Annotated in this window: 40 protein-coding genes, 1 tRNA gene and 2 pseudogenes; 15 read left to right on the top strand and 28 right to left on the bottom strand. The window is 74.6% G+C overall.

What is annotated here, in order from left to right:
* Nucleotides 1-1466: pseudogene (locus tag BLW63_RS26420) on the bottom strand (hypothetical protein); the annotation flags it as partial.
* A gap of 321 nt (nt 1467-1787) precedes the next feature.
* On the opposite strand from BLW63_RS26420, the pseudogene BLW63_RS24280 reads away from it, so the two are divergent.
* Both BLW63_RS24280 and BLW63_RS24275 read left to right on the top strand, forming a co-directional pair.
* A pseudogene (locus BLW63_RS24280) lies at nt 1788-2251 on the top strand (IS5 family transposase); the annotation flags it as partial.
* Between the two features lie 223 nt (nt 2252-2474).
* Nucleotides 2475-3584, top strand: a complete 1110-nt coding sequence (locus tag BLW63_RS24275) for a GNAT family N-acetyltransferase (RefSeq protein ID WP_091162019.1) — start codon at nt 2475-2477, stop codon at nt 3582-3584.
* 344 nt (nt 3585-3928) lie between these two features.
* On the opposite strand, the gene nrfD is transcribed toward BLW63_RS24275, so the two are convergent.
* The 5 genes from nrfD to BLW63_RS24250 form a co-directional block, all read right to left on the bottom strand.
* Nucleotides 3929-4966, bottom strand: a complete 1038-nt coding sequence (nrfD, locus tag BLW63_RS24270) for an NrfD/PsrC family molybdoenzyme membrane anchor subunit (protein WP_091162018.1) — start codon at nt 4964-4966, stop codon at nt 3929-3931.
* A 73-nt stretch (nt 4967-5039) separates the two neighbouring features.
* Nucleotides 5040-6110 (bottom strand): 4Fe-4S dicluster domain-containing protein, encoded by a 1071-nt coding sequence (locus tag BLW63_RS24265; protein ID WP_091162017.1) that lies wholly within the window; start codon nt 6108-6110, stop codon nt 5040-5042.
* 28 nt (nt 6111-6138) lie between these two features.
* Nucleotides 6139-8856 (bottom strand): formate dehydrogenase, encoded by a 2718-nt coding sequence (fdh, locus tag BLW63_RS24260; RefSeq protein WP_091162016.1) that lies wholly within the window; start codon nt 8854-8856, stop codon nt 6139-6141.
* A 12-nt stretch (nt 8857-8868) separates the two neighbouring features.
* Nucleotides 8869-9429: a dehydrogenase gene (locus BLW63_RS29205; RefSeq protein WP_091162015.1), complete on the bottom strand. Its 561-nt coding sequence runs from the start codon at nt 9427-9429 to the stop codon at nt 8869-8871.
* Nucleotides 9430-9693: 264 nt separating this feature from the next.
* On the bottom strand, nt 9694-10563 hold the full coding sequence (locus BLW63_RS24250) for a hypothetical protein (protein ID WP_091162014.1): 870 nt from the start codon (nt 10561-10563) through the stop codon (nt 9694-9696).
* Nucleotides 10564-10879: 316 nt separating this feature from the next.
* Between BLW63_RS24250 and BLW63_RS24245 the strand changes: the two genes are divergently transcribed.
* The 6 genes from BLW63_RS24245 (at nt 10880) to BLW63_RS24220 (ending at nt 17903) form a co-directional block, all read left to right on the top strand.
* Nucleotides 10880-11680, top strand: a complete 801-nt coding sequence (locus tag BLW63_RS24245) for an MBL fold metallo-hydrolase (RefSeq protein WP_091162013.1) — start codon at nt 10880-10882, stop codon at nt 11678-11680.
* Nucleotides 11677-12303, top strand: a complete 627-nt coding sequence (locus tag BLW63_RS24240) for a DedA family protein (RefSeq protein WP_244522781.1) — start codon at nt 11677-11679, stop codon at nt 12301-12303. The genes BLW63_RS24245 and BLW63_RS24240 overlap by 4 nt, the downstream gene beginning before the upstream one ends.
* On the top strand, nt 12300-14483 hold the full coding sequence (locus BLW63_RS24235) for a phage holin family protein (RefSeq protein ID WP_091162027.1): 2184 nt from the start codon (nt 12300-12302) through the stop codon (nt 14481-14483). Before BLW63_RS24240 ends, BLW63_RS24235 begins: the two co-directional genes overlap by 4 nt.
* Nucleotides 14484-14568: 85 nt before the next feature.
* Nucleotides 14569-15543 (top strand): glucosyl-3-phosphoglycerate synthase, encoded by a 975-nt coding sequence (locus BLW63_RS24230; protein WP_091162012.1) that lies wholly within the window; start codon nt 14569-14571, stop codon nt 15541-15543.
* Nucleotides 15544-15741: 198 nt separating this feature from the next.
* The gene (locus BLW63_RS24225) at nt 15742-16704 is read left to right on the top strand and encodes a glucosyl-3-phosphoglycerate synthase (protein WP_091162011.1); all 963 of its coding nucleotides are present in this window, start codon (nt 15742-15744) and stop codon (nt 16702-16704) included.
* Nucleotides 16701-17903: a glycosyltransferase gene (locus tag BLW63_RS24220; protein ID WP_091162010.1), complete on the top strand. Its 1203-nt coding sequence runs from the start codon at nt 16701-16703 to the stop codon at nt 17901-17903. The genes BLW63_RS24225 and BLW63_RS24220 overlap by 4 nt, the downstream gene beginning before the upstream one ends.
* A gap of 7 nt (nt 17904-17910) precedes the next feature.
* Here BLW63_RS24220 and BLW63_RS24215 read toward each other — a convergent pair whose 3' ends face one another.
* Nucleotides 17911-18882, bottom strand: coding sequence for a Gfo/Idh/MocA family protein (locus BLW63_RS24215; RefSeq protein ID WP_091162009.1), 972 nt, complete (start codon nt 18880-18882; stop codon nt 17911-17913).
* A 286-nt stretch (nt 18883-19168) separates the two neighbouring features.
* Between BLW63_RS24215 and BLW63_RS27555 the strand changes: the two genes are divergently transcribed.
* Nucleotides 19169-19861, top strand: coding sequence for a TetR/AcrR family transcriptional regulator (locus BLW63_RS27555; protein ID WP_211517279.1), 693 nt, complete (start codon nt 19169-19171; stop codon nt 19859-19861).
* A 1-nt stretch (nt 19862) separates the two neighbouring features.
* Here BLW63_RS27555 and BLW63_RS24205 read toward each other — a convergent pair whose 3' ends face one another.
* The 4 genes from BLW63_RS24205 to BLW63_RS27550 form a co-directional block, all read right to left on the bottom strand.
* Nucleotides 19863-20456, bottom strand: coding sequence for a TetR-like C-terminal domain-containing protein (locus BLW63_RS24205; RefSeq protein ID WP_091162008.1), 594 nt, complete (start codon nt 20454-20456; stop codon nt 19863-19865).
* Nucleotides 20457-20599: 143 nt separating this feature from the next.
* Nucleotides 20600-20932, bottom strand: coding sequence for a hypothetical protein (locus tag BLW63_RS24200; protein ID WP_091162007.1), 333 nt, complete (start codon nt 20930-20932; stop codon nt 20600-20602).
* Nucleotides 20933-21032: 100 nt separating this feature from the next.
* Entirely contained in the window at nt 21033-21923 is an 891-nt protein-coding gene (locus tag BLW63_RS24195; RefSeq protein ID WP_091162006.1) for a 1,4-dihydroxy-2-naphthoyl-CoA synthase, read from the bottom strand.
* Nucleotides 21924-21952: 29 nt separating this feature from the next.
* Nucleotides 21953-22726: a hypothetical protein gene (locus tag BLW63_RS27550; RefSeq protein ID WP_211517278.1), complete on the bottom strand. Its 774-nt coding sequence runs from the start codon at nt 22724-22726 to the stop codon at nt 21953-21955.
* A gap of 198 nt (nt 22727-22924) precedes the next feature.
* On the opposite strand from BLW63_RS27550, the gene BLW63_RS24185 reads away from it, so the two are divergent.
* Nucleotides 22925-23722 carry an endonuclease/exonuclease/phosphatase family protein gene (locus BLW63_RS24185; protein WP_244522780.1) on the top strand — a complete coding sequence of 266 codons (798 nt, stop codon included), beginning with the start codon at nt 22925-22927 and terminating at the stop codon, nt 23720-23722.
* A gap of 175 nt (nt 23723-23897) precedes the next feature.
* On the opposite strand, the gene BLW63_RS24180 is transcribed toward BLW63_RS24185, so the two are convergent.
* Nucleotides 23898-24365 (bottom strand): NUDIX domain-containing protein, encoded by a 468-nt coding sequence (locus tag BLW63_RS24180; protein ID WP_091162004.1) that lies wholly within the window; start codon nt 24363-24365, stop codon nt 23898-23900.
* Nucleotides 24366-24419: 54 nt separating this feature from the next.
* Here BLW63_RS24180 and BLW63_RS24175 point away from each other — a divergent pair, with 54 nt between their 5' ends.
* A complete protein-coding gene (locus BLW63_RS24175) occupies nt 24420-24989 on the top strand; it encodes an LOG family protein (protein WP_091162003.1) in 570 nt (189 codons plus the stop codon).
* Between the two features lie 38 nt (nt 24990-25027).
* Nucleotides 25028-26149, top strand: a complete 1122-nt coding sequence (locus BLW63_RS24170; protein WP_091162025.1) for an NAD(P)/FAD-dependent oxidoreductase — start codon at nt 25028-25030, stop codon at nt 26147-26149.
* Here the strand turns inward: BLW63_RS24170 and BLW63_RS24165 are convergent.
* Nucleotides 26094-27173, bottom strand: coding sequence for a GGDEF domain-containing protein (locus BLW63_RS24165; RefSeq protein WP_244522779.1), 1080 nt, complete (start codon nt 27171-27173; stop codon nt 26094-26096). The genes BLW63_RS24170 and BLW63_RS24165 overlap by 56 nt on opposite strands.
* Before the next feature lie 154 nt (nt 27174-27327).
* Between BLW63_RS24165 and BLW63_RS24160 the strand changes: the two genes are divergently transcribed.
* Together BLW63_RS24160 and BLW63_RS24155 are read left to right on the top strand one after the other, a co-directional pair.
* Nucleotides 27328-27645: an STAS domain-containing protein gene (locus BLW63_RS24160; protein ID WP_091162023.1), complete on the top strand. Its 318-nt coding sequence runs from the start codon at nt 27328-27330 to the stop codon at nt 27643-27645.
* A complete protein-coding gene (locus tag BLW63_RS24155) occupies nt 27642-27887 on the top strand; it encodes an STAS domain-containing protein (protein ID WP_091162002.1) in 246 nt (81 codons plus the stop codon). Before BLW63_RS24160 ends, BLW63_RS24155 begins: the two co-directional genes overlap by 4 nt.
* A gap of 164 nt (nt 27888-28051) precedes the next feature.
* Here the strand turns inward: BLW63_RS24155 and BLW63_RS24150 are convergent.
* The 15 genes from BLW63_RS24150 to BLW63_RS24080 form a co-directional block, all read right to left on the bottom strand.
* Nucleotides 28052-28138, bottom strand: a tRNA-Ser gene (locus BLW63_RS24150).
* A gap of 32 nt (nt 28139-28170) precedes the next feature.
* A complete protein-coding gene (locus BLW63_RS24145; protein ID WP_091162001.1) occupies nt 28171-28401 on the bottom strand; it encodes a hypothetical protein in 231 nt (76 codons plus the stop codon).
* 141 nt (nt 28402-28542) lie between these two features.
* Nucleotides 28543-29172, bottom strand: a complete 630-nt coding sequence (locus BLW63_RS24140) for a hypothetical protein (RefSeq protein ID WP_091162000.1) — start codon at nt 29170-29172, stop codon at nt 28543-28545.
* Between the two features lie 295 nt (nt 29173-29467).
* A complete protein-coding gene (locus BLW63_RS24135; protein WP_170856951.1) occupies nt 29468-30175 on the bottom strand; it encodes a class I SAM-dependent methyltransferase in 708 nt (235 codons plus the stop codon).
* A 57-nt stretch (nt 30176-30232) separates the two neighbouring features.
* Entirely contained in the window at nt 30233-31093 is an 861-nt protein-coding gene (locus BLW63_RS24130) for an LLM class flavin-dependent oxidoreductase (protein WP_091161998.1), read from the bottom strand.
* A gap of 14 nt (nt 31094-31107) precedes the next feature.
* On the bottom strand, nt 31108-31521 hold the full coding sequence (locus BLW63_RS24125; protein WP_091161997.1) for a TIGR03668 family PPOX class F420-dependent oxidoreductase: 414 nt from the start codon (nt 31519-31521) through the stop codon (nt 31108-31110).
* Between the two features lie 79 nt (nt 31522-31600).
* Nucleotides 31601-32689, bottom strand: a complete 1089-nt coding sequence (locus tag BLW63_RS24120; protein ID WP_091161996.1) for an ABC transporter ATP-binding protein — start codon at nt 32687-32689, stop codon at nt 31601-31603.
* Nucleotides 32686-33684 carry an ABC transporter ATP-binding protein gene (locus tag BLW63_RS24115; RefSeq protein WP_091161995.1) on the bottom strand — a complete coding sequence of 333 codons (999 nt, stop codon included), beginning with the start codon at nt 33682-33684 and terminating at the stop codon, nt 32686-32688. Before BLW63_RS24115 ends, BLW63_RS24120 begins: the two co-directional genes overlap by 4 nt.
* Nucleotides 33681-34622 (bottom strand): ABC transporter permease, encoded by a 942-nt coding sequence (locus BLW63_RS24110; RefSeq protein WP_091161993.1) that lies wholly within the window; start codon nt 34620-34622, stop codon nt 33681-33683. The genes BLW63_RS24115 and BLW63_RS24110 overlap by 4 nt, the downstream gene beginning before the upstream one ends.
* Before the next feature lie 22 nt (nt 34623-34644).
* Nucleotides 34645-35586, bottom strand: a complete 942-nt coding sequence (locus BLW63_RS24105; RefSeq protein WP_091162022.1) for an ABC transporter permease — start codon at nt 35584-35586, stop codon at nt 34645-34647.
* A complete protein-coding gene (locus BLW63_RS24100) occupies nt 35583-37124 on the bottom strand; it encodes an ABC transporter substrate-binding protein (protein ID WP_091161991.1) in 1542 nt (513 codons plus the stop codon). Before BLW63_RS24100 ends, BLW63_RS24105 begins: the two co-directional genes overlap by 4 nt.
* 274 nt (nt 37125-37398) lie before the next feature.
* On the bottom strand, nt 37399-39147 hold the full coding sequence (locus BLW63_RS24095) for a glycoside hydrolase family 2 protein (RefSeq protein WP_091161988.1): 1749 nt from the start codon (nt 39145-39147) through the stop codon (nt 37399-37401).
* A 93-nt stretch (nt 39148-39240) separates the two neighbouring features.
* The gene (locus BLW63_RS24090; protein ID WP_091162021.1) at nt 39241-40098 is read right to left on the bottom strand and encodes a MaoC family dehydratase; all 858 of its coding nucleotides are present in this window, start codon (nt 40096-40098) and stop codon (nt 39241-39243) included.
* Nucleotides 40098-41441 (bottom strand): 3-oxoacyl-ACP reductase, encoded by a 1344-nt coding sequence (locus BLW63_RS24085; protein ID WP_091161985.1) that lies wholly within the window; start codon nt 41439-41441, stop codon nt 40098-40100. The genes BLW63_RS24090 and BLW63_RS24085 overlap by 1 nt, the downstream gene beginning before the upstream one ends.
* 10 nt (nt 41442-41451) lie before the next feature.
* Nucleotides 41452-42738 (bottom strand): acetyl-CoA C-acetyltransferase, encoded by a 1287-nt coding sequence (locus tag BLW63_RS24080; protein WP_091162020.1) that lies wholly within the window; start codon nt 42736-42738, stop codon nt 41452-41454.
* A 96-nt stretch (nt 42739-42834) separates the two neighbouring features.
* On the opposite strand from BLW63_RS24080, the gene BLW63_RS24075 reads away from it, so the two are divergent.
* Complete coding sequence (locus BLW63_RS24075; protein WP_091161983.1) at nt 42835-43494, top strand: TetR family transcriptional regulator; 660 nt, start codon at nt 42835-42837, stop codon at nt 43492-43494.
* The last annotated feature ends 89 nt before the right edge of the window (nt 43495-43583 follow it).

The following is a 43583-nucleotide window of genomic DNA, read 5'->3' as shown; positions in this document are numbered from 1 at the left end:
TCCCAGTCCTCAGCGCGGGCGGTCTCGGCGTCGCTGTTCCGCTGCCAGCGCTCGAACGGGTCGCGGTCCCAGTCCTCAGCGCGGGCGGTCTCGGCCCGCTCACTACGCTGGTTCCTGTCAGTGGGCGTGTCCGGCGCGACGGGGTCTCCGCGCCCGGGCCCGGTCGCGCCGTCGTGCCGCGCCGCTGGCCGGGAGGCTTCCCGGCGGTCGGCGGAGTGTGAGGTCTCCTTGGCCGGCATGACCGAGGCGTCGTCGGTCGGATCGTTCGAGCCGAGGCGCTGTTGAGCCGCGGGTTCGGGCATCCGGTCCGGGGCGGAGGTGGCCTGTGCCGGCCCGTTGAGCGAGAGATCGAGGACCGGGTCGGTCGGTGACCCGGGGTCTGTGTGCCGCGCGGGTTCGGTGGATGACGCAGCTGTCGGTGGAGGCCCGGAGCTCGGCCGTGCAGGGGACACAAAGTCGATCGGTGGCGCAGAGCCTGGTGAGACCGGTGGTGAGGACTCGGACACCGGCGCTGTCGGCGGTTCGGGCAACTGCGGCTCATCACCGACGACCTCGGACACGGCCGGTCGGTTGGGGACGCCCGGCTCCGGAACTCGATGCGGCGTCGGTTCGGGAGCGGTGGGATCCGGGGTTGCGGGGTGCGGCGGGGGGTCAGCTGGCGAGAGATCGGTGTCCCGCTGTCGGGGCTCGACCGGTGGGTCGGGCAGCCCTGGCTCAGGAGTCGGATGCGCCGATGGTCCGGGAGCGGCGGGCTCCGAGGCGGCGACGTCAGGCGTCGGGTCGCTCGGCGGCCGGTCGGCGTCCGGCGGCTCCTCACCAGCACCGCCCGCAGGCGGTGGACTCTCGTCCGGAGGTGCGGGGTTCTCGCCAGCAGAAGTGTTCGGCAGCTCGGACGCCGAGTCGGCCTGTGCCTCGGCATCGGGCGATCCCCCGTCTGGTTCGGGATCGAGATCCGACTGGTCCGCGCTGGGGAATCCCGCGACCGGCGACCCCGGCTGGTCCGTGTCCGTACTCGGCGACTGATCGTCGGCGCCTTGTTCACTGGACGTCTGGCCGGGGCTGTCCTCGTTCGAGGGGGCGTCCTGGTTGGGCCCCGCTGGGCCTGCGCTCTCGTCGCCCCGGTCACCCTGGTCGGCTTCATCGGCCGCCGGGTCACCCTCGTCTGTCTTGGCATCCGAAGATGCTGGCCCGGAGGTCCCGAGCTCCGTGTCAGTGCCGATGTCCGTGACCTGTGGATCGCCGAGGCCGTCCGACACACCCGACACATCGTCGGCCGTGCTGTCGACCGGCCCGGGCGTGTCCGCCCGTGCCATGTCGGTCACGAGCGCCAGCAGCAGGAACGCACCCGTGGTCAGGAACAGGCGCCACAGCCACCGGGCGCAGCAGGTCAGGTGCTTCGTCAGCTCGGCACCAGGGCGCAGCGCGCGACGACGTCGCAATTCGCCGGACGCCCTCCACAACGACACGGACGCTCCTTGGCTCGGAATCCACAGCGAAGCGGCGTTTCGTTGACCCGTCACTCGCAGCAGTTGCAGACGGACAATTTCCGGAAGGGGCGAGTGAGGGCAACACTTGAATGCTCGCGAGAAGACAGGCTCGGTCGAGTCGTCACGGCTCGTGATCCGCCGGGTATACAAATGCACATCGGACGGTGCCGAGGTCGCGCTGAATGACCGCATAGTGACGCGGAGCATCCGTGACGGAAGGCGGCACGGTCGGCGGGGCTTAAGAAGACGTTGCAGAAGTAGGGCTTTGGGCCCTGTTCCGTTTGGACGGCTCGGCTCAGGCTGTCGGGCGTGTCCTCGCCGGCGTCTTCCCCGCGGCGCAGGCTGGTCAGCGATGAGCTGTGGGCGCTGTTCGAGCCGCTGATCCCATCGCAGAGGCCAGCAGTGCATGGCCGCATCGGTCGCCCGCGGGTCTCCGACCGGGACGTACTCGAGGGCATCGCCTTCGTGAAGTCCACCGGGATCGGCTGGGCCAAGCTGCCCACCGAGCTGGGCTACGGGTCGGGCTGGACCTGCTGGCGACGGATGCACGAGTGGGCCGACGCCGGCGCCTTCGACCGTCTCCACCAGTTCGTGCTGGACCGTCCGGGCGAGCAGGGCCGGCTGGACTGGAACCGAGCCAGCCTGGACTCCGTCAGCGTCCGGGCGAAGAGGGGCGTGCACTGACCGGCCCGAACCCCACCGACAGCAGCAAGGCCGGCAGCAAGTACCACCTGCTCGTCGAAGCCTGCGGCCTACCGCTGAACGACCATCACCGCGCTGGCCCGCCCGGCCTGGCCGTCACCCTCATCTGCGCCCGAGGACTACTGACGAACTAATGCAACGTCTTCTTAAGCCCGGAGCCACGGAACCGGCCTCGCGGAGCCCACACCCGCCCTCGGTTGTGTCGCGCGCGAACCCGGCCCGGAACGCTGGAGAGCGACCTACTGTGCGCCCCGCCACCGAGTGCAGGTCTCACCGGGAGGAACGATGACGAATGCGACGGCAAGGGCATCCGCGGATGCTGAAGTGCAGCTGCTGACCGGTGCGGCTGACGTCAGTCGAGCCTCCGCGGCTTGGGACGCGCTCCCGTCGACGAGTGCAGCCGTCGGGGGACACGCCTGGGTGCAGGCATGGCTCGAGGTGTACGGCGCCGAACACGAACTGGGCGTTGCTGTCGCCGGCTCTGTCGACGTGCCGACAGCCGTCCTCCCGCTCGTGCGCAACCGCCGAAGTCCCTGGACGTGGGAAATGCTCGGCGTCCGGCAGGTAAGTGAGCCCATGGATGTGCGCGGCTACGACGCCCGTGGCCTGGGCCTTCTCGTCGAGGACGCGGTACGTCGCGGTGTCCCGCTCCGCTTCAAGCGCTTGCCGGCCGAGTCGCCACTCCTCCCGCCTCTGCAAGCCATGCACGGTCGACGTGCGCTCGTGCGCACGAGGCTCGTCGTCGGAACCCCCACCATCGCGTTGGACAAGCGATGGCGCGAGCCGGAACACCACTTCAGCAAGCGCCGGCGAGGTGACTTCCGGACCGCGCTCCGTCGCGCCGAGCAACTGGGCCAGGTGGAGCTGACCGTCGAGGAACCCACGCCCGAGCAGGTCGGCCCGCTCTTCGAGGAGGTTGTCGCGGTCGAGGCCTCCGGCTGGAAGATGAGGGCGGGTACGGCGCTCGCTGCTAGCCCCCGAAAGCGCTCCTTCCTGCTGCGGCTCTGTGAGATCGCCGCGGAAGAGAAAGCCACCCGGCTTGCTTTCCTGCGCATCGGCGGCCGAGCCGTGGCAGTCCAGGTCGCCGTCGAGCAGCAGGGGCGGTACAGCCTATTCAAGATCGGCTTTGACGAGGAGTTCGCCCGGTGCTCGCCCGGCAATCTCCTGATGCTACACACGGTCCGGCAGGCCGCAAACCGTGGCCTGACCGCGTTCGACTTCCTCGGCGCCGAGGAGCCGTGGACGGCCGTATGGACAGAGGAAGTGCGTTCCTGCCTAGACGTCAATGTGTACCCGCTCTCGGCGTGGTCGCCCGTGGCCGGCGCAGACGCGGTGGCGCGCCGACTGGGCTGGTGGGGCCTGCAGCGGATCCGAGCGGCGCGGACAGGGGGGTGAGCGGCCTCCCCGGCGCTGTGCGTCGAGTTGATCGTCGGCCGTCGGTGTTGACCACCCGGTCAGCCCGGGCGGCGCGCTGGCAGCCGTCGCCCAGCCTGTCCAGCTGGGCAGGCGTGGGACGAGCCGCTCGAAGCGACGGGTGATCTCAACGGCGGTGCCGGGCTCGATGTGGACGCTGAATACGGCCCGGCGTCCGGACTCGGTCCCCGACCAGGGCCGCTGGTGCCGTCCATCTCGCTGCTTCCCCCAGCGGCGCCGCGTGGTGAGATGTTCGAGCGGAACCCACCGGGTGTACCGCTCCGAGCCGGTACCGCGGGGCCGCGTTGAGGGCGGCTACACCCGCCTCAGCGAGTGATCGTCGGTGCGTGCCCGTTCTCCCGCGCTGCGAGTCGCTCGCGCTGCGGGACGACGGTGTACTTGGGGTCCCTGGCGCTGGCCATGCCCGCCTCGAACACGCCAAAGCGGGTGAGCAGCGACCCGGCCGCGAGCAGGGCCCCGGCCACGACCGCGCCCGCACGCCGGCGTCCGGCGACGACGGTGAGCGCGGCACCGGCCGCGGTGCACGACTTCGCCGCGCGCAGCAGCCGGCCGGCCCTGCCCTCGTGGTACGGCTCGCTGACGATGCCGAACTCGGTCTCGACCCGGTGCATCGCGGCCAGCTCGATCGCCGCACCGGCCACCGCCATCTTGCGCGACGGCCCGGCCTCGTCGATCGGGCTGAGCGCCATCGTGAGACCCCCGCCGGCGGCCATCCCGGAGGCGCCGAAGACGAACGGCAGCTCCTTGTGGGCGGCGTGCCACGACGGGACGGCGGTGTTGGCGAACAGCACCCCGGTGTAGGTCGCCAGCGGGCCGCCGAACAGCGCCGCGACCACCCCGCCGAAGCGCTTGAGCCGCGGGAACCAGCCGAGCAGCTCGACCGCCGCCGTCGCCCCGGCCGCCGCGCTGAACGGCGCCAGGATGTAGGAGCCGATCGACAGCGGGGACGTCGGCTTGATCACCCGCAGCATGTGCAGGAACCGCTCGGGCCGGCCCAGGTCGTGGACGAGGAACACGACCGAGGCGATCGCCGCGCCACCGGAGACGTAGCGGGCGTTGCGGGTGAGCGCCGGCCGGTCAGTGAGGTCGGCCAGCGCCGCCATGATCGACGACGAGCCGGCCGCACCCCCGAGGAAGAGGTACAGCGGCACGTCCGGCGTCTTCCACACCGGCGGCTTGATGATCGGCCGGCCGTAGTAGGAGGTGAACTCGGCCTCCTCGACCATTGCCACCTCGCCGCCGGGGCGACCCCCGCCGCGCCGGCGCCGCTTCTGCCGCTTCTGCGCCGGCGGCCCGTCCGCCCGCCGCCAGCCCGCGCCCGGCGTCGTGATGCCCTCGGTCACAGCTCCTCCTCGCTGGCGCTCGTCGGAGCTGTGCCGATCGGTGCTCTGCTCATCGGTGACCTCGCGAGCTTGGTCACCTGAGCCTCCTCGACCCGAGGACGGCTGACAGCGCCACCCCGAGGATCATCACCGCGGCCGCACCGGCCGACTTCCACATCGCGGGCAGGTCGCGCGTGGTCACGATCGGATCCGGCGGCAGGCCGTAGACCTCCGGCTCGTCGAGCAGCAGGAAGAACGCGCCGTTGCCGCCGACGCCGTCGTCCTCGTCGCGCCCGTAGAGCCGTGCGGTCTCGACGCCCTGCTCCTTGAGCGTGGCCAGCCGCGCGTCGGCGCGGGCCTGCAGCTCGTCGAGGTTGCCGAACTGGATCGACTGGGTCGGGCAGGCGGTGGCGCACGCCGGCTGCAGCCCGTCGGTCAGCCGGTCGTAGCACATCGTGCACTTGAAGACCCGGCCGTCGCCCTTGCGCTGCTCGATGACGCCGTACGGGCAGGACGGCACGCAGTAACCGCAGCCGTTGCAGATGTCGTCCTGGACGACGACCGTGCCGAACTCGGTGCGGAACAGCGCCCCGGTCGGGCAGACGTCCAGGCACCCGGCGTGCGTGCAGTGCTTGCACACGTCGGAGCTCATCAGCCAGCGGATCTGCTTGTCCGTCCCCGACTGCCCGGTCTGCGGGTCGAACTCGCTGAGCGCCTCGGCGTTGAGCACGCTGGACTGCTGCGCGGTCGCCAGGCTGTCGTCGTTCGGGCCGTCGGGAACCGAGCGGCCGGAGTCCTGCCGGTCGTCCCCGGGCCGGCCGAAGGTCGGCATCGGCAGGTCCACGGTCCGGGTCTGCTCGATGAACGCCACGTGCCGCCAGGAGTTGGCGCCGAGCTGACCGGTGTTGTCGTAGGACATCCCGGACAGCCCGATGACGTCGCGCACGCCGTGCGCGTCGTCCATCGGCAGGGTGTTCCACTCCTTGCAAGCCACCTCGCAGGCCTTGCAGCCGATGCACACCGAGGTGTCGGTGAAGAAGCCCACCCGCGCCGGGTGGTCACCGTCGTAGCCGGCTTCCCCCTGCACGTCGGGCAGCGGCCCGAACAGCCGGTTGTCGGGGTCGCGCCCGGTGAAGGCCGGGCTCGCCGAGCTGATCGAGGTCATGCCGGCCTCCTGTCTGCCCTGCAGCCGGTCACAGCGTCGACCCCTCGCCGGCCTCGGCGGCGACCGGGTCGCGGCCGTTGACCCCGACCCGCCCCGACGGCACGCCGGCGCGCTGCCGGTAGCCCTCGACGAAGTCGACGAGCTCGGGCCCGCGCGGTCGCCGTCCCGGCCGGATGTCGGCGGTGCTGACCTTGTCCTCCTGGATGTGCGTGTTCGGGTCGAGCACGATCCCGAGCAGGTCGTTGGCCCCGTCGCCGGTCGAGAGGCCGCTGTAGGACCAGTGGTAGGGCATCCCGATCTGGTGCACGACCTGGCCGTCCCGCAGCTTGATCGGCCGGATCCGCTCGGTGACCAGGACCTTCGCCTCGATCGCCGTCCGCGAGCTGACCAGCGTGGCGTACTCGCCGTTGGTCAGGCCGCGCAGCGCGGCGAGCTCGGGGCTCACCTCGACGAAGAACTCCGGCTGCAGCTCCGACAGGTAGGGCAGCGTGCGGCTCATCCCGCCGGCGGTGTGGTGCTCGGTCAGCCGGTAGGTGGTCACCTGGAACGGGAAGACGTCGGACAGCGGCGGGTTCTCCCGGTTCCACGGCCCCTCGATGCGCTCCAGCGTCGGGTTCGCCTGCTGCTTGTACAGGGCGTTCTCGACGACGGACTCCGCCGGCTCGTAGTGCGTCGGCAGCGGACCGTCGACCACCCCCGCGGGCGCGAACAGCCAGGCCTTGCCGTCGCCCTGCATGACGAACGGGTCGGCGCCGCCGATCGCGTCCTGCGCCCGGGCGCCCTCCGGCGGCACGTAGTCCGGCCGCTTGGTCGCCTCGAAGTCCGGGTTGTCCAGGCCGGTCCAGCGACCGGCCTCCTCGTCCCACCAGACGTAGGCCTTGCGCTCGCTCCACGGCTTGCCGTCGGGGTCGGCGGAGGCGCGGTTGTAGAGGATCCGCCGGTTGTACGGCCAGGCCCAGCCCCACTCGGCGGCCACCGGCCCCTGCTCGCGGCCGGGCTTGCGGCGCGCGGCCTGGTTGACCTCGTCGGCGTAGACGCCCGAGTAGATCCAGCAGCCGCACGACGTCGAGCCGTCGTCCTTCAGCTCCATGTACCCCGACACCGCACGCCCGTCCGGGCCGGTGCCGTTGATCTCCCGCAGGATGGCGTCGGCGCTCGGCTCCTGGTCGGGCCCGTGGGTCGGGTAGTCCCAGGTGAGGTCGAGCAGCGGGCGGTCCCGCGGGTCGGTGGAGTCGGCCAGCCGCTCGCGCAGGATGCGACCGAGGTGGAAGTAGAACCACAGGTCGCTCGTGGCGTCACCCGGCGGCTCGACCGCCTTGTGCCGCCACTGCAGCAGCCGCTGGGTCTGGGTGAACGTCCCCTCCTTCTCCGCGTGCGAGGCCGCGGGCACGAAGAAGACCTCGGTGCCGATCGTCTCGGGCGCCAGCTCCCCGGTCTCGATCTCCGGGGACTCCTTCCAGAAGGTCGCCGACTCGATCATCTGCAGGTCGCGGACCACCAGCCAGTCCAGGTTGGCCAGCCCGAACCGGTTCATGCGCCCGTTGGGGTGCCCGACCGTCGGGTTCTCGCCGACCAGGAAGTAGCCGGAGACCTTGCCCTTGATCATGTCGGTGATCGTCCGGTACGAGCTGTGGTCGCCGTCGATCCTGGGGAGGTAGTCGAACGCGAAGTCGTTCTCCGGCGTCGCGGCGTCCCCCCACCAGGCCTTGAGCAGGCTGGTCATGTAGGCGCGCTTGTTGCCCCAGAAGCCGGCCTTGCCGGCCGCGTCGGCGCAGTACTCGTCGAGGCTCCCGTGCTGCAGCGCGTGCGGCATGGGCAGGTAACCCGGCAGCAGGTTGTACAGCGTCGGGACGTCGGTCGAACCCTGGATGCTGGCGTGCCCGCGCAGCGCCAGGATCCCGCCGCCGGGACGGCCGATGTTGCCCAGCAGTGTCTGCAGGATCGAGCAGGTGCGGATGTACTGCGCGCCGACGCTGTGCTGCGTCCAGCCCACCGAGTACACCCACGCCGTCGTCCGCTCGCGACCGCTGTTCTCGGTCACCCAGCGGGCGACCTGCAGGAAGACCTCCGGCTCGATGCCGCAGACCTCGGCCACCATCTCCGGGGTGTAGCGGGCGAAGTGCCGCTTCAGGACCTGGAACACCGAGCGCGGGTGCTGCAGCGTCTCGTCCCGCTTCGGCTTGGCCGCGATCGGCGGGCCACCGCTGCCGGCCGCCTGGGCCTTGTCGGTCTTCTTGACCTCCGGGTCCTGCTCCTTGCGGTCCTGCTCGGCAGCCCCGGCCGGGTCGTCCGAGCCGGAGTGCGGCGGCTCCTCCGGCTCGTACTGCCAGCTGGCCTCGTCGTACAGGTTCCGCTCCGGGTCGAACCCGGAGAACAGGCCGTCGAGGTCCTCGGAGTCGATGAAGTCCTGGCTCACCAGCGCCGCGGCGTTGGTGTAGGCGACGACGTACTCCTTGAAGTACAGCTCGTTGGTGAGCACGTGGTTGATCAGGCCGCCGAGGAACGCGATGTCCGTGCCGATGCGCAGCGGCACGTGCAGGTCGGCGATCGCGCTGGTGCGGGTGAAGCGCGGGTCGATGTGGATGACCTTCGCGCCGCGCGCCTTGGCCTCACCCACCCACTGGAAGCCCACCGGGTGGCACTCGGCCATGTTCGAACCCTCGATGACGATGCAGTCGGAGTTCGCGAGGTCTTCCTGGAAGTTCGTGGCACCGCCACGGCCGAACGAGGCGCCCAGACCGGGCACCGTGGCGGAGTGCTATATGCGCGCCTGATTCTCGATCTGTATCGCGCCCAGGGCGCTGTAGAGCTTCTTCATGAGGTAGTTCTCCTCGTTGTCGAGGGTCGCCCCTCCGAGGCTCGCTAACCCCATGGTGCGGTTGACGCGCTTGCCGTCGTTCTCGTCCTGCCAGCCCCTGCGGCGGGCCTCGAGCACGCGGTCGGCGATCATGTGCATCGCCGTGTCGAGCTCGAGGTCCTCCCACTCCGTCCCGAACGGACGGCGGTACTTCACCGTCGTCACGCGGGTCGGGCTGGTGACCAGCTGCTTGCTGGCGCTGCCCTTGGGGCACAGCCGGCCGCGGCTGATCGGCGAGTCCGGGTCACCCTCGATCTGGACGATCTGCTCGTCCTTGACGTAGATCCGCTGGCCGCACCCCACCGCGCAGTACGGGCACACGCTCTGCACGACGCGGTCGGCGGTGGCCGTGCGGCTCACCACGTTCTCCGTCGCCTTGCTGCGCGCGGCCGCGCCGCGTCCGAGGGGGTCGGGGCCGGTCAGCTGCCGGAACACCGGCCACGCGTCGAGCCAGGTCTTCACACCGGCAACTCTGCCACTCCGGCGCCGACTCGGCGCTGCGAGACCCGCCGTCGCCGATGGCAACCGGCCGTTGCCGTTCCGCCTGCGGCCTGCGCCTCCGCCGCCTCCCGCCCTTCCCGCGGCTGTCTCTGCCCCTCCCGTGCCGTGATCATGGGCTTGTTGCGGGCCTCGCCGGCGCGTCGTCGCGTATCGCCTGCGACAACCCCATGATCAACTGGAGGTGCCAGGAGCGCGGGGTCGAGTGGGCCGGCGGAGGATCGGCCGTCAGGGGCGCCAGCCGCGGCTGCCCAGGGCTCGCCGGGTGCGCTCCACCACGACGACCGGGCTGCCCAGGTGGCGTGCGGCGAAGCGGACGACGAGCCAACCGTCGGCGGCCATGAGCGAGTAGCGGTCGACGTCCCGCCCGAACTGGTCGGCGTCGGCGTGCTGGCGGCCCTCGTACTCCACGGCCACCTTCCACTCTGCGTAGCCCAGGTCGGCGTGAGCGACGACGCGACCCCACCGGTCGTGCACGGGCAGCTGCACCTGCGGATCGGGCAGGTCGCTGGTCACCAGCCAGTAGCGGACCAGGCTTTCCGGCCGGGACGCCGCCCGCCCGTCGAGCCGTGGGGCGCACTCGCGGGCGCGGACGACGCCCCGGACGCGGTCGGCGCGCTCGAGACGCCGGGCCAGCGATCCGGCGTCCAGGTGCCCGGAGCGAACGAGTGCGTCGCCGACCGCCACCAGCTCCGCGGGCGGCAGCAGCGCGGCCAGGTCGAGGAAGGTCTGCGAGCCGGACGTCAGCGGCAGCCCGCCGTCCCCCACGACGTCGTCCTCAGTCACCAGCCGCTCGTGGACAGCGAGCCCGGCGCGCCTGGGCAGCTGTCGCCGCGACGGGACGACGACGTGCACGGCGGCCGGCTCCGCCACCGGCGCCCCGTACAGCCGCGCCGCCGTCCCGAGGCCGAAGGCGGCGTCACCGGGGAGGACCAGCCGCCAGGCGCGACACCGCGTGGCCAGGTCCGGCTCGACGGCCGAGGAGAGGTAGAGGCCACGGCCGATGCGGCGGCCGTCCTGGGCGATCTGCCCGCGGGTCGCGCCTCGGGATCGGGCGTCGTCCCAGGTGTAGGCGGTCCCGAGGTCGATGTCGGTCATGCCGGCGACCGTCGGGGCGCTGCGGCCCGCTCGGCGTCCGCGTGGACATCTGTGGACGCTGCCTCGGGCTGTGGACGCCGTCCTATGGCCACGTCCCGCCGTGATCATGGGGTTGTTGCCGGTCCGCACGGCGCGTCGCCGCGTGTCACTTGCAACAACCCCATGATCAACGCGGGGATGGTCGGGAAGGGGACGCGGGAGGAGAGGGTGGGGAGACCGGGCGACGGTGGGGTGACCGCGGGCGCCGGCAGGGCCCTCACGCCCGGAGGGGGCAAACCGGTGCCGGATCGTCGGTACCCGGGCAGATACTGGCCCGGTGGGCGGCCTGCACCTGCACTTCCTCGGTCACTCGACGGCGCGCGTCGAGCTGGCCGGGCACACGGTGCTGACCGACCCCCTGCTCACCGCGCGGGTCGGGCCGCTGCGCCGGATGGTGCCGGCGCCAGCCCCGGAGACGTTCGCCGGCGTCGACCTGGTACTGGTCAGCCACCTGCACGGCGACCACCTGCACCTGCCCTCGCTGCGGCTGCTCGGTCGGGACGTGCGGGTCGTCGTCCCCCGCGGCGCCGGGGCGTGGCTGCGGGCGCGGGGGTTCGCGCACGTCTCCGAGGTGCTGCCCGGCGAGACGATCCGCCACGGCGCGCTGCGGGTGACCGCCGTCCCGGCCCTGCACTCCGGGCACCGATGGGGCCCGCGACTGACGCACGGCCCGGACACCGCCGCGGTGGGGCACCTCATCACCGGCGGCGGGCGCACCGTGTACGCCGCCGGTGACACCGGGCTGCTCGACACGATGTGGCTGCTCGGCGAGCGCGGGGTGGACGTCGCGCTGCTGCCGGTGTGGGGGTGGGGGCTCACGCTCGGCCACGACCACCTCGACCCGGCCGACGCGGCCGAGGCGACGGCGCGGTTGCGGCCGCGGGTCGCCGTCCCCGTGCACTGGGGCACCCTCGCGCTGCCCGGCGTCGAGCGCCTGCCGCGGATGCGCCGGCTGCTGGTCGAGCCGCCGCGCGACTACGCCGCCGCGGTCGCCGCCCGTGGCCTGGACACCGCCGTGGTCGTCGCCGAGCCGGGCCGGCCGGTGCCGCTGCCCGAACCCGCCGGGACGACGTCGTGAGCGCGCTGGCCGCGGGCTGGACCGACGGCTCGATGGGCTACCCCGTCCTCTTCGGCGGCGTGCTGCTCGGCTCGGTGGTGCCCGTCGTCCCCACCGGGGCGGTGGTCGGCGCGGGGGCCGCGTTCGCCATGACCGCCCACGAGCTCAACCTCGTGCTGGTCGTCGTCGTGGCCACCCTGGGCGCCTGGGCCGGCGACCTCGTCACCTTCGCGATCTGCCGCTTCGGGGGGCCCGCGGCGGTCCGCTGGGTCGCCCGCGGCCAGCACGCGGAGCGGATCGAGGAGGTCCGCGAGCAGTTCCGGCGGCACGGCTGGCAGATCGTCGTCGTCGGCCGGCTGCTGCCCGCGGGGCGCATCCCGGTGCTGCTGGCCGCCGGCGCGCTGGCCTACCCGTGGCGGCGGCTGCTGCCCGCCTCACTGCTGGCGGCGTTCCTCTGGGCGGTCGCCTACGCCGCCCTCGGCGTGCTGAGCGGCGGCATATTCGACTCCCCGCTGGTCGCCGTCCTGCTGGCGACCCTGCTGGTGCTGGCCGTCGGGGTGGTGCTCAACGCGGTGGGCTCGCACCGCAGGCGCGCCCCCGACCCGGAGCGCGAGCCGGACCCCTCGGCGTGCGGCCCGGCATGACCGCTCCCTCCGGGCGGGTCCTCCAGCGGGGCCGCACGCCGGCGCGCGTCGTCCTCACCTGGGCCGCCAGCACCGCCGCGCTCGTCGTCCTCGACCGGTGGCTCGGCGCCTTCGCGATGCCGGCGTGGTGGCAGCCGCCGCTCATCGCGCTGCTGCTGGGCCTGCTCACCGGCGTGGTGTGGCCGCTGGTCATGCGGGTCGCGTTGCCGCTGGCCTTCTTCACCCTCGGGCTGGGCAGCTTCCTGCTGCTGGGCGCCGCGGTGCTCGGCCTGTCCTTCCTGGTCCCCGGCGTCGTCATCGCCGACCTGCGCACCGCGGTCGTCGTCGGGGTCGCCATGGCCGGGGTGTCCGGCTTGGTCAGCAGCGTGCTCGCCCTCGACGAGGACGAACTCTTCTTCCGCCGCGCCCGCCGCCGTTCGGCGGGGAGGCCTGACGACCGCGCGCGCCGCCGGGCCCGGGGGACGGCGGAGGGGCGGCCGCGCCCGCCGGGCGTGCTCTTCCTGCAGATCGACGCGCTCTCGCACGACACCGCCCGCCGCGCGGTCCGCGACGGGACGATGCCCAACCTGGCCGCCTGGCTGCGCTCGGGCAGCCACGTGGTGACCTCCTGGCACACCGACTGGAGCTCGCAGACCGGCGCCTCGGTCTGCGGCATCCTGCACGGCTCCAACGACGACATCCCCGGTTTCCGCTGGTACGACAAGGAGCGCGACCGGGTCGTCCGGGTCTCCTCCCCGACCGACGCCGCGGACATCGAGCGGGCGCACTCCGACGGCCGGGGGCTGCTCTCCGGCGGCGGGGCCAGCCACGGCAACCTGTTCACCGGCGACGCCGCCCACGTCAGCCTCACTATGAGCTCGCTCGCGTACGTCGTCCCCGCCGCCAGCCGTCGGGCGCGGCAGCGGCGCGACCGCCCCGGCGCCGGCTACTACGCCTACTTCGCCAACCCCGGCAACGCGCTGCGCACGCTCGCGGTCTCGCTCGTCGACGTCTACCGCGAGCTCGTCGCCGCCGCCCGGGAGCGCCGGGACGACGTCCGGCCGCGCGTCTCCCGCGGCGGGATCTACCCGCTGGCCCGGCCGGGGACGACGGTCATCTCCCGCGACGTCGTCGTCTTCGCGCTGCTGGAGGACATGCTCGCCGGCCGGCCGATCGCCTACGCGGACTTCCTCGGCTACGACGAGGCCGCCCACCACGGCGGCCTCGAGCGGGCCGACAGCCTGGCCGTGCTGCACAGCATCGACCAGCAGATCGGCCGGCTGCACCGCGCCGCGCAGCTCGCGCCGCGCGAGTACCACCTGGTGTGCCTCTCCGACCACGGCCAGACCCAGGGCGAGTCGTTCGCCACCCGCTTCGGGGAGACCGTCGAGCAGCTGGTCGGCCGGCTCTGCGGCGGGCGCGGCGAGCTGCCGGTCGGGCACCTCACCGGCCCCCGGGACAGCCGTCGGCTCACCGAGGGCTGGCAGGTCGGGGCGGCGCTCGCCGAGAGCGGCGGGCCGATAGCGCGCCGGCTGCGCGAACGGGTGGAGCGCGCCGAGGGCGTGCCGCACGCCCACGAACTGCCCGCCGGCCGCGAGGGCCGGGTGCCGCGGGTGGCCCCGGGCGTGGTCGTCGCCGTCTCCGGCCACACCGCGATGGTGTCCTTCGCCGACCTCCCCGGCCGGGTCTCGCTGGAGGAGATCGAGCGACACTGGCCGGCGCTGCTGCCCGGCCTGGTCGACCACGACGGCGTCGGCTTCGTGCTCGTCCACTCCGAGGAGCACGGCCCGGTGGTGCTCGGCCGCGACGGGCTGCACCGCCTGGCGACCGGCGAGGTGGTCGGTGAGGACCCCCTGCTCCCCTACGGCGCGCACGCCGCCGGCCTGGTCGCCCGCGGCTCGACGTTCCCGAACTGCGCGGACGTCGTCGTCAACAGCCGCTACGACCCGGTCACCGACGAGGCCTCGGCGTTCGAACCGCACGTCGGCTCGCACGGCGGGCTCGGCGGGTCGCAGCAGCACGCGTTCCTGCTGCACCCGCGGGCGTTCCGGGCGCCGGGCGAGGTCGTCGGCGCCGAGGCGCTGCACCGGGTCCTCCGCAGCTGGCTCACCGACCTCGGCCACCCCGAGCCGACGGGGGACGACGCCGCCGTCGGTGCCCTCAGCGCGACCGCTCGGCGCACCTCCGACGTCCCGGTGTGACCTCCGGCGGCACGGCCGGTGACGTCCTCGTGAACTCGTCGCGTCAGCGTGGCGCCGCGGTGATCACCTCGCCGAGAGTGGGGGGATGCGACCCGACGCCCGTGCCTGGTTCGAGTCCCGGACCACCTCGGTGCCCTCCCTCGACGTGCTCGACCTGGAGGGCCTGCTGTGCGCCAAGCGTCGCGGGCAGCACCGGGTCAGCGTCGTCCTCCCGGCCCGGGACGAGGCGGCGACGGTCGGCGGGCTGATCGCCGACCTCCACGAGCAGTGGGTGCAGCGGACCCCGCTGGTCGACGAGCTGCTCGTCGTCGACTCCGACTCGACCGACGCCACCGCCGCGGTGGCCCGCGCCGCCGGGGCCGACGTCGTCGCCGCCGCCGACGTGCTCCCCGGCCACGGCAGCCGCCCGGGCAAGGGCGAGGCGCTGTGGAAGGGGCTGGCCGCGACCACCGGCGACCTCGTCGTGTTCCTCGACGCGGACCTGCTCGGTGACGTCCGGCACTTCGTCCCCGGCCTGCTCGCACCGCTGCTCGGCGACCCGCAGGTGGAGTACGTCAAGGGCTGCTACACCCGCCCGCTCGAGGTGGGGGGCACGAGCGTCCCGGTCGGCGGGGGTCGGGTCACCGAGCTGACCGCGCGGCCGCTGCTCAACGCGCTGTGGCCCGAGCTCGCCGGGTTCGTGCAGCCGCTGGGCGGCGAGTACGCCGGACGGCGCTCGGCCCTGGAGCAGGTCCCGTTCGTGTCGGGCTACGGCGTGGAGGTCGGGCTGCTGGTCGACCTGCTGCGGCTCGTCGGGCTGGCCGCCCTGGCGCAGGTCGACCTGGGCGTGCGCCGCCACATCTCGCAGGGACAGGAGGCGCTGGGCCGGATGGCGGGGCAGGTCGTGTCGACGGTGCTGGCCCGGGCCGGGCGGGAGCAGGCCGGCGGGCTGCTCACCCAGTTCCGCCACGACGGCGCAGGGTTCGAGCCGCACAGCACCGCCGTGGCCGTGGACGAGCGGCCGCCGTTGGCGACCGTGCCGGAGTACCGGGCCCCGCTCGGCGACGCCGTCGTCGGCTGACGCCCCCGGGAGCAGCCCAGCGCGGGAATGGGCGCAGGAGCCACAGCCGGCTGACGCCCCGGGAGCACCGCCGCGAGCGCCCCGAGGCCCGAGGAGGGCGATCGAGACCAGCCACGAACCCTGCTTCTCGTGCATCCTGTCGCCCGACGGGGACCTCTGTGCCGACACCGACGTCGGCACCCGACCTGGGGGAGACGCGTGCGCCCTGACGTCCGACGCTGGCTCCGTTCCCGAACCTTCACCGCCGAGACGTGGCAGGCGGCCGACCTGGTCACCGCGAAGGGCACCCGCGGCTCGACCGTCAGCGTGGTGCTCCCGGCGCTCGACGAGGAACGCACCGTCGGCGCGATCGTCGAGACGATCCGCCGCGACCTCGTCGAGGCCTGCCCGCTGGTCGACGAGATCGTCGTCGTCGACAGCGGATCCAGCGACCGGACCGCGGAGGTCGCGGCGGCGGCCGGGGCCCGCGTCGTCTCCGTCGACGACGTGCTGCCCCGGCACGGCAGCCGGCCGGGCAAGGGCGAGGCGCTGTGGAAGTCGCTGCACGCGACCACCGGCGAGCTCATCGTGTTCGTCGACTCCGACCTCGTCGACTTCGACCCGAGGTTCGTCGTCGGCCTGCTCGGCCCGCTGCTCACCGACCCCACCATCGGGTACGTCAAGGCGCTCTACGACCGCCCGCTGACGACCACCGACGGCATCGTCCCCTCCGGCGGCGGCCGGGTCACCGAGCTGGTCGCCCGCCCGCTGCTCAACGCCTTCTGGCCCGAGCTCGCCGGGTTCGTGCAGCCGCTGTCCGGCGAGTACGCCGGGCGCCGGGAGCTGCTGGAACAGGTCCCGTTCGTCTCGGGCTACGGCGTCGAGCTCGGGTTGCTGGTCGACCTCGTGGCGCTGGCCGGGCTCGACGCGCTGGCGCAGGTGGACCTGGGCACCCGTAAGCACACCCACCAGGCCGACGCCGCGCTCGGCCGGATGGCCGGACAGATCCTGCAGACCGCGCTCGCCCGGTGGCCCGGCGGGGGCCGGCCGGAGAGCGAGCTGCTGCAGTTCCTGCGCACCGCCGACGGGCTGGAGAGCGTCACCTGGGACGTCGGCGTCGTCGAGCGCCCGCCCATGCGGGCCGTCCGCGCCGCCGACCGCCGCCGGGGGACGTGGGCATGAAGATCCTGATGGACGCCGGGCCGTGGCTGCCGGTGCCGCCACCCGGGTACGGCGGCCTGGAGAACGTCGTGGCGACGCTGACCGCCGAGCTGCGGACCCGCGGGCACACCGTCGTCCTGGCCTCGGTCGGCGACTCCACCCTGCCGGTCGACGGCCTGGTCAGCGCGTTCCCCAGCGGCCGCTTCGAGCAGCTGGGCGGGCCGTACCCGCAGGTGGTCGGCACCGCGCACGCGCACGAGCAGGTGGTGCTGGCGACCCTCGCCGAGCACGCGCTGGCCGGTGAGCCGTTCGACCTCGTGCACAGCCACGTCGAGGTGGTGGGCCCGGCGCTGCTCGCCGGCCTGGGGGACGCCGCCCCGCCGACGCTGGCCACGCTGCACTGGGACACCCGGCGCAACGCCGACTTCTGGGCCTCCTTCGACGGCGGCGGCCGGGTCTGGTTCGCGGGCGTCTCCGACACCCAGGTGGCGCAGGCCCCGGAGGCGCTGCGCGCGCAGGTGGTGGGCGTCGTCCCGCTGTCGGTACCGGTCGACGGTCCGCCCCCGGTGCCGCGGGCGGACCGGTCCGACGCCGTCCTCGTGCTGGCCCGGCTGTGCGAGCCCAAGGGCATCGACACCGCCCTGCGCGCCTGCCGCGCGGCCGGGGTGCCGCTGGTGCTCGCCGGCCCGGTCGGCGGCCTGCCGGACCGGGAGGCCCTGGAGCGCGCCCTCGCGACCCCCGGTCACCCGGCCCGCTCGCACCCCGACGTCGCGTGGTTCCTCGAGCACGTCGACCCGCACCTCGACGGCGCCGCGGCGCGCTGGATCGGCAGCGTGGGAGGGGCCGACAAGGACGCGCGGCTGCGCACCTCCCGCGCGGTGCTGTTCCCCATCCGCTGGGAGGAGCCCGGTGGCACCGCCGTCTGCGAGGCGCTCGCCGCCGGGACGCCGGTGGTCGCCATGGCCCGGGGCTGCCTGCCCTCGCTGGTGGACGACGGCCGCACCGGCTTCCTGGCCACCGACGAGGCGGGGTTCACCGCGGCGCTGGGCCGGCTCGACGCCATCGACCCGGAGGCCTGCGCGGCCGAGGCCCGCCGCCGCTTCGCCCCCGCCGTGATGGCCAACGGCTACGAGCGGCTCTACGCCGCGACGATCGCCCGGGCCCGCAGCCGGTCGCGGGGCCGGCTGTCGGTGCCCCGCGAGCAGCGCGCCCTGCACTGACCGCCGCTCACGGCCGGACGGCGTCCCCCGTGCGGGCGGACTCGGCGATCGCCACCGCGACCCGGTGGGTGCGCAGCGCCTCGGCGTAGTCGACCAGCCCCTCCGTCGGCACGCCGCCGGCCAGCACGTCGACGAAGGCCCGGTCGACGGCGGTGCGCCCGTCGACCCGCGGCTCGCTGCGCTGCGCGCCCTCGGCGGTGGTGACGGTCAGCGAGGTCTCGGTGAGCTGCACCGCCGCGCCGTCGCACACCACGTCGAGGCCGGCGGCCAGTTTGCCGGGCAGCGAGCAGGCGGCGGTCAGCGTGCCGACGGCCCCGGAGTCGAACACGAGCAGCGCGGCGGTCGCGTCGTCGACGTCCCGGCCCTCGGCGCTGGACGGCGCGGCCGTGGCACGGACCTCGACGACCTCCCCGACGAGCAGCCGGGCCAGGTCGAGCACGTGGGTGAGCTGCTCGACCACCTGCCCGCCGGAGCGCTCCCGGCGCGACCACCACGCCGGCGGCGGCACCTTGTCCAGCCAGGTGGCGTCGACCAGCCGGGGCCGGTGGGCGGCGCAGACGGCGCGGGCGGCGGCCACCGTGTCCAGGTGCCGCCAGTGGTAGCCGGTCGCGGTGGGCAGCCCCGCCCCGGCCACGGCCCGGGCCACCTCCTCCGCGACCGCGACGCCCGTCGACAGGGGCTTCTCGACGAGGAACGGGACCCCCGCGCGGACGGCGGCCAGCTCGAGCTCGCCGTGGGCGAAGGGCGGGACGCACAGCCAGACGCCGTCGAGCCCCTGGGCGAGCAGCCGGTCGACGTCCGGGACGACCGGCACGCGCAGCCCGTCAGCGAGCGCGTCGGCAGCGCCGGGGACGGCGTCGGTGACGGCGACCAGCTCCACGTCGGGGAAGCCGGCCAGTGTCCGCGCGTGGCGGGCGCCGACACCCCCGGCCCCGACGAGTCCGACGCGGACGGGAGTCCCGGTGCGCGATTGGCCCATGCCGGGGTCCTGCCCCGCCTGCGGACGGCGTAACCGCTGGTCGCCCGCGTGGCCGCGGCCGGCCGGGGGTCCGGACACACCCCGCGACACGCCGACGTGCGGCGCTGGGAGCGTGGTGTCGTCGTCCGCGTCCGGTCCCGCGGGTGACGGGCGGCACGCCGGCCGGGCGGCCGACCATTCGGGCGATACCCCCCATCGCGCCGTGCTGGTCCCCCGAACGGAGCGCACAATGGCGTCGTGGGAGGGACTACAGCGAGTGAGCACGGAGCGGAGTTAACCTGAGACCGTGAGTGAGGCCATCGACCGGCGTGCCCGCAAGAAGGCACTGACCCGGTCACTCATCCGCGAGACCGCGCAACGGCTGTTCGCCGAGCACGGCTTCGAGGCGGTGACGATCGCCGACATCGCCTCTGCTGCCGATGTCGCCGTCCAGACCGTCTTCAACCACTTCCCGACGAAGGAGGACCTCTTCTTCGACGGGCACACGCCGTGGGTGGAGGGCGCCGCCGAGTCGGTGCGCTCGCGCGCTCCCGGTACCGGCCCCCTCGACGCGCTGCACGCCCACCTCGTCGACCGGGTGGCCGGGCACGTCCGGCACCTGGCCGACCCCGAGGGGCGCACGTTCGACGCCACGCTCGAGGCCTCCCCCGCGCTGCGGGCCCGCGAGCGGGAACTCCACCACGAGGCGACCGCGCGGCTCGGCGACGCGCTGTACGAGGTGTGGACGACGGAGGGCGGCGCCCCCGCGGTCCCGGAAGACGTCCGCACGGCTGCCTCGGTCACCGCCGCGGTCTGGCTGGCCGCCGTCCGCACCCTGATCGTGCAGCACCGCCGGCTGCTCACCGGCCCGGCCGGTGCGCTGCCGGGCAGCGACGAGGAGGGCGTGAGCCTGGCGCGCTCGGTCGCCGACCAGGTGTTCAGCGGGCTGGGCTCGGCGATGTCCCGGCCGACCGCTGACGGGCTGCGGCCGACCGGCTGAGTCAGACGGAGGCGCGTTCCCGGTCCGGCAGCAGGATCGGCAGCAGCACCTCGTCGAGGACGCGCTGCACCTCGCCGCGGCTCATGGCGCCGTGGGCGGAGGTGTAGCGCTGCCACCAGAAGGCCTCGACGACCGAGCACAGCAGGGCCAGCCGAGCCGCGGGGACCGGCTGGCCCCGGTCGGCCGCCCGGGCGCCGATCGTCTGCACCGCGTCGGCGAGCGGGCGGACCAGCGCGGCGTCCAGCCCGGCGCGGAGGTCCTCCTCGTGGCGGGCCACCCCGACCAGGCTGGCCGCGGCGCGCTCCTCGCGGTCGAGCGGCCGGTGCCAGCGGTCGACGAGCGCGGCCAGGTCCTCGCGCAGCGAGCCCTGGTCCGGCGGTGCCTCCACCAGCGTGAAGCGCCCGACCGCCGTGCGGGCCATCGCCGCCATCGTCGGCCAACGCCGGTAGATACCGGCCTTGCCGGCGTGGGCACGGGCGGCGACGCGGTCGCTGTTGAGCTTGCCCCAGCCCTCGTCGGCCAGGATGTCGACCGCGACGGAGAGCAGTTGCTCGGAGAGTTCGGCGCTCAGCGGGCGCCCCGGCGTGCCGCTCACGCCGGGACCAAGGAGATGCGGGTCACGGGGTCATCGTGACGCGCGGCTGGAGCCGCCACAACGACGACACCGCAGAGTTTCGGCTTTTCCGGCGATTTCACGTTCCGGAAACAACCCCTCCCGTCACGCCTGTCACGCTGGTGTCAGGCGCCGGCCGCGCTCTCCACGTGCACCTGCACGCTGCTGCCGTCGTCGCTGAGCCAGCCGGACTCCCGGGTCTTCGCCAGCATGGCGTCCCACCGCTCCGCCCAGTCCTCGCTCCCGGCCTGCGGTTCGGCCGCCGCCCGGAGCGCCGCCACGTCCAGGACGCCGGTCTGCGCGTCCTGCACCCGGCCCAGGCCGGCGTCCCGCAGCACGCCGTCGGCCTCCTCGTCGGTCACGGCCCCCAGTGCCAGGTGCAGCCGGGTCAGGTCGTCGACGTCGACCACCCGGACCTCGGGCCGCTCGTCGGCGCCACCCACCACCTCGACGATCACTTCGTCCTCCTTCGTACGGTCAGGCTCCTGACTGCCCCTGGAACGGCCCCCTTGCAGGAGCCCGTCGCGAGCCTGCGAGTGGCGGGGGGCAAGGGGGTCCTTACACGTGCCAGGGGAAACGGCTGAAGTCCGGATCCCGCTTCTCGAGGAACGCGTCGCGCCCCTCGACGGCCTCCTCGGCCATGTACGCCAGCCGCGTCGTCTCCCCGGCGAACAGCTGCTGGCCGACCAGCCCGTCGTCGATCAGGTTGAACGAGTACTTGAGCATCCGCTGCGCGGTCGGGCTCTTGGCCACGATCCGCCGACCCCAGTCCAGCGCCGTCCGCTCGAGGTCGGCGTGCGGGACGACGCGGTTGACCATGCCCATGCGGTGCGCGTCCTCGGCGGAGTACTCGTCGCCGAGGAAGAAGATCTCGCGGGCGTACTTCTGGCCCACCTGGCGGGCGAGGTACGCCGAGCCGAAGCCGCCGTCGAAGCTGCCGACGTCGGCGTCGGTCTGCTTGAACCGCGCGTGCTCGGCGCTGGCCAGGGTGAGGTCCGAGACGACGTGCAGGCTGTGCCCCCCACCGGCCGCCCACCCGGAGACGACGCAGAGGACGACCTTGGGCATGAAGCGGATCAGCCGCTGCGCCTCGAGCACATGCAGCCGGCCGCTCGACCGGCCCTTGTCGTGCTCGTACCCGTACTTCCCACGCACCCGCTGGTCGCCGCCGGAGCAGAACGCCCAGCCGCCGTCCCGCGGGCTGGGCCCGTTGCCGGTGAGGATCACGCAGCCCACGTCGGTCGAGAGCCGGGCGTGCTCCAGCGCGGTGATCAGCTCGTCGACGGTCTGCGGACGGAAGGCATTGCGCACCTCGGGCCGGTCGAACGCGATCCGGACGACGCCGGCGTCCACGGCCCGGTGGTAGGTGAGGTCGGTGAGGTCGAAGCCCTCGACCGGCTGCCACGCCGCGCTGTCGAAGATCTCCGAGACGTCGTCGCGGGCGGTCATGGGCCGAACCTAGCCCCGACGCCGACCGGTCACGGCAGCAGTCCGCCGACGACCGTGCCCGCCTCCTCGGTCCCCCCGTCGACGACGTCGCCCAGGCCCTCGGTCACGACCTCCACCGTCTCGCACAGGCAGGGCCGCTCCGGCGGGGGTGCCGGCTCCCCACCCGGGGAACCGCCGGTCGACCCGCCGGACCCGCCGGACCCGCCGCCCGAGCCACCGGAACCGCCGGTCGAGCCCCCACCCGTCGAGCCACCGCCCGACCCCCCGCTCGTTCCGTCCGCCGGCCGGCCGGCCGCGGTGCCGCCGCTCCACTCCCCGGACGCCCCGCCGCGGGACGTCCCCCCTGCGCCCGACGTCGCCCCCGCGGAGGTCGTGGTGCCCGGGGTCGTGCCGCCGGACGTCGTCCCGCCGGACGTCGTCCCGCCGGACGTCGTCCCGCCGGTCGGGGAGCCCGCCACGGCGGCGCCGCCGGGCTGGACGGCGGCCGGCCGGTCCCCCGCGGGGACGGCTCCGACCGGGGTCGCCGGCTCCGCGCCCGCGGGGACGCCGGCCGCCGGTGCGCCATCGGGGACCGCCCCGACCGGGGGCTGTGTCGCGGTGGTCGAGGGCGGCGGTGCGGGGACGCGGGCCGCCGAGCCGATGCCCTCGCCGGGGTCCGCGGACCGGCCGGTCGTCGTGTCGGGAGCGGCGCCCCGGTCGCCGTCGCTCCCCGTCGGGACCGGCGCGAGGACGATCAGGACCAGCGCCGCAGCGGTGAGGAGGCCGGCGAGGAGGAGCAGCGCCAGGGGCGCCCGGGTCCGCACGACCTCCGGCACGAGGTCGGCCGGGGTCCGCCGCGGGCGGTCGGGGCCGGCGGCGAGGTGGCGCGGGCGGCAGGACAGGGCCGGCTCCCTCGGCGTCGCGGACGGGCCGTGCACAGGGTAGGCAGGCCGGCACGCAGCGGCACCTCGAGCGGACGACGCCGTCCGGTGCCCGCGGGTAGCGTCGCCGGGGTGTCCCGGGTGCCCACCGTGCGAGTCGGCACCGTGAACGTCGCGTCGGGGCGCACCCCGGCCGGACCCGTCCTCGACGCGGCCGGGCTGGAGAAGGCGGTCGGCGGCCTGGACGTCGACGTGCTCGCCGTCCAGGAGGTCGACGCCGGGCAGCCCCGCTCCCGGCACGTCGACCAGGCCGCCGCGCTGGCCGCCGGGATCGGTGCCGCGGACTGGCGGGGCGCGGTCACGGTGGCCGGCACCCCCGACCCCTTCCGCAGCTGGTCGCCGGCCGGGCCGGTGCTACGCGGCCGGCACGCCCCGGGGGACGGCCCGCTGTACGGGATCGCGCTGCTCAGCCGGCTGCCCGTGCTCGAGTGGTCGGTGCTGGACCTGGGTGCCGGCCGGGCCCGGCTGCCGGTGCAGGGCCCGGACCCGCGCACCGGCCGGGTGCGCTGGTGGTGGTTCCCCGACGAGCCGCGGGCCGCCGTCGCCGCGCGGCTGGGCACGCTGACCGTCGTCGCCACCCACCTGTCGTTCGCCCCGCACACCGCCGTCCGCCAGCTGCGGCGGCTGCGCCGCTGGATCGCCGGGATGCCCGGCCCGGTCGTGCTCGCCGGCGACCTCAACCTGCCCGGCGGGCTGCCCGCGCGGCTGCTGCGGGCGACGCCGCTGGTGCGCGCGCCGAGCTTCCCGGCACCCGCCCCGCGGGTGCAGCTGGACCACCTGCTCGCGGTGGGGGGCGGGCTGCACGGGGCCGACGCCGCGGCGACGGTGCTGCCGGTCGGCGACCACCGGGCGCTCACCGTGACGGTGACCCCAGCCTGACCGGCGGCGCGGTGGCCCCGTCCAGGGCACCGCCCCGAGCCCTGGCGGCCGCCTTGCAGGTGGAAGGACCCCGTCCTCCTCACCGCTCGCACGCTCGCGGCGAGCCTCTGGACGGGGCCTGGCGCGAGCCTGCGGGGGGCAAGGGGGTCCTCGAAGGGGAGGACGGGGTCCTCGTTCAGGCGACGAGCAGGTCGTGCAGGCGGTACAGCGACGCCTCGAAGCCCGGGTGCAGCGGCACCGACACCAGGTCGCCCAGCGCGATCCAGGCGACGCCGTCGCTCTCGCCGTCCAGCCGCAGGTCGCTGGCCTCGATGTCGCGCAGCGGCCGGGCCAGCACGGTGGTGTAGGACCAGCCGCCGTGGTCGTCGACCGAGGACGGGCCGAGCTCCAGGTCCCGCGGCGTCAGCCCCAGTTCCTCCTGGACCTCACGGAGGGCACCGTGCTCGGCGGACTCCCCGGCGTGCAGGGCGCCGCCCGGCGTCCCCCACGTGCCGCCGTGGTGCGACCAGGTGGCCCGGTGCTGCAGCAGCAGCTCGGGGCCGTCGGTGCCGGCGCGGTGCACCAGCAGGCCGGCCGCGCCGACCCGCCCCCAGTGCCGGTGGCCGAGCGCGCAGGTCACCCAGCCGTCGGTGGAGGTGAACACCCGCCCAGTGAACCCCGTCCGGGGCGGCCGCGCCGCCGTGACAGGCTCGGGGTCGTGCGCGTCGCCGTCTTCACCGGGTCCCAGAGCGGGCCGCCGTCCCACCGGTCCGCCGTGGCGGAGTTCGCCGCCGGGCTGGCCCGCGCCGGCGTCGGCATCGTCTACGGCGGCGGGCGCGCCGGGCTGATGGGCGTCGTGGCCGACGCCGCCCTGGCCGCCGGTGGGCACGTCGTCGGCGTCATCCCGCAGCACCTGGTGGACGACGAGCTGGCGCACCCCGGGCTCCCGCAGCTCGAGGTGGTCGGCTCGATGCACGAGCGCAAGGCGCGGATGGCCGAGCTCGCCGACGCCTTCGTCGCCCTGCCCGGCGCCGCCGGCACCCTCGAGGAGCTGTTCGAGGCCTGGACCTGGGGGATGCTCGGCCTGCACGCCAAGCCGGCGGTCCTGGTGGACGTCGACGGGTTCTGGCAGCCGCTGCTGGCCCAGCTGCGCCGCATGGTCGACGACGGCTACCTCGACCGCCGCCGGCTCGACGCCCTGGGCGTGGTCGATGAGGTCGACCAGCTGCTCGCCTTCGTCGAGCGCTACGAGCACCCGGCCCGGAAGTGGGCGCCGACCCCACCGTGATCGGGTCGCACCCTGCGGGGGGCCGTAGCGTCGGGCGGGTGGAGCGCTGGGACGTCGTCGTGGTGGGTGGCGGCCCGGCCGGGTCCGCCGCGGCGCTGGCCGCCCGGCGCAGCGGCGCCTCGGTGCTGGTGCTCGACCGCGCCGACTTCCCGCGCGACAAGGTGTGCGGCGACGGCGTGGCGCCCGAGGCGCTCGACGTCCTCGCCGGGCTCGGCGTCGACCCGGCCGCGCTGGTCGCCGGGTACCCGCCGGTCCCCCGGCTGGCGCTGCGGTCCCCCGGTGGGGCGCGGGTCGAGCGCTCCACGCACCGGCCCTCGTCCGTCGTCCCCCGGGAGGTGTTCGACGCCCGGCTGCTCGATGCCGCACGGGCGGCCGGGGCGGTGTTCCGCCGGGCTACCGTGCGGACCGTGGCGGCCAGCGCGGACGGCGTCACCGTGGACGGCACCGTTCGGGCGGGCGTGCTCGTCGGGGCCGACGGCGCGGAGTCCGTCGTCCGCCGGGCGCTGGGGCTGGGGTCCAACCGCGCGGACCGGCTGGCCGTGGCGATCCGCGGCTACGCGCCAGCGCTGCCCGGGCAGGACGGCACGCAGCTGCTGGTGACCACCGAGCAGCGGTGGCCCGCCTACGCCTGGTCGTTCCCGCTCGGCGACGGGCGGGCCAACGTCGGCTACGGCGAGCTGGTGTCCGGCGGCGCGACCCGCGCGGCGCTGGTCGAGGGGCTGCACCGGCTGCTGCCCGGCGTGGCGCCGGAGGGGCTGCGCGCGCACCGGCTGCCGCTGTCCACCGGTCGGCCACGGCTGCCCGACGGCCGGGCGCTACTGGCCGGCGACGCCGCGTCCTTGGTCAACCCGCTGACCGGGGAGGGCATCTTCTACGCCGTCCTGTCCGGGGCGCTGGCCGGTGCGGCGTGGTCCGCGGGGGCCGGCGCGGGCGCCCGGTACCGGGAGGCGCTGCGGCGGCGGCTCGGCGCGCACCTGCGCGCCACCCGGGTCGCCTCCGAGCTCTCCCGCTGGCCGCGGCTGATGGACGCCGCCGTCCGCGCGGCCGGGGCCGATCAGCGGGTCTTCGACGACGTGGTCGCGCTCGGGCTGGCCGAGGGGCGGCTCACGGGGCGGACCGTTGCCGCGGCAGCCCTCGGGCTGGTCCGGGGACGGGGCTGACGGCCACCTCGACGCGGTCGCGGCCGGCCCGCTTGGCCTCGTAGAGCGCCGCGTCGGCCGCGGCGTAGAGCTCGCGCACGGACGCCGCGTGCAGCGGCGCGTGGGCAACGCCGACGCTGATCGACAGCGGCAGCGGGCCGCCGTCGGCGCGCGGCAGCGGCGAGCGGCGCACCGCCTCGAGCAGCTCGTGCGCGCGCCGGCCGGCGATCTCGGCGGTGCAGCCGGGCAGCAGCAGCGCGAGCTCGTCGCCGCCGAGCCGGCCGACCACGGCGTCCCCGGCCCGCACCTGCCGCCGGACGAGGCCGGAGAGGTGGACCAGCGCGTCGTCGCCCACGGGGTGGCCGTGCGCGTCGTTGATCTGCTTGAAGGAGTCGACGTCGAGCAGCACCAGCGCCGTACCGTCGCCGGTCGGCTCCCGCTCGAGGGCCCCGGTCAGCGCGTCGTCGAGGACCCGCCGGGTGACCAGGCCGGTGAGCGGGTCGACGTCGGCCTGCCGCTGCAGCAGGCCGTCCCGCATGGAGGCGGCCCGGACCAGGATGACGGCCGCCACGACGAGCACGGTCCCGACGACGAGCGCGTCGTGCACCGCCGGCTCGACGGGCTGGAGCACCAGCTGGGTGACGCCGTCGCCCACCACGGCCGCCCCCGTCACCAGGGCGACGGCAGCCCAGCGCAGGTGCGAGGCCGCCCACAGCACGGGGAAGGCCAGGAAGGCCTGCGCGCCGGCGGAGGGGTCGTCGGTCAGCACGTTGAGCACGCAGGTCAGCAGCACGCCGCCGAGGCCGATGAGCGGGAAGGCGCCGGCGCGGTCCAGCCGCTCGGCCGGGACCAGGACGCACACCGCGATCGTTGCGACCAGCGCGGCGACCCCGGCCCAGGAGGCGACCTTGGTGGCGCTGCTGACCGAGTTGGGGCCGAACGTCGTGAGCAGCGCGAGGACGACGGTCGAGACGCCCATGATCAGGACGATCGAGTGCGCCGAGGCCCGCGGCTCCCGCGCACGCAGGGGGTCGGGGAAGCGCATGCCACTCCATCGTCGTCCGGACGCTGCGGCTCCAGCACGCCTCCCCCACGCGGGGGACGCCCGGTGGCGGCGAACTCCCACGTCGGGATCAGGGAACTGTCAGACCGTCCGCGCAGGATAGCGATCAGTGATCACGAGGAGGACGGCTGTGACGATGGCTATCGCACCGGCACGGGTGCGCGAGGTGACGGTCCACCTCGACGACAGGCTGCTCGCCGGTGGGCTGGCCGACGTCCGCTGGACGCTGCTCGGCGCGCTGCACGCGGGCGCCTGCTCGCTCGTGGTCGACCTCTCCGGGGTGCAGCGGCTGCCCGACGCCGTCGTCGCCGTCCTGCTGTCGGCGCACCGCATCTGCCGGGCCCGCGGCGGCGCGGTGGTGCTGCGCGGGGTCGACCCCCGCACCGCGGCGCTGCTGCGGCGTACCGGCCTGGATCGCGTCCTGGTTCCCGAGCCCGTGCTGGCGGTGGCGTGACGGGCGTCCTGAGCGAGGTCGTCGATCGTCGCGCCGGCCTGATCACGGTCAGCGGCCACCTGACGTCGAGCGGAGCGGACCTGGTGCGCGGCACGGCCGACCAGCTCCGCGGCGACGGCCACGTCCGCGTGGTGCTCGACCTCCGCGGCGTGGCCGCCGCCGACGTCGACGGCCTGGCCGCCCTCCGCGAGCTGCACCACGACTTCCGCGTGGACGGCGGGGAGCTCCTCATCCGCAGCTGACCCGGCTCGCCCCGTCCGCCGGGTGGGCCTCCTCCGCTGGACTGGACGACGACCGTCCGGGCGACAGGAGGCGACAGTGCGCGATGACGAGCGCCTGAGCGGGACCGTCTCGACCGACGCCGGCCCCGAGCCGCCCGTCCGGGACGTCCTGAGACATCACGAGGCGGAGGGCGTGGGATTCGAACCCACGATGGGTGTTACCCCATAGCGGTTTTCAAGACCGCCGCCATCGGCCACTAGGCGAGCCCTCCTGGCGGGTCGAGGCTATCCCGCCCCTGGCGGGTCAGTCGCCCGGCTCGTCCCGGGCGGCGTCCTGCTCGCGGCGGAAGCGCAGCGACTCGACCAGCACGTAGCCGAACAGGACGCACCAGGCGACGTAGAGGAACGCCTCCCCCCACGCACCGTCGAGGAGCTGTCCCACCAGTTGCACCAGGCTGTAGGCGAGCGCACCGGCGGCGAGCACCTGCACGCCCCGGTTGCCGAACCAGGGCGGACGGAAGGGAGCGGGGGCCACGGCGTCACGCTAGCCGGACGCGCGCGGTCGGGACGGCGACCTGCCCGTGTTGATCATGGGCCTGTTGTCGCTGGCCACGCCGGGTAGCGGCGTGTCCGCCTGCAACAACCCCATGATCAACGGGCGGTGGACGGCGGGCGACTACTCGGCCGGCTGTCCCGCCCGCACCACGCAGGCCCCGCCGAGCGGCTCGACCGCGAAGCCGCGCACGGTGAACACCTCGGCCAGGGCCCGGTTCATCACCTGCTGGACCAGCGCGTCGGCGGCGGCGCCGTGCAGCTGCTCGAGGCTCATGCGGTCGTGCTGCCGCCAGCCGACGACGACGCCGTCCAGGGCGGCCTCCGGGGTCAGGCACACGCCGCCGAGCTCGCCGTCGGCGCCGGAGGGGTCGTAGAGGAACAGCCCCGCCTCGGCCAGCACGGCGACCACCTCGACGACGAGGCCGGGCAGCGGGTGCTCGTCGTCCATGTCGGCGTCCCAGCCGGCGGGCAGCCGGTCGACCTGCTCGCCGAGGAAGGACCACCAGGCCCGGTCCTGCGGGGAGGAGCGGCGGCGCAGCAGGCCGTCGGCCCGCCGGACGCCGTACACGGGGTGCACCCCGGCCGGGGCGTCGTCGAGGTCGTCGAGGCCCCAGACGGCCTCGTCGCGGTCCCCGAACGGGCCGGCGAGGACGAACCCGGGGCCGTCCTCCTCGTCGACGACCAGCCACCAGCCCTGACGGACGATGCCGCCGAGGACCACCTCGCTGAACCGGGTGCCCACGATGCTCACCAGGCCACCAACCTCCCCCGACAACGGGCCGCCACCGGGGAAGGGCGACGGTTCCCGTGCGCCGTCCACGGTGCGGACGGCGGTGACGAAACCATAGGTGGCGGCGGCCGTTTATCCCGGATGCGCGCGACGTGCCTCCGCAACCGCGACGCTGAATCGTTGCCAAATGCCACAGCGACCACGGTGACCCGCCGCAGCACGCACCCACATGTCGACCGAATCGGCGTCCGGCGAGCGTGGCGGCGCCTCCGGCGGGGTCGGTCACCCCGGGACGGCGACGCGCGCCGCCGGCGTGTCACACCGCGACGGCGGTGACGAACGTGCAGATGCCCTCACCCGAGTCGCGCCGCTGTCGGATGCCGAGGAGCGCGAGCAGCGCGATCTCGGCGCGGTAGGCCAGCCGGACCACGCCGCGGTAGAAGGTGTCCCCGCCGGTGCGGACCTCGATCGAGTCGAAACCGGCCAGCCGCACGTGCTCGGTGAGCATCCAGTCCGGGAGGATCGTGATGTGCCCGGGCGAGTGGTAGTGGCGCGGGCCGAAGATGTACGGGGCGCCGCGGAGCAGCATCTTCAGCCGTGAGTGCGGGTGCGTCACGTTCGGCGTGCTGACCAGCAGCCGGTCGCCGGGCCGCAGCAGCGAGCGGATCGAGCGCAGCACCTGCCGCGGGTTCTCCACGTGCTCGAGCGTCTCGACGCAGACGACCATGTCGAAGGGGCCGCGGGTCTCGTCGCTCCACTCCGGGGCGTCCAGGTCCAGCCGGTGGATCCACTCGTGCGGGGGGTCCAGGTCGGTGGGGACGACGTCGAGGCCGGCGTCGCGCAGCCGCAGCGCCAGGGCGCCGCAGCCGGCACCGACCTCCAGGACCCGTCCGCCGTCGGGTAGCGCCGCGCGCACCAGCTCCACGGCGTACTCGTGGACACCGGGCGCGGCGTGCACGCTGTGGCCCTTGTAGTACCCGTGCGCTGCCGTCCGCTGGCCGCTCTTCTGCTCAACCGCCGCCATCGGGCCAGCCTGGCACACCGGCCCGGCCGGTGAGCAGCTCGGTCGGGGGCCGCGGCCCTAGAACGCGACCTCGGCGAGCAGCTCCACCTGCGCCGGGTCGGAGACCGTCGGGTCGAGGATCAGCTCGTCCACGCCCGCCTCGGCGAAGGCGGCGATGACCTCCTTGATCGCCTGCGGGGACCGGTGCGCGCTGCCGGCGATGTACTCCGCCGTCTCCCTGCCCATCGGCTCGTAGTAGTCGAGCAGGTAGGCGCGGGACTGCTCCTCCGTGTCGCCGAGGGAGAAGTAGTTGAGCGCGGCGATGTGCGGAGAGCCCTCGCGACCGGCTTCGGTCCAGGCGGCGCGGACCCGCTCGACGAGCGGCGCGGTCGCCTCCGGCGGGAGGCCACCCGCCGTCCACCCGATGCCGTGCTCCACCGTCCGCCGGATCGCCGCGTCGGTGTGCCCGCCGACGAGGACGGGGACCCCGGGGGAACCGGTCTCGGGCGTCGGCGAGCGGGTCCCCTCGACGAGCGGCTCCCCCGCCCACGCCCGCCGCATGTCGGCCAACTGCCGGTCGAACAGCCGGCCGCGACCGGCGAAGTCGCGTCCGGTCAGCGTGTAGTCGGCCTCCCGCCACCCGACGCCGAGGCCCAGCGTGAGCCGGCCACCGGTCAGCTCCTGCACGGTGGCGGCCTGCTTGGCCAGTTCGGCGGTGCTGCGCGCCGGCGCGATCAGCACGTTCGGCAGGAACCGGATGCGCTCGGTCACCGCACCGGCGGCGGCGAACACGGTCAGCTCCTCGTACGACGGGTAGGAGACCGCACCGATCGAGGCCAGGGTGGAGAAACCGGCCGCGTCCGCCCGTCTCGCCCACTCCAGCAACTGGGCACCCGTGGTGCCCCGGACGCTGTTCGGGATGCCGATGCCGATCTCCATGCCGGGTCCTCTCCTCAGGCCGTGCTCGACCAACCACTCCACCGCTGGACGGTGACCACGAGCAGCGGGCCCGCCGGTGGCTGCTCGCGGTACTGCGGGTGCCGCTCGGCGAGCGCCACCAGACCAGGGTGCGTCGCCGGCGGCTCGTCCACCACCGCGGCCGTGCCGTCCGCCCGGACCCACCACAGGAGCGACCAGTCGTCCTCGTAGTGGTCGACGAGCAGCGCGCACCGCGGCTCGACCCGGACGTTGGCCAGCCGCTGCAGCCGGGTCGTCCGCTTGGGCTTTGCGTCTACCGCCGAGTAGACCGTGCCGTCGACGACCGCGAACACGACCGGGACCACGTGCGGTGCGCCGTCCGGTCGCACCGTCGCCAGCCGGGCCACCGCGCTGGAGGCGAAGCGCCTGCGCAGTTCCGCCGTCCGCACCCGGCTGTCCTACCAGGGACGGCGCTCCGGGAGGAACCCGCGACCGCGCAGTCCCGGTCGCCGACGCGACCGCAGCGGCTCACCCGGCGGCGGCGTCCTCCCGTCCGGCGGGCCGGCCGACGACGCCGTGCAGGTGGCAGGCGGCGAGCTGACCCGGCGCGCCGACCGGCTGCAGCGCCGGGTCGACGTCGGGACACGGCTCGAAGGCGTACGGGCAGCGGGTGCGGAACCGGCAGCCGCTGGGGACGGCGGCCGGCGAGGGGACGTCGCCGCGCAGCACGATCCGCTGCCGGGCCCGCTCCAGCGACGGGTGCGGCACGGGGACCGCGGACAGCAACGCCTGCGTGTAGGGCATCTCCGGGGCCGAGCCGACCGCCGCCGCGGGCCCGACCTCGACGACCCGGCCCAGGTACATCACCGCGATCCGGTCCGACACGTGCCGGACGGCGGACAGGTCGTGCGAGATGAACAGCAGCGTGAGACCGAGCCGGCGCTGCAGCCGGCGCAGCAGGTTGAGCACCTGTGCCTGGACGCTGACGTCGAGCGAGGCGATCGCCTCGTCGCAGACCAGGAAGTCCGGCTCGCCGGCCAGCGCGCGGGCGATGCCGACCCGCTGCCGCTGCCCGCCGGAGAACTCGTGCGGGTACCGCTCGGCCACCGCCGGGTCCAGGCCCACCAACTCCAGCAGCTCGGCGACCCGCTCGGCGCGCTCCTGCCGTCCCGACCGCAGGCCGTGCACCTCCAGCGGCTCGGACACCGTCTGCCGCACGGTGCGGCGGGGGTCGAGCGAGGCGAACGGGTCCTGGAAGACCATCCCGGCGCGCCGGCGCAGCGCCCGCATCGCCCGGCGGTCGAGGGCGGTGACGTCGGTGCCGTCGAAGGTCACCGTCCCGCCGGTGGGCTCCACCAGCCGGAGCAGGGCGTTGCCCAGCGTCGACTTCCCGCAGCCGGACTCGCCGACCAGCCCCAGCGTCTCCCCGCGGTGGATGTCGAGGTCCACGCCGTCGACGGCGCGCAGCACGCCCGTCGTCCGCCGCAGCGCGCCGCCGGAGCGGATCGGGAAGTGCACCTCCAGCCCGCGCGCGGACACCAGCACGTCGGAGGTGGGGACCTCGGGGGCGGGGGCGCCCGCGGCGTGGGCGGTCGGCCCCTGCGGCAGGTCGGTCATCGCGGGCTGCCCTCCTCGCACCACGTCGCCGCCCGGTGCGGCAGGGCGCCGTCCGACGCGCCCACCACCGCCAACGGCGGCTGCTCGGTCGCGCAGCGCGGGTCCGACCGCACCGGACAGCGCGGCCAGAACACGCAGCCCGGCGGCAGGTCGGTGGGCGCCGGCGGCACCCCGGGCACGGTGGCGAGCTCGCCGTCGTCGGACGAGGCCAGGTCGGGCAGCGCCCCGAGCAGGCCGCGCGTGTAGGGGTGTGCCGGACGCTCCAGGACGTCGTCCACCGTGCCGTCCTCCACGCAGCGGCCGCCGTACATGACCAGCACCCGGTCGGCGATCCCGGCCACGACGCCCAGGTCGTGGGTGATCCAGATGACCCCGGTGCCGTGCTCGCTCTGCAGCCCCGCGACCAGGTCGAGGATCTGCGCCTGCACGGTGACGTCGAGGGCCGTGGTCGCCTCGTCGGCGATGAGCAACGAGGGGTTGTTGGCGAGCGCGATCGCGATGACCACCCGCTGGCGCATGCCGCCCGACAGCTCGTGCGGGTAGCGGTCCAGCGCGCGCCGCGGGTCGGGCAGGCCCACCTCGGCGAGCAGTCCGGCCGCTCGCTCCCGCGCCGCGGCCTTGGACACCTCGCCGTGGGCCCGGATCCCCTCGACCAGCTGCCGGCCGATCGTCAGCACCGGGTTCAGGGAGGTCATCGGGTCCTGGAAGACCATCCCGACGCCGGGTCCGCGTACCTGGCGCAGCCGCTCGGGGGACATGGTGAGCAGGTCCTCGCCGTCCAGCCGCGCGGAGCCGGTCACCGTGGCCAGGCGGGCGGGCAGCAGCCCGAGCAGGGCGAGGACCGAGACGCTCTTGCCGCTGCCGGACTCCCCGACGACGGCGACCGTCTCACCGCGCCCGACGGTGTAGCTGAGCCCGTTGACGACCTCGGCCGGACCGCGTGGCGTGCGCAGCCGCACCCGCAGGTCCGCCACCTCCAGCAGCGTCGCGCTCACCGACCGCTCCCCGCCATCAGCGTGCGCTGGCGCGGGTCGAGGACGTCCCGCAGCCCGTCGCCGAGCAGGTTGAAGCAGAGCACGGTCAGGAAGATCGCCATCCCCGGGAAGAAGGCCAGCCACCAGGCCAGGTCGATGAAGCCGCGCCCCTCGGCGAGCATCAGCCCCCACGACGGGTTGGGCGGCTGGGTGCCCAGCCCCAGGAAGGAGAGCGCCGCCTCGGCCAGGACGGCGAAGGCCAGGCTGATCGAGGTCTGCACGATGATCGGCGGCGCCGCGTTGGGCAGCACGTGCCGGGAGAGCAGCCGCAGGTCCGAGGCGCCCACCGACCGCGACGCCCGCACGTACACCTCCTCCCGGACGCCGAGGACGCTGGCGCGGGTCACGCGGGCGAAGACCGGGATGTAGACGATCCCGATGGCCAACGCGGTGTTGCCGGCCCCGGGCCCCCGGACGGCGAGCACCGCGATGGCCAGCAGCACCGCGGGGAAGGCGAACAGGACGTCCATGAACCGCATCAGGACGTCGTCCACCCACCGGCCGTAGAAGCCGGCCAGCAGCCCGATCAGGCCGCCTACGACGAGCGCGAACGCGACCGCGAGAAATCCCACCCGCAGCGAGACGCCGGCGCCGAGGACGACCCGGCTGAGGATGTCCCGGCCGAGGTCGTCGGTGCCGAACGGGTGCGCCAGGCTGGGCGGCTGCAGGCGGTCCTCGACCGCGATCTCGTTCGGGCCGCTCGGCGCCAGGCTCTCGTCGAAGACGGCCATGAGGACGATGAGCAGCAGGACCGTCGCCGCGACCGCCGCCGTGGGGTTGCGGGCGAGCAGGCCCAGGGTCTGCCGCCAGCGCGGCTGCGGGGGCCGCGCCGTCGAGGGGACGCCGTCCTCGGTGGCGGTGGGTGAGGCTGCGGGCTCGGGCAGGGGTGCGCCGGTCATCGCAGCAGGCCTCGGCTGGATGTCATCGCCGGATCCGCGGGTCGATGGCGGTGTAGAGCAGGTCGACCACCAGGTTGATCAGCAGGAAGACGACGGCGAACAGCAGGATCGCCCCCTGCAGCACCGGGTAGTCGCGGGACTGGACCGCCTGCAGGGCGAGCTGGCCGAGCCCCGGCCAGGCGAAGACGATCTCGACCACCACCACTCCGGACAGCAGGTAGGCCAGCTGCACGCCGGTGACGGTGACCAGGGGGAGCAGCGCGTTGCGCAACACGTGCCACGTGAAGACCTGCCGGCCGGGGAGCCCCTTGGCCTGCGCCGTCCGGACGTGGTCGGCACCGAGCGCCTCGAGGACGCTGGACCGCACGAACCGGGTGATCACCGAGCCCGACACCACGCCGGTGACCACCGCCGGCATCAGCAGCCGCTGCGCCCAGCCGGCCGGGTCCTCGGTCAGCGGCACGTACCCGCCCGAGGGCAGCCAGCCCAGCGTCCCGGCGAAGACCAGGATGAGCACGATCGCCATCCAGAACTCCGGCACCGAGATTCCGATCTGGCTGAGCACCGTGGCCACCCGGTCGACGACGGACCGGGGCCGCAGCGCCGACAGGGTGCCCAGCGGGACGGCGATGAGCAGCGCGACCAGGATCGAGGCGAACGCCAGGGTGAGCGTGGCCGGGAGCCGCTCGGCGATCAGCGAGGTGACCGTCTCCCCGCTGCGGAAGCTGACCCCGAGGTCCCCGGTGAGGGCCCGGCCGGCCCAGCTGAAGTACTGGGTGACCAGCGGCTGGTCCAGGCCGGATCGCGCGAGGAGCGCGTCGTACGTCTCCTGGTCGAAGCGGGTGCCCAGGGCCAGCCGGATCGGGTCACCCGGCACCAGCTGGACCAGGCCGAACACGATGACGCTCACCCCCACCAGGACGACGAGCGACTGGCCGACCCGACGGAGGAGGTACCCGCTCAGGGCAGCTCCACCGCCTCGAAGTTGACCGCCTTGTCGGCCCGGATCTGGTAGCCCGACAGCCCCGGCACCCACGCCTGCACCACGGGCGGGTTGTAGAGGTACAGGTAGGAGACGTCGTCGACGATGAGCTGCGCGGCCTGGTCGTAGAGCTGCTTGCGGGCGGCCTCGTCGGGCTCGACCGCTCCGGCCTGGAGCAGCTGGTCGACCTGCGGGTTGCTGTAGCCCTGGTAGTTGTTCGTCCCGTCGGTGACGTGCTGGTCCTGGTAGAAGGCCGCCGGGTCGAGGTTGCCCAGCCAGCCGAGGTAGAACGCGTCGTAGTCGCCCGCTCCCTGCCGATCCAGCCAGGTGGCGAAGTCGAGCGTCTCGATCTGCACGTCGATCCCGACCGGCTCGAGCTGGCTGGCGATCACCTGGGCGGCGGTCACCGTCTCCGGGAACTGGTCGGTGACCATCAGGCCCATGGTCAGCGGGGTCTGGACCCCGGCCTGCTCGAGCAGCTGGCGGGCCTGGTCGGGGTCGGGCTGGAACGGTGCGTAGTCGAGGTAGAAGGAACTTGCTTCCGGGATGGCCGTCTGGTTGGGCTGGGCCGCGCCGAACCACGCCGCCTCGGCGACCGCCTCGCGGTCGATGGCGAAGGAGATCGCCCGCCGCACGTCGCGGTTGTCGAACGGCGGCCGCCCGTAGTTCATGGACAGGTACCAGTAGTCCACGCTGGGCGTCGTCTGGAGCTCGACGGTGTCGTCGCCCCCGAGCGACTCGATCTGCTGCGGCGGGACGTTGTCGGTCCACTGCACCTCGCCGTTCTGCAGCGCGGTCAACGCCGCGGCCGGCTCGGTGATGTAGCGGAACTCGACCCCGCCGACGCTCGGCGCCCCGCCCCAGTGGTCCGCGTAGGCGGTCAGCACGGTGCTGCTGGCGTCGGAGCTCTCCAGCTGGAACGGGCCGGTGCCGTTGGCCTCGGTGGTGAGGTCGATGTCCTCCGCGGCGTTCTCCGGCAGGATCGCCATGCCCTTGAACGCGCCGATCCGCTCCAGCAGGTTGGGCGTCGGCTGGCTGAGCCGGATCACCACGGTCTGCGGGTCGGGCGCCTCGACCGCGGCGACGTTGGCGAACCGATCGGCGTTGGTCAGGTCCTCGTCGATGATCCGGTTGTACGAGTAGACGACGTCGGCGGAGTCGAACTCGCTGCCGTCGTGGAAGGTCACCCCCTCGCGGAGCGTGAACGTCCAGGTCAGCTGGTCCTCGCTGGGCTCCCAGCTCTCGGCGAGGCTCGGTTCCATCGTGAGGTCCTCGGCGTTGGGGACCACGAGGGTGTCGTAGACGTTCTCCAGCACCTGGAAGCTCGGGTAGGCCGTCGTCACGTGCGGGTCGAACTGGTCGGGCTGGGCGGCCACCGCCGCGACCAGCGTGTCGCCGCCTCCGCCACCGCCGTCTCCGCCTCCCCCGGCTCCGGTGTCGACGCTCTCCCCGCCTCCGCCGCAGGCGCTGAGCACCAGGGCACCGGCGGCGAGCACGGGCAGGAGTCGGTTGCTGCGCACGGGGACCTCCGGCGGCTCGACTGTCGCGGTCTGTGCCCGACCCTGGCCCGGACCGTCCCGGCTCGCAGGTCGGGACGGCGATCGTTGCCTCGCCGTGACCGAGACGGAACGGGATCGCACGCTCCCCCGTGACCGCGCGCCCGACCCTCCCCCCTCCCCCTCGATGATCATGGGGTCGTTGCCGCGGGACACGCCGCCTCCCGGGGTGTCGACGCGCAACAACCCCATGATCGACACGAGGGGGGCCGGTCGGACGCCGACGGTGACCGCCGCCTCACGCCTCCCCGAGGGTGGCGCGGCGGAGCTCCTCGATGTCGACCTTGGGCACCCGGCCCATGTCCAGCAGGCCGTTGACCTCCTGGTACGTGTCGGTCAACTGGGTCCAGCAGGCGCCGGCGAGGGCGGTGCTGCCGTGCACGGCGGCCCACTGGGCGCGGTAGCGGGCCAGCAGGTCCTCCGGCGAGGTCGCGTCGGCGTAGCCCCAGCCCTCGTCGTCCGGGGAGCGCAGCGCCACCCCGCCGAACTCCGAGAGGACGACGGCCCGGCCGGCGACGCCGGCCCGGTCGAGGTCGGCGAGGTACCCGTCAAGACGGCGTCCGGTGGCCAGCCGCTCGAGGTCGGCGGCCGTGGCGTAGCGCTCGCCGAGCACCGCGGGGTCCTGCTCGTAGTCGTGCACGCCCAGGATGTCGCCGCCGAGGGTCTCCCAGCCGTCGTTGGCCGAGACCGGGCGGGTGCCGTCGAGCGCGTCCGCCGTCGCGGCCATGGCCCGGATCAGCCCGCGCTGCCGCTCGTCGACCTCCGCCTCCTGCACGCCCCACGACTCGTTGAGCGGCACCCAGGCCACCACGCTCGGGTACCCGCGGTGGGCGACCACCACGTCGGCCCACTCCCGCAGCAGCCGGGCGCTCGCCGTCGGCCCCGGGCGGTACGCCGAGGGCATCTCCGCCCACACCAGGAGGCCCCTCCGGTCGGCGAGGGCGAGGTAGCGCGGGTCCTCGGTCTTCTGGTGCTTGCGGGCCCCGGTGAAGCCCAGCGCCCGGGTCAGCTCGAGGTCGCGCCGCAGCGCCGCGACGTCGGGTGGGGTGGCGCCGGTGTCGGGCCAGTAGCCCTGGTCGAGGACCAGCCGCAGCGGCGCGGGCCGGGTGTTGACCAGCAGCCGCCCGTCGCCGACCTCGACCGAGCGCAGCGCCGTGTAGCTCTCGACCTCGTCGAGCATCTCGCCGTCGTCGGTGACCAGGGCCAGCTCGGCGTCCAGCAGCACCGGGTCGGGGCCGGGCCACCAGAGCAGCCGGCTGCGGTCGTCGATGCCGCCGTCCCCCACCTGCACGGTGCGCTCGACGACGGCGCCGTCCACCCGCACCGCGTCGTCCACCAGCAGCCGGTCGCCGGCACGCAGCCGCAGGTGCAGCCGGGCTCCGGAGACGGGGACGGCGAGCTGCACGCGGACGTCGACGCGCATCCGGCGCGGGTCCGCGCGCCACTGGACGTCGGCGATCCGCCGCGCCGCCACGTGCTCCAGCCAGACGGTGCGCCAGATGCCGGTCGTGCGCGGGTACCAGATGGCGTGCGGCTCGTCGCGCCAGTCCTGCTTGCCGCGCGGCGCCTCGAGGTCCAGCGGGTCGTCGTCGGCGCGGACCACAAGCTCGGCGCCGTCGTCCCCCAGCGCATCGGTGACGTCGACGCTGAACGGCGTGTAGCCGCCCTCGTGGGAGGCGACGTGCGTGCCGCCGACCCACACGTCGCAGACGCGGTCGACGGCACCGAAGTGGAGGACGGTGCGGCGGTCGCCGGCGCGGCCGGGCAGCCGGCGGCGGTACCAGGCCCGGTTCAGCCGGCCGGTCCAGTGCACGCCGCTGGCCGGGGTCTCCGGGGCGTAGGGCACCCGGATGGTGCGGTCGAAGGCGACGCTGCCGACGGAGCCGGCGAGGTCGGGGTCGGCGGCGAACTCCCACTCACCGTCCAGCGAGGTCCAGGGACGGCGCAGCAGCGGTCGCGGGTGCTCGGTCGGGTCCGTGTGCTCCACGGACCCAGCTCACCGGGACCGCGACCGGACCTCCAGTCGATCATCGGCGGGGAGCTGCCCCGGACGGCGTGTCGGGCAGCTCCCCGCCGATGGTCACGGCAGCGGGCGGACGGTCCCCACCAGGTGCTCGACGCCGCTGGCCGCGTTGCGGACGGCGAGGTCCCAGCCGCCGTCCACCGGGGCGGTCGCGAGCGTGACCGTCGAGGGCAGGAACAGCGGCCTCCTGAACACCACGTCGACCGCCGTCGCGTCGGGCAGCCGGCCCGACAGTGCCGCGAGCGCCCGGGCCTTCACCCACATGCCGTGCGCGATGGCCCGCTTGAAGCCGAACGCCTTCGCCGTCAGTCCGGAGAGGTGGATCGGGTTCACGTCTCCGGAGACCCGGGCGTAGCGGCGGCCGGCGTCGTCGGGAACCCGCCAGGTGGCGACGGGACGCTCCAGGTCGCCGACGGACACCGCCAGGTCGGACTCCGGCGCGCCCTCGGGCGCCGTCGCCCCGCGGGCCAGGTACGTCGACCGCGACCGCCACACCTCCGCGCCGCCGGCCGCCACCGACGCGCACAGGTCGACCGTCGCCCCGCTGCGGTGCCGGGCGAACCGCTCGGCCCAGACCTCCAGGTCCAGCGCCTCGTCGGCCCCCACCGGTCGCAGCACCTCGATCCGGTTGCGGACGTGCACCAGGCCCGGCAGCGCCAGCGGGAACGCGCGGTCGCTCATCAGCGCCACCTGCAGCGGGAAGGTCAGCACGTGCGGGTACGGGGCCGGCAGCGGATCGGCCAGCGGGAAGCCGCAGACCCGGTCGTAGGCGGCTAGGTCGACGGCGGCCACGCGGACGCCGGTGCGCGCCAGCCGGGTGTCGGGCAGGTCGCCGCCGCGGCCGCGGGCGGTGACCGCGGCCCGCGCGAACAGCACCGGCATCGACGGCGCGGACCCCAGCTCGGTGCGGGCCATCACGCCCCCAGGAACGACTGGCCGCACACCCGAACGACCTGGCCGTTCACCCCGGCGGCGCTGGGCTGCGAGAGCCAGGCGATCGTCTCGGCGACGTCGACCGGGAGGCCGCCCTGCTGCAGCGAGTTGACCCGGGAGCCGATCTCGCGGGTGCCGAGGGGCATCGACGCCGTCATCTCGGTGACGATGAACCCCGGCGCGACCGCGTTGATCGTCGCGCCGCGCTCGGCGAACGCCGGCGCCCACGCCCGCACCATGCCGATGACGCCGGCCTTGGACGCCGCGTAGTTCGTCTGGCCGCGGTTGCCGGCGATGCCCGACTGCGAGCTCACGCAGATCACCCGGGCGCCGGACCCCAGCAGGCCGTCGGCGTCGAGCAGCGCCTGGGTGGTGTCGAGCTGCGCCTGCAGGTTGACCGCCATCACCGAGCTCCAGCGGGCGGCGTCCATGTTGACCAGCAGCTTGTCGCGGGTGATGCCGGCGTTGTGGACGACGACGTCCACCCCGCCGTGCCGCTCCCGCAGGTGCGCGACGAGCCGCTGCCCGGCGTCGGGCGCGGTGATGTCGAGCTGGAACGCCGTCCCGCCGATCTCGTTGGCCACCTCGGCGAGCTTGTCGCCGGCGGCGGGGACGTCGACGGCGACCACGTGCGCACCGTCGCGGGACAGAGCCCGCGCGATGGCCGCGCCGATGCCGCGCGCGGCGCCCGTGACGACGGCGACCTCCCCGGCCAGCGGGCGCTGCTCGTGCTCCCCCGCCGGGACGTCGGCGGCGGTCAGGGGAACCACCTGGCCGTCGACGTAGGCCGAGCGGCCGGAGAGGAAGAAGCGGACCGGTCCGGGCACGGCGGCCTCGGCGCCGGCGGGGACGAGGAGCAGGTTCGCCGTCGCGCCGTCGCGCAGCTCCTTGGCGACCGAGCGGACCAGCCCCTCCAGCGCCTGCCGGGCGGCGGCCTGGGTCGGGGAGCCGGCGGCGGACGGCGGGTCGCCCAGGACCAGCACCCGCCCCGACGGGCCGAGCCGCCGGAGCGCCGGGGCGAGGAACGCGTGCGCCGCGGCGAGGTCGGCCGGCGAGGTTCCGCCGGTCGCGTCGAGCAGCACGGCGGCCAGCCGCTCGCCGTCGCCGTCCACGGCGGGGAGCACGGGGACACCGGCGTCCTGCAGGACCCGGGTCAGGACGCCGTGCAGCCGGCCCTCGCCGGCGGTGCCGACCACGGCCGGGCCGGGTAGCAGTGGCGCGCCGGGCTCGTACCGGCGCAGCACGGCCGGGCGGGGCAGACCGAGCTGCCTGACCAGGGTCGAGCCGAGGCCGGAGTTGGCGAAGTCGCGGTACCAATCACCCACGGGTGCTCCTTCAGGACTCGAGGATCGCGACGACGCCCTGGCCGCCGGCCGCGCAGATGGAGATGAGGCCGCGCGTGCCCGGGCCGGCCTCGTGCAGCTGCTTGGCCAGCGAGGCGACGATCCGGCCGCCGGTCGCGGCGAACGGGTGCCCGGCCGCCAGCGACGAGCCGTTGACGTTGAGCTTCGACCGGTCGATGGCGCCCAGCGGGGCGTCCAGGCCCAGCCGCTCCTTGCAGAACGCCGGGTCCTCCCAGGCTTTCAGCGTGGCGAGCACCGTCGAGGCGAACGCCTCGTGGATCTCGTAGTAATCGACGTCCTGCAGCGTCAGGCCGTTGCGGGCCAGCAGCACCGGGACGGCGTACGCCGGGGCCATCAGCAGGCCCTCGCCGCCGTGGGTGTAGTCGACGGCGGCGGTCTGCGCGTCGACGAAGTGGGCCAGCACGGGGAGCCCCCGCGACGCGGCCCACTCGTCGGAGGCCAGCAGGACGGCGGAGGCGCCGTCGGACAGCGGCGTGGAGTTGGCCGCGGTCATGGTGGCGTCGGGGTCGTCCTTGCCGAAGACCGGGGCCAGCTTCGCCAGCTTCTCCACCGAGGTGTCCGGCCGCAGGTTCTCGTCACGGGTCAGGCCCAGGTAGGGGGTGACCAGGTCGTCGAAGAAGCCGCGGTCGTAGGCGGCGGCGAGGTTCTGGTGCGAGCGGACGGCCAGCTCGTCCTGCTCCTCCCGGCTGATCCCCCATTGCTTGGTGGTGATCGCCTGGTGGTCACCCATCGACAGGCCGGTGCGCGGTTCGGCGTTGCGCGGCGTCTCGGGTACGAACATCCCCGGACGCACGCCGGCGAGGGCCTCGAGCCGCTGCCGGAGGGTCCTGGCGCTGCCGAGCGCGATCAGCACGCGGCGCATCTCGTCGTGGATGGCCAGCGGGGCGTCGGAGGTGGTGTCGACGCCGCCGGCGATGCCGGATTTGAGCTGCCCGAGAGCGATCTTGTTGGCGACCAGGACCACGGCCTCGAGCCCGGTGCCGCAGGCCTGCTGCACGTCGTAGGCCGGGGTGGCGGCCGACAGCCGCGAGCCGAGGACCGCCTCGCGGGTCAGGTTGAAGTCGCGCGAGTGCTTGAGGACGGCGCCGGCGACGACCTCGCCCACCCGCTCGCCCTGCAGCCCGAAGCGGGCGACCAGCCCGTCCAGCGTCGCGGTGAGCATGTCCTGGTTGGACGCCTGGGCGTACGCGGAGTTCGAGCGGGCGAAGGGGATGCGGTTGCCGCCGACGATCGCGGCCTTCCGGGTCAGCGGAGCCATCGGGGTGACCTCCCGGATCACTGGATGGGGGCAGGCACGGCGTGACGCCGTCCCGACGAGGGTGCGGAACCCACGGTATCAGGTACCGTCGGTATCGTGAGAGGCGAGAGGTCGAGACGCGACCGCCGCGACTCGCGGTGGGACGAGCACCGCCGCGCCCGCCGCGAGCAGCTGGTCGACGCCACCATCGCCGCGGTCGGCCGGCACGGCGCTGGCGTCGGCATGGAGGAGATCGCCACGGCGGCCGGCACCAGCAAGACCGTCGTCTACCGGCACTTCGCCGACCGCACCGAGCTGCACGTCGCGGTCTGCGCCCGGGTGGCCGCCTCCCTCACCGCCCGGCTGCGCGAGTCGATCGACAGCACCTCCGAGCCGCGGCAGATGGTCGCCAACGCCGTCGAGACCTACCTGGCGTTCCTCGAGGGCGACCCGGAGCTGTACCGGTTCGTCGTCCAGGCACCCGACCGCCCGGCCGGCCAGGGCCCTGGGGACGCAGACCCGATCGCCAACCTCTCCCACCTCGTCGGCGACCAGGCGGCCGCGCTGGTCGCCGTGACCCTCGAGCAGGCCGGCCGCGACCCCGCCGCCGCGCCCCCGTGGGGCCACGGCCTGGTCGGGCTGATCCGCTCGGCTGCCGATTGGTGGTTGCAGGCGGACCGCCCGATGCCCCGCGCGGAGCTCACCGCGCACCTGACCGATCTCGCCTGGGCCGGACTCTCGGGCGTCGTGTCTCGCAACGAGGAGGAAGACCCGTGACCGAGCTCGCGAGGGCACGCAGGGAACACGGCACGGCTGTCGGCGCTCGGACGACGAGCGCCAGCGAGGAGGACACCGTGACCGAGCTC

Source organism: Geodermatophilus africanus, from assembly GCF_900107105.1.
Lineage (GTDB): Bacteria > Actinomycetota > Actinomycetes > Mycobacteriales > Geodermatophilaceae > Geodermatophilus > Geodermatophilus africanus.
Note: the sequence above shows the minus strand (reverse complement) of the source record. Positions and strands in the feature narration are given on the sequence as shown.

Excerpts from the sequence above, each read along its gene's own strand:
- BLW63_RS24275 (WP_091162019.1), top strand. The coding sequence starts at position 2,475 with ATGACGAATGCGACGGCAAGGGCATCCGCGGATGCTGAAGTGCAGCTG.
- BLW63_RS24265 (WP_091162017.1), bottom strand. The coding sequence starts at position 6,110 with ATGACCTCGATCAGCTCGGCGAGCCCGGCCTTCACCGGGCGCGACCCC.
- BLW63_RS24250 (WP_091162014.1), bottom strand. The coding sequence starts at position 10,563 with ATGACCGACATCGACCTCGGGACCGCCTACACCTGGGACGACGCCCGA.
- BLW63_RS24235 (WP_091162027.1), top strand. The coding sequence starts at position 12,300 with ATGACCGCTCCCTCCGGGCGGGTCCTCCAGCGGGGCCGCACGCCGGCG.
- BLW63_RS24230 (WP_091162012.1), top strand. The coding sequence starts at position 14,569 with ATGCGACCCGACGCCCGTGCCTGGTTCGAGTCCCGGACCACCTCGGTG.
- BLW63_RS24220 (WP_091162010.1), top strand. The coding sequence starts at position 16,701 with ATGAAGATCCTGATGGACGCCGGGCCGTGGCTGCCGGTGCCGCCACCC.
- BLW63_RS24215 (WP_091162009.1), bottom strand. The coding sequence starts at position 18,882 with ATGGGCCAATCGCGCACCGGGACTCCCGTCCGCGTCGGACTCGTCGGG.
- BLW63_RS24195 (WP_091162006.1), bottom strand. The coding sequence starts at position 21,923 with ATGACCGCCCGCGACGACGTCTCGGAGATCTTCGACAGCGCGGCGTGG.
- BLW63_RS24165 (WP_244522779.1), bottom strand. The coding sequence starts at position 27,173 with ATGCGCTTCCCCGACCCCCTGCGTGCGCGGGAGCCGCGGGCCTCGGCG.
- BLW63_RS24160 (WP_091162023.1), top strand. The coding sequence starts at position 27,328 with ATGGCTATCGCACCGGCACGGGTGCGCGAGGTGACGGTCCACCTCGAC.
- BLW63_RS24135 (WP_170856951.1), bottom strand. The coding sequence starts at position 30,175 with ATGGCGGCGGTTGAGCAGAAGAGCGGCCAGCGGACGGCAGCGCACGGG.
- BLW63_RS24130 (WP_091161998.1), bottom strand. The coding sequence starts at position 31,093 with ATGGAGATCGGCATCGGCATCCCGAACAGCGTCCGGGGCACCACGGGT.
- BLW63_RS24120 (WP_091161996.1), bottom strand. The coding sequence starts at position 32,689 with ATGACCGACCTGCCGCAGGGGCCGACCGCCCACGCCGCGGGCGCCCCC.
- BLW63_RS24110 (WP_091161993.1), bottom strand. The coding sequence starts at position 34,622 with ATGACCGGCGCACCCCTGCCCGAGCCCGCAGCCTCACCCACCGCCACC.
- BLW63_RS24090 (WP_091162021.1), bottom strand. The coding sequence starts at position 40,098 with ATGGCCCGCACCGAGCTGGGGTCCGCGCCGTCGATGCCGGTGCTGTTC.
- BLW63_RS24080 (WP_091162020.1), bottom strand. The coding sequence starts at position 42,738 with ATGGCTCCGCTGACCCGGAAGGCCGCGATCGTCGGCGGCAACCGCATC.